The organism is Cystobacter fuscus DSM 2262 (assembly GCF_000335475.2).
Taxonomy (GTDB): domain Bacteria; phylum Myxococcota; class Myxococcia; order Myxococcales; family Myxococcaceae; genus Cystobacter; species Cystobacter fuscus.
Genome location: NZ_ANAH02000017.1, coordinates 115,344 through 171,727, shown reverse-complemented (window position 1 = coordinate 171,727; position 56,384 = coordinate 115,344). Strand labels below are relative to the sequence as shown.

Sequence of the window (56,384 nt, the reverse complement as noted above, 5' to 3'; positions counted from 1 at the left end):
CAGGCCATGCCGACCAAAGCCCCCGCCGAAGAGCGTCAGGCGCAAGGGCTTCTCCTGGGGAAGCAGCGAGAGCGCCATACGCAGCGCCACCCGGGCTTCCGCCACGTTGCCCGCCCGCCGCGCCAGGGTCCCCGCGCGCAGATGGCTCAAGGCGAAGGTGGGATCCGCGCGCGCGGCCGCCGCGTAGCGGTTGCGCGCCCCGGCATCGTCCCCGGAGTGCTCCAGGCACACCCCGAGCAGGAAGTGGGCCGAGGCCTCCGTATCCCGCATCGACAGGAGCTGCTGCCCCGCGTGCTCGGCCTCGGCGAAGCGGCCCGCGTTCAGGTGCAGCACGGCACGCAACAACTGCCCCTGGGGCAGCGCCGCCTGGGGCAGCGCATCCAGCCGGGCCCAGGCCTCCGCGTAGCGCTCCGCGTCGAGCAGCGGCAACAGCGCGTCCAGCCCCTCCTGCATGGGCGGCGGCTGCCGGACGGACGCCTTCACCGCCGCGGGCACGGGCGCGCTCACGGGCACGGCGGCGGCGGCCGGAGCGGGCGCCTTGCGGCGGTAGTAGAAGGCATCCGCGCTGCGCAAGAGCTCGAAGTCCTCGGAGATCCCACGCAGCGTCTCGCTGGGGCCCAGGAAGAGATAGCCGCCGGGGACGAGCGCCTGCGACATGCGGGCGATGATCTTCCGCGTCACCTCGGCGGGAAAGTAGAGCATGACGTTGCGGCAGAGGATGACGTGGAAGGAGGCCGGGGCCCAGAAGGCGGGGGCATCCTCCAGCAGGTTGCGCTCCTCGAAGAGCACCTGATCCCTCAGCGCGGGCCGCAGGAAGAAGCCCTCGGAGGAGCGCTGGAACCAGCGCTCGCGCAGGGCCTGGGGCACGGAGCGCAGCGACCAGGGCGAGTAGCGCGCGTTGCGGGCATGGGCGATGGCGCGTGGGTTGACGTCGATGCCCAGCACGCGCAGCTGCGCGGGGTCCACCTTGCCCTGCTCGCGGCACAAGAGCGCGATGGAGTAGGGCTCTTCTCCCGTGGAGCACCCGGCGCACAGCACGCGGATGGGCGCCCCCGGCTGAGCGAACGAGGGCAGCACCTTGGACACCAGCACCTCGAGCTGGGCGGGGTGGCGCAAGAAGTACGTCTCCCCCACCGTGAGCCGCTCCGCGAGCGCCCTCCACTCGGCCTCGGAGGCCGTGGAGTTCAACAGCGACAGGTAACCCTCCATCCCGCGGCTGGCCGAGCGCTCGAACAGCAAGGGCGCCAGCTCGCCCCACTGCTCCGGTTCGTAATGCAGGCCCAACCGCTGCTCGACCAGGGCGATGAAGCGGGCGAGGGGTGAGCGAGACAGGGCCTCGGTCAAGACAGTTCCTTCCCCGCGGACCGCGTCAGGCGGTCCCACACTTCCCGGGGCAACAGGTGGGACGAGCCCAACACGGCCAGCAGGTGGCCGTCGAGCGCCCCCAACCGCTGCACATGGCCCTGGGCCGTCTCGCGCAGCAGGGAGGGCACGGCCTCCAGGGAGTCCGCCTCCAACGAGGACAGGCCCCGCACCTCGTCCACCTCGATCACCAGACGGCCCTCGGGGACGCGCAACGAGACGAAGCGCCCGCCCATGCAGGGCTCGGCAGCCCCGCCACTCAGCAGCGCCCCCAGGCTCACCACCGGGGCCGACGTGCCGCGCACCAGACTGACGCCACGCACGAAGGCGGGCGCCGACGCCACCGGGGTGACCGGCAGCGGCCTCATGGTCTCCTCGACCTCATCGAGGGGCAGCGCGCACATCCACGACCGCGCCCTCACCAAGAGGAAGCGGCGTGACCCCGTCCCGGGCATGACTGGCTCCTTCGGGTTCGTCGTTCAGGCCACAGCATGCACCCTTCGAGGGTGTCAAGGCGAGAGCGAGCGGCGACCGCGCCCACCGCCTGCCTGGTGCGAGGGGCCGCGCGACGGGAAGTGCACGGGGAGGGTTGAACCCCACACGCCCGGCGGATAGGGAAGCCGGACCCATGCCGCCCCCCCGCCCCCCCCGGTCCAAGAGGCTCCTCGTCGCGTGTCTTCTCCCCGTGCTGCTCGCCGGGGGGGCCGTGGGCGGGAAGGCCTGGCTCGAGGGAGACGAGGTTCGCGCCCGGGTGATGGCCCGGGCCAGGCCCGCCCTGGAGTCACGGCTGGGCCCGGTGCGCCTGGGCGACGAGTTCCACGTGGGCTGGACGGGCACGGTGACGCTGGGGCCCCTGGAGGTGCCGGGCACCCGTCCCGAGGGCCCTCCGGTGGTGCGCATCGAGCACATCACCGTGCGCCCCCGGTGGCGGGCGCTGCTCACGGGCCGGCTCGAGGTGGGCCGGGTGGTGCTCTCGGAGGTGATGATCGAGGCGGGCCCGTCCGGGCGGGAGCTGCGGGACCTGCTCCAGCGGATGCGCGCGCCACGTCCCACCCCGGCCCCCGCCACCGCCTCCTCGGGGAGCGGGGGCGCGTGGCCGGAGGTGGTGGTGGAGGACCTGCACCTGGCCTTCGAGCGGCACGGCCGGGTGGAATGGGGCCCGCTCTCCGCCCGGGTGCGGCGCGAGGACGTGGACGGCGTCCCCGGGCTGGCGGCGACGGCCGGACTGCCCGGCGGAGGACACGCGGAGTTGTCCCTTCGAAAGACGGAGTCCGGCGTCACCGGGACGCTCCAGGTCCGCGAGGTTCCGGCGGGGCCCGTGTTGTCGCTCGCGGAGCCGCCCTGGGCCATGGAGGGTGGAATCCTGGAGGCGGAGGCGCGGGTGGAGGGCTCGGAGGCCACGTTCTCGCTGGCGGTGAAGGGACTCGCACTGAGAGATGCCCGGCTCGCGCCCGAGCCGGTGGGGCCGCTCGCCTTCTCGGCGGAGGGCCGCGCGCGCTGGGAGCTGGAGCGCCGGCACGCGAAGCTCGAGTCCCTCCGGGTGACGGTGGGCGAGCGCCGCGAGGCGGGCGTCGAGGTGACGGGCGAGGCGGACTGGAAGCAGGCCCCACGCTTCTCGCTGCGCGCCGAGCTGCCGCCGATCACCTTCGAGCAGGCCCTGGCGGCGCTGCCTCCGTCCCTGGTACCGGACCAGGAGCTGGCGAAGCTGGAGGGCCACTTCCAGGGGACGTTCACGGTGTCCGGCGTCGTGGAGCGCCGGGAGGACTGGGAGGTCAAGGCGAAGCTCGACGTGTCCAAGCGCAAGGCGTCGGATCCAGCGGGGCCGCTGGCGTGGTTGCGCGCGCCCTTCGACTACCGGCCGCTGACGGCGGAAGGCCGCGGGCGGGAGCTGCACATCGGCCCGGGCAACCCCCGCTACGTGCCCTACGCCGAGCTGCCCCGGGTGATGGTGCGCGCGGTGCTGCGCAGCGAGGACGCGGCCTTCTGGGTGCACCGGGGCTTCGACTTCGACTCATTGAGCACGCTGCTGCTCAAGCCCCCGGACGACAAGGTGCGCGGAGGCTCCACCCTCACCCAGCAACTCGCCAAGAACCTCTTCCTGTCGCGGGAGAAGACATACGCACGCAAGGTGAAGGAGGCATACCTCACGCTGGGACTGGAGAGCAGCCTCTCCAAGGAGCGGCTGCTGGAGGTGTACTTCAACATCATCGAGTGGGGCCCGGGCATCTACGGCATCGGCGAGGCGGCGCGGCACTACTTCGGCAAGGACGCGCGCGAGCTGAGCATCCGAGAATCCGCCTTCCTCGCCACCATCATCCCCAACCCGGTGCGCTACCACGTGTACTGCACCCGCGGAGAGCTGTCCGAGGTGTGGAAGAAGAACGTGGAGAAGCTCCTGGGGATTCTGCACGAGGGAGGCGACATCACCTTCACCGAATACCAGGATGCCCTCGACGCGCCCCTCCCCTTCGCCTGCGGAAACAGCGAGGCCCAGGCGACGGAGGAACAGACGTCCGCCGATTGAGCCCGGACCAAGGACTCGTCTCGGCTCACGTGGTGGGCAGGGGGGCGGGTCCGAGATTGGACGGGTCCCGCACGAACTGCTCGGTGGGCGTGAGCCGCACGTTCGTCAACCCATGCCGCTCGACGAAGTCCTTGAAGCGCTCGGAGACGACGAGGTCTCCCACGAGACCGCGAGGACGGAAGATGTCCTCTCCCCGCCAGGTTCCCGGTTCCAGGGTGAAACCATGGATGGTGTCGACGCCCGACATGCGGCATTCCGGGCACGAGGGTGGCTCGGAGATGCGCATGCGACTGAACGCCAGATCCACCGCAGCTGGGCCGAAGCAGGTCGAGACCACGAAGTAGCGCGGCACGGTGACAGGCTTGCGCGGCCTCTTTCTCATGTAGCGAACCCGGAGCACCTCGACGGGGTGGAAACCCTCCAGGCCAGTAAGTCCCTCGGCACGAAAGGCCTCCGCGAATCGCTCGGAGATGAGGAGGGCATACGCTGAAGTCTCGATGAAATCTCCGAGATCCTCCCCATGCAGTTCCAGATTGACCCGATACGGTGGGAGCCACTTCAACAAGCCGACAAAGCCACCACACCGAGGGCAACGAGGCGCGTCCGCGCGGTTGACGGGCTCGGCCTTGTCGACGTCGGCATCGTAACGAGACCCGACACCGCCCTCTTCCAGGACGAAGAAGCGAGGGGAGATAGTCACCGGACGCCCTCAGCCCTCCGCGCGCAGCGTGAGGAGTGTCACCTCGGCGGGAACCCCGAGCCGGAAGGGCAACCAGTGGCCCGTGCCGCCCGACACGTAGAGCTGACCGTCCCCCTTGCGATAGCGGCCAAGCATGTAGTCGAAGGCGAACCAGAACACCGGCAAGCCCCAGATGGCCACCTGTCCGCCGTGGGTATGTCCCGCGAGCGTGAGCCGCGCCCCCTTTTCCAGCGCCAGGGGGAAGAAGGAGGGATGGTGCGTGAGGCAGATCACCACCTCGTCCGCCGACGCCCCCGCGAAGGCCACCTCCGCCGAGCGCCGCATGCGGTCCGCCTGCACCTGCATGCTGCGCCCGCGCATGGGGTAGTCCACTCCCACCACGCGCACCTTCTGCCCGGCATGCTCGAGCACCTGGGCCTCGTCCACCAGCAGCCGCACCCGACCGCCCCGGCGCGCGCTGCGCGCATAGCCCTCGAGCACCTCCTCGAGCCCCCGCCAGTGCTCGTGGTTGCCGAGAATGGCGAGCATCCCGTGTGGCGCCTCGCATGTCTCCAGCGCCGCCATCGTCTCGTCGAGCTGTGAGAGATCGTCGATCAAATCCCCCGTCATCACCTGGAGGTCCACGCGCGCCGCGTTCATCGCCGCCACCGCCGCGCGCACGTAGGTGGTGTCGATGAACGTGCCCACGTGCACGTCGGTGATCTGCCCGATGCGAAAGCCATCGAGCGCCCGGGGCAGGCCGCGCAGCCGCACCTCCACCTCGCGGATCACGAAGCCCGAGGCGCCTTCCACGAGCCCCACCGTGCTCGTCCCCACCGCCACGAAGGGCAGCGCGCGCCCCACCCCCGAGAGCAGCCCCCGCCGCTCCAGATCGACTCCCCCCGGCAGGGGAGGCGCGGAGGACTCGGCGACTCGCTTCAGTCGGGCGCGCTCCCTCCGCGAGAGCACCAGCGCCAGGGGCCAGCCGAGCAGCAACACGATGAGCGCGGAGATGGTCCACGCCGAGCCGAAGAGCCTCAGCGGCGCGTCCACCCACGGCACACCCCCGTGCGTTCCGTGCCCGAGCAGCCACGGCAGCACCAGCGCCACCCCCGAAAACACGGCCAGGCCGAGCAGCACGCTCCGGCGCCACCCCGTGCGCACCTCGGGCCACAGCCGGCGCAAAACGAGCCAGGCTCCCAGATTGATGAGAACGAAGATGATGAGTCTGCTCATGTGCGCCCGTGCATAACAAAGCGGGCGCCCCCTTGCCGTCCGAAGCTCCCTTCCCCACCCCGCCCGGCGCTATGGTCGGCGCATGCCCCACAGCCTGCTCGTCGTCCACGTCCAGATCCGCGTCAAACCCGAATCCATCGACGCCTTCCGCGCGGCCACCCTGGCCAACGCGAGCCAGAGCGTGAAGGAGCCCGGCGTCGCCCGCTTCGACGTCATCCAGGACTCCGAGGAGCCCACGCGCTTCGTGCTCGTCGAGGTCTACCGCACCCCCGAGGCCCCCGCCGCCCACAAGGAGACGGCGCACTACCTCACCTGGCGTGACACCGTGGCCTCCATGATGGCCGAGCCGCGCACCTCCCGGAAGTTCACCAACCTCTTCCCCTCGGACGAGGGCTGGTGACATGGCGGTGACGGGCTTCGAGTTCGCCACCGCCACCCGCATCCTCTATGGGGCCGGCCGTCTGGCCGACGCCCCCGAGGCGATACGGGCCCTCGGCGGCCACCGGGTGCTCCTGGTCACCGGCCGCGATGCCACGCGCGCCGCCCCCTTGCGCGAGGGCCTGGAGCGGCTCGGGCTGTCGTGCGTGTCCTTCACCGTGGAGGGTGAGCCCACGGTGGAGCGCGTCCGGGAAGGCACCGCCCTCGCCCTCCACGAGCGGTGTGACGCGGTGGCCGCCCTCGGCGGCGGCAGCGCCCTGGACGCGGGCAAGGCCATCGCCGCGCTGGCCCCTCACGGAGGGGATCCGCTCGACTACCTGGAGGTGGTGGGCCGGGGACAGGCGCTGACGAAGCCCTCGCTGCCCCTCGTCGCCATTCCCACCACCGCCGGCACCGGCTCCGAGGTGACCCGCAACGCCGTGCTCGGCGTCAAGGACGCCCAGGTGAAGGCGAGCCTGCGCGGCCCCACCCTCCTGCCCCGCCTGGCCCTCGTGGACCCGGACCTCTTGAAGGGCGCGCCCCCCACCGTGCTCGCCTCCAGCGGCCTGGACGCGCTCTCCCAGCTCATCGAGCCCCTGGTGTCCGCCCGCGCCAACCCGCTCACCGACGCGCTCGCCCGCGAGGGCATCCGCCGCTCGGCGCGCTCGCTGCGGCGCGCGGTGCTCGAAACTCCGGACGCGTCCGCGCGCGAGGACCTGGCACTCGCGAGCCTCCTGGGCGGCCTGTGTCTGGCCAACTCGGGGCTGGGCGCGGTGCACGGCTTCGCGGCCCCGGTGGGCGGCATGTACGAGGCCCCCCATGGCGCGGTCTGCGCGGCGCTGCTGCCCGCCACCATGGAAGTGAACCTGCGCGCGCTGCGCGCCCGCGCTCCCGAGCACCCCTCGCTCGCGCGTTTCCAGGAGGTGGCGGCGCTGCTCACCGGACGCGCGGAAGCGCGCGCCGAGGAAGGCATCACCTGGGTGCGCGAGCTGTGTGAGGCGTTGCGCGTGCCGGGACTCGGGGCCTACGGCCTGACGGAAGCGGAGGTGCCCCGGCTGGTGGCACGGGCCCGCGCGGCCAGCAGCATGAAGGCCAACCCCCTGACCCTCTCCGACGAGGAGCTCACGGAGATCGCCCTCCGCTCGCGCTGAGCTCGCGTCAAGTCCCCCTCCGAGGAGAATCTTCCGCCCACGGTGCGATTCTCCTCGTCCCGAGGCCCTCGGACCACTTGTTGCATCGTCAACAGACCGGGGGCGACCGCGCTATAACCAGCGGCCCTATGGCGCGTCGTTCCTCCGTGTGTTTCCCCATGGTGTTGGCGGTTCTCGTCGCGAGTGCTTGCGCGTGGACCCCCCCCGAGGAACCCGAGGCCGCCGAGCCCCCGCCCCCCTCCGCGCCAGCCGCCGCCGAGCCCACCGCGTGCGTGACGGCGCCCATCGTGACGAACGGCTCGCGCCTGCGAAAGCGCATCGCCCTCACGTTCGACGCCTGCACCACGCGCAAGAACGAGTACGACGAGCGCGTCATCCACACCCTGCTGGAGACCAACACGCCCGCCACGCTCTTCATCGGAGGCGGCTGGGCGCTGGCCAATCCGCGGCGCCTCCAGGAGCTCGCGCAGTACCCGGGCTTCGAGCTGGGCAACCACACCTTCTCCCACGCCAACATGCCCAAGGTGAGGGATGACCGGCAGGTGATCGAGGAGCTGCAGCGTGCCCAGCGCGTCGTGTACGATCTGACGGGCCAGATTCCCCGCTACTTCCGTCCGCCCTTCGGCGAGGTGGACGGGCGCGTGGCGTGGCTCGCCTCCCAGGCGGCGCTCACCACCATCAACTTCGATCTCCCCTCGGGAGATCCGGACGCGACCGTCACGCCCAAGCGCATGGTGGACTGGGTGCTCAAACAGGCGAGCCCCGGGGCCATCGTGGTGATGCACATGAACCACAAGCGCTTTCCCACCGCCGAGGCGCTCCCGACCATCATCAAGGGGCTGCGCAAGCGCGGCTTCGAGCTCGTCACCGTGGGCACCCTGCTGGATGACACCATCTGGCCCACGTGCAAGCCCGCCACCGAGCCCGAGCCCGCCCTGGTGGCCGGCGTCATCCCCTGACGCGCGGCTTCCAGAAGATGAGCTCGGAGACGCCCGGCACGGCGAAGTCCGGCAGCTGGCCCACCTGACGGTAGCCATGCCGCTCGTAGAAGCGCTGGGCCCCGGTGTTGAAGTCCGAGGTGAGCAGGAAGTAGCCCCCGGTGGGCGAGCCACACCCGGCCTCGTAGGCCGCGAGCAGCCGCGCGCCCAGGCCCGAGCCCTGCCGCGCCTCGCTCACCGCGAGCGTGCGCAGATAGGCACCCGTGCCGAAGGTGCCCCGGGTGAGGAACCAGCAAACCCCCATGGGACCGCTGTCCCCGGTGGCCAGCAGCAGCCCCTCACCGCGCTCGAGCGCGCCGTGGAAGCGCTCCGTCAGGGCGCTCGCGTCCAGCTTGTAGGCCTGGAAGAGCGGCAGCGGCGCCAGGGCGGTGGCCAGCGCGGAAAGGTCCTCCCGCGTCGCGGGGCGGATGACGGTGGACATCGAAGGACTCCTCTGGGGTGGGCCCGGCAGCCTATCCGGCGCCGAGCGCGCTCGCGAGCCGGGGCAGCACCTCGCCGGCACGCGCCTCCACGCGCACCTCCATCCATTCATGCCCCCGGCACTCGCCGATGTTGATGAGCCCCACGGGCATGCGGCGATCCACGGCGCGCTGCAGGAAGCGATAGCCCGAGTAGATGGCCAGCGACGAGCCCACCACCAGGAATGCATCCCCCTCCTCGAGCAGCGCGAACGCCTCCTGCACGGTGGGCGTGGGCACGTTGTCGCCGAAGAACACCACGTCCGGCTTGAGCGTCCCCTCGCAATCGAGACACGCGGCGACCTGGAAGGCGCGCACCGCGTCGTCGTGCAGCTCGGCGTCGCCGTCGGGCCGCGACTCGGCGCTCGCGGCGGTGAAACCGGGGTTGAGTTCCAAGAGCCGCCGCTGCAACTGCTCGCGCGGCTCGAGGGCGCCACACACGAGGCAGCGCACCCGGGCGAGCGCGCCGTGCAGCTCGATGACGCGCCGGCTGCCCGCGGCGTGGTGCAGCCGGTCCACGTTCTGGGTGATGAGCCCGAGCACGTGGCCCGCGTCCTCCAGGGCGGCGAGCGCCTGGTGCGCCGCGTTGGGCCGGGCGGAGGAGAAGCGGGGCCAGCCGATGAGGCTGCGCGCCCAGTAGCGGGCGCGGACCTCGGGCCGAGCGAGGAACTCGCGATGCTGGATGGGGTTGCGGGCGCGCGCGCGTGTGCCGGGGCCGCGGTAGTCGGGGATGCCCGACTCGGTGCTGCACCCGGCGCCCGTGAGCACCACCACACGGCGGCCGCGCAGCAGCGCCGTCAGGGCGTCCACGTCCCCGGGCCCGATGGGCACGGACGGTGTTTCCAGGGAGGTCGTCATGCGGCACTCCTCATAACCGCCCCGCGCCCCACGCGCCCAGCTCCCCCGGGGAGTGGCCCTCCACGGGGAAGCCCTCGTGCGCCCGGCCGCTCCAGGTGTGGCATAGTCGACGACCCATGCCCGGCCTACCCGCCATCCGCGGCTTTGTCTGCAAGACCATCCTGGACGCGGCCCGGAGTCTGCCCGAGGACCAGCAGCGCCGGATCTTCATGGACATCCCCCCCGCGACGCTCGCCCTGCTCGAGTCCACGCCGCGACTGGGCTGGGTCCCCATGCCCGAGAGCATGTGGCTGACGGATGCCCTCCATGCCACCCTGGGCAATCCCGGCTTCCGCCATTTCTTCTCCCTCCTGGCCGAGCACCTGGTGTCCGCCCCCCTGCTCCAATCGCTCTTCGATGGCGCGGTGCGTCTGCTCGGCCTGACGCCCCAGGCGATGCTCAAATGGTCCACCTATGCCTGGGAACAGGCGTTCCGCGACTGCGGACGGCTCACCTACCGCCCCATCCGCGACACGCCCAGCCACGGCCGGGTGGAAATGATTCTCGACGACTTCCCTCCCCTGCTGCACCGCGGCGGCACCTTCGCCGAGGCGCTCGCGGCCACCTTCGAGATGTTCCTGCGCCGTGTCTCCAAGAAGGGCCGCGTCGAGCTGCGCCCGATGCAACCCCACACGAACCGCCTCGTGTGTGACGTGTCCTGGGACTGACACTCCTCCAATTCCTGGCGCACGGCGTCACGCCCCTCCGCGTCTGCACGCAATGCGTTACATCCGCGTTGCATCATCAAAGTTATTAGAACCTGGGATTTTGTGTTATGCGGGCACAATCGACGAGACCGTCGATCCCCGCCTTACCCCCAAACCAAGTTACAGCAGGAGCCTCTCATGTTTTCTCGTTTCGACGGGCAGAGGTTTTCCCTTGCCTGCGCGCTCACCGCCTCCCTCGTGGTGGGTGGCGACGCGCTCGCGAGCACCATCAATCAGAACACCTCGTGGACCATCAACCGCGGAGCCACCACGACGTATCGCGTCGTGGCCTATGGCGACTCCATCTTCGCGGGCTACAAGGGCTCGCTCAGCAGCGTGGCCAAGCGTTCGGGTCCCCAGGTGCAGGGGGAGTATCTGGCGCGCGAGTTCAACGCGAACATGGAAGTCATCCGCCGCACCAAGTCGGGCGCCAAGGCCGACGACATCTACAACAACAAGATCGTCTCCGAGCGCTCGTACATGCAGACGAGCAACACCCGCGTGGTGATGTTCGAGATGTGCGGGAACGACTACCTCCAGGCGCGCTCGGCCTTCGAGGATCAGAGCGGGACGTGTAGCTACAGCGGCCTGGACACGGCCCTGGCCAACTGCACCACGTACACGGAGAAGGCCATGCAGGCCATCAACCAGTACGCCACCACGGCCAAGGCGAAGATCGTGATGAACATCTACTACCCGGGGTTCAACACGGACAACAAGCTCACCACCTGCTCGGACCCGGCGACGGGCAAGCCCATCAACCAGCGGCAGAAGTTCCTGCCCTACCTGGCCAAGAGCAACTGGCGCACGTGCAGCCTGGCGGAGAAGTATGGCTTCAAGTGCGCGGACGCCTTCGCCGAGTACATGGGCGCCGACTACGACTCCAACGGCGACGGGCAGATCGACCGCGAGGCGCTGCGCTACAAGTCGGGCGAGACCGAGGCCGCCTACGTCACCCGCGTCACCAGCACGCTCGTGGCCACCCTGCGTGACTCCAACACGCACTTCGTCAACGCGAGCACCAGCTACGACTACCTGCAGTCGGACGACACGCACCCCACGTTCTACGGCACCTCGCTCTCCGTGGGCACCTTCGGCGGCACGGCCACGGGCTCGGGCGCCCCGGACTTCGCCGACTCGGCGGTGATCGACGGGCAGAACACCCAGTGGAACAAGTCCGGCCACGAGCGCATGGGCTGGATCTTCTCCACCCTGGATCCCACCACGCCCTGAGTCCCCCGTCCGGGGCCGCCGCGCACGAGTCCGCCCAACATCCCGGAGGGGAAGGCGGATAGGGTGCGGCGCATGAATCGGACGATCGACCCGCGGTCCCGGTGGACACTCGTCACCGGGGCTTCTTCGGGGCTGGGATTGGAAATGGCCCGCGCCATCGCCAGGGATCACGGAGGCAACGTGCTCCTGGTGGCGCGGCGCAAGGATCGGCTGGAAGCCCTGTGCGAGGAGCTGCGCACGAAACATGGCGTCCAGGCCGCCTTCATCGTGGCGGACCTGTCGCGCCCCGACGACGTGGAGCGCGTCTTCGCCGAGGCCACCCGGGAGCGCGTGCTCCACGGCGCCATCCTCAACGCGGGCGTCACCTACTGGGGTGAGGCCATGAAGCTGGACTGGGACGCGTTCCAGGCCCTGCTCAACACCAACGTCACCAGCATGGTGCGCCTGTCGAGCCTGCTGCTGCCCCACCTGGTCGAGCAGGCGCGCGGCGGCGCGGCCGGGCTGATGCTCATCTCCAGCGTGGCGGCGTTCATCCCCGTGCCGTACCAGGCGGCCTACAGCGGCACCAAGGCCTTCATCCTCAGCTATGGGCAGGCGCTGGCGCAGGAGCTGCGGCACACGGGCGTGTCCGTCACCGTCTTCGCCCCGGGCGGCATCTCCACCGAGCTGCTGGAGAACTCCGGGCTGTCGCGGCGCTTCAAGGCGGGAGACCTGGGAGTGATGACGGCCGCGCAGTGCGCCACGCACGCCGTGCGCGCCTTCGTCCAACGCAAGGAGCTGTCCGTCCCCGGACTCATCAACCAGACGCTGGCGCTGGCCGCGAGGCTCCTGCCGCGCGGCCTGCTCGCCCAACGCACCGCCGCCATGTACCGGCCCGAGCGCTGAGCCGCCCGGGCACGCGGCGCGGCCGGGCTACTTGTCGCACTCCACGTCGTTGTAGGTGTTGAGCGGCACGCCCGCGATGACGAGCAGCTCCTCGTTGCCACACGGGGCCGTGCTCAGCTTCGCGTCCTTGGTGGCGATGTGCCAGGTGTCCACGCCCCCGGTATCGCCGTCGATGTCACCCGCCGCGAACGCGTCGATGTTGCAGCCCGGGCAGGGTCCCGACATGCCCGGCGACTTGGGATCGCCCCCGCTTCCCTCGTTCCAGGAGAAGGAGATGGGCACGAAGGCGGGCTGGGCGCTCGCCACCTTGAACTTCGCCTCGTCCACGGAGATGCAGTTGGCGTCCTTGGGAATGGAGATCCCCGAGGCCCCGCGCTGCTCGCACTGCTGGTTCTGCGCGAAGTAGTAGGCGTAGCGGTTGCCTCGCTCCGGCGAGAAGCCGATCGTCGTCGAGAACTCCGAGTAGGTGCCCTTCTCCTGCTGGTAGGCGCGCTGGCCGACGAACCACGTCCTCAGATTGGACTTGGCTTCCGCCTGCTTGGCGCGGGCCTGGAACTTGATGAAGTTCGGAATGGCGACCGCGGCGAGGATTCCGATGATGGCCACGACGATCATCAGCTCGATGAGCGTGAAGCCACGAGTCGAACGGGAAGCGGACTGGCGCATGAATGAATCTCGAGGACAGCGGGGACGACGAGCCCAGGCGGCATGCAGGCGCGTGTACCTGTAAAGCTATCACCAGGGTGTGGCTTCCTGGAAAAGGGGCCCCAGCACACACACTTGGTTCGAGGTCCTACCACCCCCTGTCCGCGCTCAGCGCAGGGGTTGGAGGCGCTCGGCGAGCCTTCCGGTGGCCAGCAACTCGCGCAGCTCGTCACCCATGCGCTCGCTTTCGCTCAGCACCTGGCGCCAGGCGCGCATCCGCTCCGCGTCGGACAGGCGGTAGAAGTCATCCAGGTCGGGGATCTTCCCGAAGGGCAGGCGCGCGACGAACTCCGGCGACGGGGAGAGCAGCAGGGCCCGGCGGAAGTTGGCGGGCCCGGCCCGGCGCCACAAGAGCGCGCTGTCGAAGTAGCCGGGCACGAGGTAGGGGTAGAAGTGGGGGTAGAGCACCAGCCCCTCGCCCACGCCGAAGTCCAGGTCCGGGTGGTAGTCGAGAATCCCACCGTCGCGATGGACCCCGGGCCCGGCGCCGTCGATGCGCACCCCGCTCATGGCCAGGGGAATGGAGCCCGAGGCCAGCAGCGCGGGCCGCAGGTTCTCGCGCGTCAGGGGCAGGTGCACGGAGGGCAGATCCTTGAGGCCCCGGAAGGGGCTGGTGTCTCCGGCGCTGTGGAAGATGACCCGCTCGATTTGAAGCCCCAGGGTGCGGCGGCTCACCAGGTTGCCCAGGGCGCTCAGGGTGAGCCCCAGCGTCTGCAGGTGACGCTGCTCGCTGGCGGACAGGCCCCGGCACCGGTTGGTCAGCACGTGCAACCGCGCCCAGGGGTGGCCGAGAATCTGGGTCTCGCCGTCGGTGCCCACGATGGCGTCCACGACGCCCCGGCTGGTGGTGCTCACCAGTGCGGCGGAGGGATTGGGCGGGTAGCGCTGGGTGATGTACGCCTCGGCGAAGCGCCCCAGGGCCGCGACGGGCTCGTTCTGGGCGAGGCAGCACAGGCGCCAGCTGCCGATGGACGAGCCAATCAGGTGGAGCGGACGGGTGCGCGCGCGGAAGAAGTCGCCAAAGAGCATGCGATCCAACCCGGCCAGCACCAGCCAGCGCGGTCCGCCCGAGGCACCCGCCACCACGTCGATGTCCTCCACGCGCAGTCCCCGTTCACGAATCAGTCGCACGGCATCCGGACCGGCGCGCAGGGTGAGGCTCGAACTCATGGACCCACCAAGAAAAACTGGAGAGGGGTTGGAGATGGAAACATGGTCGTCAGAGGAGGAGGGGGGCAAGGCATCCCACGAATTGCCGCATGGCGTCGAGCGGGAGCGGTGTGCGAAGCTGCGCGCCCGTTTTCGCCCGAGCGAAAGGAACCCCTTTGAGTCAGCCGCGCCCCCTGGAGTTTTTCCGTAGCACGGAGAAGGAGCCCCACCTGGAGCGGGCTCGCACCATCCTGCGTGCCCACCCCGAACTCAAGGATCTGTGCGGCCCGACCCCCATCACCGCCGCCTTCGTGCTGTTGCTGGTGGCGGGTCAGGTGGGCCTCGCCTGGGCCCTGCGCGACTCGCCCTGGTGGGCGCTGCTCGCCGCCGCGTGGTTCGTTGGCGCCTTCCTGGACCACGGCCTGTGGGTGCTCATCCACGAGTGCACCCACAACCTCGTCTTCAAGGCCCCTCGCGCCAACGCCCTCCTGCAGATCTTCGCCAACCTGCCCATCCTCTTCCCGGCGGCCATCTCCTTCCGCAAGTACCACCTCATCCATCACCGCTTCCAAGGGGACCTGGAGCTGGACGCGGACCTGGCCTCGCCCTTCGAGGCGAAGGTCATCGGCAACACGTTCTTCGGCAAGGCGTTCTGGATGCTCAACTTCTGGGCCTTCCAGGCGCTGCGCGTGCAGCGGCTCAAACGCGTGCCCTTCTTCGACGGGTGGTACATCGCCAACCTCGCCGTGCAGCTGGCCTTCATCGGCGGCAGCTACGCGCTGATGGGGCCGCGCGCGCTCGCCTTCATGTTCCTCTCCTCCATCTTCGCCATCGGCCTGCACCCGCTGGGCGCGCGGTGGATCCAGGAGCACTACCTCGTCAAGCCGCCGCAGGAGACGTACTCGTACTACGGCCCGCTCAACTGGGTGGCGTTCAACGTGGGCTACCACAACGAGCACCACGACGTGATGCGCGTGCCCTGGACGCGCCTGCCCCAGGTGAAGAAGATCGCCCCCGAGTACTACGACACGCTGCACTCCCACCGCTCGTGGACGGCGCTGTGGCTCAAGTTCCTCTTCGACCCGACCCTGTCGCTCTACAGCCGCATGACGCGCTCGGGCGACTCGGGTAAGGGCTCGCTGAAGCTCCCGGACGAGCCCGCCAAGGCCGCGTGAGCCGTCCTGCGCCCGCCCCCCCCGGAGCCCCGCTCAGGGCTCCGTGGCCAGGGGCGACTCGGCGTAGCGCGCGAGCAGATCCTGCGGCGAGCCGAAGACGGCCATCGCCCCGGCGCCCCGCAGGTCCTCCTCCGAGAAGCCCCCGCACACCAGCCCCAGGCAGCGCAGGCCCAGGCGCACGGCGCCCTCGATGTCATGGGGCAGCGCGGACACCGTGAGCGCCTCGTCGGTGCCATCCAGCCCCAACAGGCGGATGGCCTCCGCGGGAATCTCCTCGTTCAACCGGTGGCCTTCCACCTCCGCGTCCGTGGTGCGCGCGTCGATGAGGTCCGCCACCCCGAGCAGCTCGATGTAGTGCTCCAGCTCGTCGGGCTCCGCGCTGGAGGCCAGGGCGATGCGCCAGCCCTCGTCCCGCAGGCGCTGGAGCAGCTCGGTGACGCCCAGGAAGGGCCGCACGCGCGAGACGTACTCCTCGTGGAAGAGCGCCCGGTGATAGCTCGTCAGCTCATCCGCGTGGCGCAGGTAGTCCTCCTCCGAGAGCAGGGCGGACAGGAACCGGTCTCCCTCGCGACCCAGCTGCGCGAGCACCCGCGGCAGCCGCACCTGGACACCATAGCGCGCCAGCGACTCCTGCCAGGCCCGCGCGCGCAGCACATTGGAGTCCACCAGCGTCCCATCCACCTCGAAGATGATTGCCTTGGGCACGAGCCTCCTCCGCCCCACCAACCTGCACACGCCTCCCTGCCCTCGCCAGACACCCCGGCCGCTTCTCCCGCGCCTCTCCCTGGGAGCGCCCCGAGGCCCCCTCCACACCGGATGGAAGGCCCATGTCCGCTCCCTCTGGCACCAGGCGGGCGAGCGGCATGGACTTCCCCGGGAGGTTCACGTGCGCAGCGGCAACTCCACCACGAAGGTCGCGCCCTGGCCGAGCGCGCTGTGCACACGCACTCGGCCCCCCTCGGCCTCCACGATGGCGCGGGTGATGTAGAGCCCCAGGCCCAAGCCTCCATAATTGCGCTCGGACACCGCGCGGGCATAGCGCTCGAAGATGCGGCGGGACTCTTCCGGCGCGATGCCGATGCCCTTGTCCCGCACCGACAGGCGCGCGAACCCGTCGTCCACCGTCACGCGAATGACCACGGGCGCGCCCGCCCCGTACTTCAGCGCGTTGTCCAGCAGGTGGGTCACCACCTGCTCCAACCGGGAGCGATCCCACTGGCCGACGACCGGGGAGTCGGCCTCGACGATCAGGGGGGCCTGGAACTTGCTGGCGCGCGGCGTGAGCCGGGCGACCACCTGACGCACCACGGAGAGCAGATCCACCTGCTCGCGCCGCAGCTCGACGCAGCCCGAGGCGATGAGCGAGACGTCCAGCAGACCATTCATCAACGTGGTGAGCTTGCGCAACTGCTGCCGCCCCGCCTGAACGGTGGAGCGCACCAGGGGCGCCAGGGACGAGTCGGGATGGGCCTCGGCGGAGCGCTCGAGCGATTGCAACTTGAGGCTCAGGGGCGTCAGGGGCGTCTTGAGCTCGTGGCTGGCGACGGAGAGGAACTCGTCGCGCAGGCGGATGGCCTCCCGGGCCTCGCGGTAGAGCCGGGCGTTGTCCACCGAGAGCGCCGCGCGATGGGCGAGCTCCTGGGCGAAGCGCAGATCCTCCTCGTCGTAGCGGCGGCCCGGGGTGGACAGGGTGAGGGTGAGGGCCCCGAGGATGCGCCCATGGGCGAGCAGGGGCACGGTGAGCAACGAGCGGAGGCCCGCGCGGCGCAGGATCGAGAGGTGCTGCGCGTCCCATGCCATCTGGCGCAACAGCTCATCCGTCACGTCCGGCACCAGCGAGGCACGGCCCTTCAGGAGCGCCAGCGTGGGAGGATAGGAGGCATTGTCGCGGGGCAGCGGGGTGAGTCCGCGCACATCCTGGACGAGGAACTCCTGGGACGGGTCCGCCGACACCACCTGGGCACGGATGAACTGTCCGTTCGGGCCCAGCACGTCCAGGATGCACCAGTCGGCGAGCGCGGGCACCGTGAGCCGGGCGAGCGCGGCGAGCGTGGCGTCGTAGTCCAACGAGGAGGAGAGCAACTCACCCGCCCGGGCGAGAAAGGACGCGCGCTCCTGCGCCTGGCGATAGGCATGGATGTTCGTGCTGGTGCCCACCCACTCGCGCACCCCGCCCTCCGCGTCGAGCAGGGGGACGGCCCGCCCCAACATCCAGATGTACTGGCCGTCCGAGCGGCGCAGCCGGAAGGACACGGAGAAGGCGGCGCGCTCGGCCTGACCTCGCTCCAGGACCTGCTCGACATGGGGCCGATCCTCCGGATGGACGAAGTTCAGCCACGCACTGCCCCGCAGGGCCTCGGCGGGCTGCCCGGTGAAGTCCATCCAGCCTGGCAGACCCCCCACCGACTTCTCGATCCCCGCGCTCGTCCAGAAGATCTGGGAGGACACGTCCGCCAGGGCGAGCAGGCGCTCGTGCTCCTCCTCCAGGGGCACGACTTCCCGAGAGCGAGACTCACGGGCCTTGGAGACAGGGGTGGAGCAGGCCGGAACCTCCTCCGAGGGATTGGAGCGAGAGGACGTCATGGACCGGGAAGCATCAGGCGAGGGAGCGTCATGTCCGGGCTCGGCTGAGAGCGAAAGCATATCAAGCATGGCCTACCTCGCGCGAACCGCGCGGGCATCCGTCCTTCTTCTTTCTTCACAACGCTCAGACGCCCCCCTTCATCCTCGTCCCCGAGGACAATCTTCTCATGCGGCCGCACCCGGGGTCACGACCGAGCGGACACAGGGAGGGAGAGTCCCCCCGTCCCATCCACCAATCACTCGCACGTCCCGCCATGGACAGACCGCCCTCGAGCCGGGGCGGAGACCTCGTGGGGCCAGCGGGGCGACAGGCCATGCGCTTCGTCTTCAGACGCCACGCCCGGGAGGAAGGAGGGGGCCGGGGATTGACGCGGCCCCCGTCTCCTTCGCAGCATGGGCCTCCGCCCATGTCCGTCCCTCCCGTCTACCGCCGCTGGGTGACCTGTCCCGAGCCGCGTCCCCAGGCGAGCCTGCGTCTGTTCTGCTTCCACTTCGCGGGAGGAGACGCCTCCATCTACCGGCTGTGGACCACCCAATTGCCCGCCACCATCGAGGTGTGCCCCATCGAGCTGCCGGGCCGGGCCACGCGCCGCGCCGAGCCCCCCATCACCGACTTCCCCACGCTCATCGAGACACTGGCGCGCCGCGTGCTGCCCTTCCTCAAGGAGCGGCCCTTCGCCTTCTTCGGCCACAGCTTCGGAGGCGTCATCGCCTTCGAGCTGACGCGGACGCTGCGCCGGATGGGCGCCCCCATGCCCGTGCGCCTCTTCCTGTCCGCCTGCCCGGCGCTGCATCTGCGGCCCCGGGCCGCGCCCCCCATCAGCCACCTGCCGGACACGGAGTTCCTGGAGCAGATCGCCCTGCGCTTCGGCACGCCCCGGGAGGTGCTCACCAGCGAGGACGTGCGCGAGACGGTGCTGCCCGCGCTGCGCGCGGATCTCTTCCTCGCCGAGAGCTACCGGTACGTGCCGGAGCCACCCCTGGACGTGCCCCTGTCGTCCTTTGGCGCCACCGAGGACGCGACGGTCCGTCCCCAGGAAGTGCACGAGTGGGGAGAGCAGACCACCGCGGACTTCCGCCCGAGGATGTTCCCGGGCAACCACTTCTACCTCACCGCCGAGCGCCCCCGGCTCTACCGGGCCCTGCTGGAGGATCTGCAATTTCCGTGACGGCGCCGGTGTTTCCGGTCATCTACCGACCTCCGAGGAAAGGCGCCCGTGCTCATCCGGTATTCCGAGTGGAAGAAGCCCACCGACGCGGCCTACGCCTTCCGGCTGCGGCCCGTGGCGGACGACGCGCGCGAGCCGGGTGGCGTGCGCGTGGCGGTGCCCGGCCCGGGCCACCGCTCGGACATCCGCGAGGTCATCCGCGAGGTGCTCCAGGAAGGCGAGGCGGAGCGGTTCGAGCAGCGGGTGCACCGGTGGACGGGTCCGGAGGACGTGGTCGGCTCCGCGGGAGAGCAGCCCTACATCCGCCAGCAGCTCCTCTTCGAGGAAGCGGCGTGGCGTGACGCGCTCGGCGCGGCGGAGCTGGACGAGGTGCTCCGGGGCACCGTCCGGGTGATGCGGGACGCGACGGGACGCACGGACTACGTGCTGCGCGATCACCACATGCTCGACGTGGCGCTCTACCACTACCGCACCACGGGCGAGCTGCCGCGCTCGCTCTTCCACGCGGACCGGCACTCGGACTGGTGCAAGGACAGCTACCTGGAGTCGCGCACGCCCCAGCAGGCGGCCACCTGGTGGCGGCTGTTCGAGGGCCTCAAGCGTCCCACGGACGCCACGCCCGTGCTCACCGAGGAGGACATCTTCTTCACCACGGCCAAGGCCGAGCCCACCGCCCGGATGAGCGGCCGGGACGTGGGCTTCTCCACCCTGGTGCCCTGGTTCGTGGACACCGCGGCACTGCACTGGCGGCAGGTGCTCGAGCGGCCCGGGGTGACGGAGGCGGACTGGCTGTCGCTGGATCTCGACTGCTTCCAGCCCTCGCCCCAGCTGCGCGCGTGCGGAGGATTGCTGCGCGAGCCCCGCTTCCACGCCATGATGGAGAAGGCGCGCGTGCGGGTGTTCGTGCTCTCGCCCCAGTTCACCAATGGCGGGGACAAGATCGATCCCTGGACAATCCAGGGCAGCCGCTCCTCCTCGCTCCGGCTGCTCAACCTGTTGAGGCGGCGTCCTTCATGAAGCTCACCGAGCTGCGCATCCACCAGTACCGCGACGTCGCGCCGGGCGCCCACCTCGTCTTCGGCCCCTCGCTCAACCTGGTGCTCGGCGAGAACGGCACCGGCCGCACGACGCTGCTGGATCTCCTCACGCGCGTGCTCGCCTCGGACTTCTCCGGGCTCATCCGAGAGGAGTTCTCCCTGGAGTACGCCTTCACCTTTCCCGGGATGACGCTCCAGGTGCGCGTGCGCAACACGCTCCCGGACTTCTCGCGGCCCGCGGACGCCGGCCCCGAGCCCCAGGCGCTCGTGCCGCGAGGCGAGCCCGTGGACGCGCCCACGCCCCAGCCCTTCATGGAGGTGACGCTCGAGCTCGACGCGCCCGCCGCGCGGCTGGTGCTGCGCGCGGATGCGCAGGGCCTGGCCTGGGAGGTGAACGGACAGATCGCCTACTCCCAGACGATGCACTGGTCGCTGTTGGATCGCACCGTCTGGGTGGTGCTCTTCCTGGGAGCGCAGCGGCTGGAGCCCGAATTCAAGGAGCGGCTCAAGGAGCTGTTGCGCCGCACCTTCCTGCTCGCCCCGGGGCGCTTCGACGAGGGACTGGGCACCTACGAGCGGATTTCCCAGGCGCAGTACGGCATGGAGATGCGGGGCGAGGAGGTGTTCCCGCTCGGGCTGATGTCGCTGCCCACGTGGCTGCCCGGGGTGCTGCGCGAGCGCGCGGAGCAGGCGCTGGCCACGGGCTTCATCGACATCCGCCATGACGAGCTCGAGCGAGGCTTCCTCGGCCGCTTCGTCACCCTGGCGGGGCTGGGCGCGGGGCGCTTCCGCGTGGAGCTGCTGGACAAGCGCAGCTACGAGGGCGGGGGACGCCTGGAGTTCGGCCGCTTCGGCTTCGGCTTCACCCGGCGCGACGGCGCGGTGCTGTCGCGCGAGCACCTGGGCTACGGCCAGAAGCGGCTCCTGTCGCTCTTGTACTACCTGGACGTCAACGAGGACTTCCTCATCGCCGACGAGCTGGCCCATGCGCTGCACCCGCGCTGGGTGGAGGCCGTCGTGCGCGAGCTGGGCGGCCGGCAGTCCTTCGTGACCAGCCAGAACCCGCTGCTCTTCGAGTACGTCACCTTCGCGTCCGCGGACGAGGCGCGCGCCTCGCTCATCCACTGCGGCCTGGAAGTGCACGAGGAGCGCGAGCGCAAGGTCTGGTCCAACCCCTCCCTGGACACCGCCGAGCGGCTCTTCGGCGACTACCGGAGGGGCGGCTCGTCGCTGGCGACCCTCTTGCGCATCCACGGACTGTGGTGAGGCCGGGGTGAGCCCGCGTCACGTCCGCGCTTCGCGCTCCAGCTCCGCGCGGAAGAAGGCGCTGTGGCGCGCGAGCGTCTCCATGTAGGGCCGCACGTCCTCGCGCGCCTCGGGGGACAGCTGGGCGAAGGGCGTCACGTGCACGTCCGGCACGTAGCGGAAGGTGAGGTTGATGCGCCGGGTCTTGAAGTCCGGCATCTCCGGGGGCATCACGTGGCCCCCGCGCGTGTCCACCCGCTGCACCCGGTGGAAGGTCTGCTCCTTCCAGCGCGCCCCACCGAAGAGCTGCAGGGCCCCATCATCGAGCCACTGCTCGAGCACCACCTCGTCGCGCTCGCCCGGGCGGCTGGAGGTGACGAATTGGATGAGCGCGCGCTCGCCCAGCGACAGCGAGGCCACCGGCCCGGGCTCGAAGTCCTTGTGCTCCCCCACCCGGGCGGTGTCCACCCACTGCCCGTCCTCCAGACGGCTGCCGTAGAAGTTCACCAGGCATGTGTTGAGGTGCCAGCCCTCGGGCATGTCCGGGCCCCGGAACATGCGGCGCGCGAGCTCCTCCACCTTGGCCACCTGCCGCTGGAGCACCGCCGGAAAGGGCTCCGCCTTCACGCAGCGGTTCTTCACGCCCTTGGGGGGCCGGTAGTAGTCGAGACAGGCGAACTGCCAGTTGCCCAACCAGTACACCGGCCGCAACAGGCGCCGCTGGGACTGGCCCGGGGGCGGGGGGAAATGCTTGGAGTAGCGCTCCTCCCACAAGGGGTGCAGCTGACCCAACCAACCGAGGATGGCGGCGCGCTCGGCCGCGGGCAGGAAGCTCGCGTTGTAGTGATGGCCCGGCGTGCGCTGACGGGCCTTGTGCGCCAGCGAGCGGCCGTGACGGGGAGGAGAAGCCATGGAGGCTTCCCCTACCACACCACACGGCGCCTAGTGTTTGGCCTCCACGACGAAGTGCTCGCGCACCTGGCGCGCGTCCGAGGCATGCGAGACGCGGAACTCGTACCGGCCCGGCTTGTCGATGCGCACGCGCAGCGGCGTGGCGTCCGCTCCGGTGTCCGCGGTGAACTGGTGGATGCAGCGCCCCGCGTCACACCCCACCAGCCGCGCCGAGGACAGCGCCTCGGCGTGCAGGTGGAGGTTCAGCTCCTCTGGAGCCTCCAGGTGGACGGTGGCCTGCTCACCCGAGTGCACCCCATGCGTCCAGGGCAGCTCCAACCACCCGGGGCTCCCATGGGACAACTGAAAGGAGACATGGCGCAGCGGCATGGTCTCGCTGAGGACCTCCGAGTCCCCGATCCAGTCATCCGCCCGTACCGCCAGGAGGATGACCGAGGTGACCAGGGCCAGGCCCATCACCTTGCGGGTGACGCGGTGCTCCAACCAGGCCAGGCGCGCCGGACGCTCCGGGGGCTGGGGCCGCGCCGGCGTCTTCCCCGACGAGGCCGCCTGGAGCGCCAATTGGATGCGGCTCTCGAGGTGCGCGGACGGCCGCTCCTCGCGAAACGCATCCAGGGCCCGGACGGCCTCTCCCGGCAAGGGGGGCAAGGACTTGTCATCGGGAGCGCTCATGAACGACCTCCTGCGTTGACGGCGGCCGGGGCCTGGGCGAGTCGCGCCTTGAAGGCGGCGCCCAGCTGGGCTCGTCCCCGGAAATGACGGCTCTTCACGGTCCCCACCGGAATCCCAAGCGCCGCGGACACCTCTTCGTACCCCAGCTCTTCCACGTCACAGAGCAACACCACCAGACGGAACTTCTCGGGCAGGGCGTGCAGGCAGCGCACCATCAGCTCGGCCTCCTCGCTGCTGCACAGCCGGGCCTCGGGATCCTTCTGCTCCACTCCACCGGTGAAGAGCGCGCCCAGCACCGACGAGGCCCCCTCGAGCACCGAGTCCAACAACGATCGGCGCCGGGCGACCGCGCGCCGTGTTTCGATGAACTGGTTGCGAATGATTCCACACAGCCAGCCAAACAAGGACCCCCTTTCCTGGAAACTCCCGCGATGGACGTAGGCCCGCACCAGGGCGTCTTGCAGCAAGTCCTCCGCCTCCTGCTTGTCGTGGCACAGCGCCAGACAGAGCCGGTGAAGACGCGGCAGCAGCGGCTGGATCTCCGCCTCGAAACGCTCCCGTCCCGTCCCGCCCGCGCCCTCCACCCCGCCGCTCATCGCCGCCCCGCCCCGGACGGACCCCACCCCGCACACCCCTCCGTACGGTGGCCTGCTCCATTCCACGTCGCGACACTGTCCATAAGGATGGAACGACTCACACGCGGGTTCCCGGAAGACGTCAATTGGATTCCATTCTATTTCTCTTCCCTGGGCACAGGACCTGCTTGGCCTCGCAACGGTTCGTCCAGCAACGGAAAAAAACCACAGGAGGAGAATAAAATACCGGGAACCCAGAGGTGAATCGTTCCGTCCCTGCCTTTCGTGAAGCACGCGCCGCGTCAAGAACGCCGCGAGCCCGTGCGCCTCAGAGGATGGAATCCCATGCAGTCTCAGCCTTCCGGTACTCCGCCCCAGGCCGCGCCCGAGAGCGCGTCGACCTGGAAGAGTGACATCGTCTCCGGCTTTCTCGTGTTCCTCATCGCGCTGCCGCTGTGCCTGGGCATCGCGATGGCCAGTGGCTTCCCGCCGGTGGCGGGCATCCTGACGGCGGTGGTGGGCGGGTTGGTGTCCACCTGGCTGGGCAGCGCGCGGCTCACCATCAAGGGGCCCGCCGCGGGGCTCATCGTCATCGCGCTCGGCGCGGTGACGGAGTTGGGCGGAGGCGACGGAGCGCTGGGCTACCGCCGGGCGCTGGCCACCATCGTGGTGGCCGCGGCGGTGCAGATCGTCTTCGCGCTCCTGCGCGCCGGGACCCTGGGGGACTTCTTCCCCTCCTCCGTGGTGCACGGAATGCTCGCGGCCATCGGCATCATCATCTGCTCCAAGCAGATCCACGTCCTGCTGGGCGTGGCGCCCGAGGCCAAGGAGCCGCTGCACCTGCTGGCGGAGATTCCCCGGAGCGTGATGAAGCTCAACCCGGAGATCGCCTTCATCGGCGTGATGAGCCTCATCATCCTCTTCGGCCACGCGGCGGTGGCCAGGCGCGTGGCGGCGCTGCGGCGCGTCCCCGCCCCCCTGCTCGCGCTGCTGTTCGCGGTGCCCATGGGTCTCTATTTCGACCTGGACCACGAGCACACCTTCACCTTCTCGCACAGCCTCTTCACGGTGGGCCCCAAGTTCCTCGTGAACCTGCCGAGCAACCTCCTGTCGGCCATCACCCTGCCGGACTTCTCCGCCGTCTTCAGCGCGACATCCATCAAGTACATCGTCATGTTCGCGCTGGTGGGCAGCATCGAGTCGCTGCTGACGGCCAAGGCCATGGACATGATGGATCCGGAGAAGCGCCGCTCGGATCTCGACAAGGATCTGCTCGCCACGGGCGTGGGTAACTTCATCGCCGGCATGCTCGGTGGACTGCCGATGATCTCCGAGGTGGTGCGCAGCTCGGCCAACATCGGCTACGGGGCCAGGAGCCGACAGTCCAACTTCTTCCACGGCCTGTTCCTGCTGCTCTTCGTCGCGTTCGTGCCCATGCTCATCCACCGGATTCCGCTCGCCGCCCTGGCCGCCATGCTCATCTTCGCGGGCGTGCGGTTGGCCTCGCCCAAGGAGTTCGTGAACACGTTCCGCATCGGGCCCGAGCAGTTCGTCATCTTCACCTTCACCATCGGCGTGACGCTCGCCACGGATCTGCTGGTGGGCGTGGCGGCGGGCATCGCCCTCAAGGTGGTGGTGCACCTCATCAATGGCGCGCCGTTCGCCGGCCTCTTCAAGCCGCAGATCGAGGAGCACACCGAGGGGGGCCAGGTGGTGCTGCGCGTGCGCCAGGCGGCCGTCTTCACCAACTTCCTCAAGCTCAAGAAGCAGCTCGCGCGCCATGCCCACGCGACCCACGTGGAGGTGGACCTGACGGAGGCCCGCCTGGTGGACCACACGGTGATGGAGCGGCTGCACGAGCTGGAGGGCGAGTTCTCCCGCCAGGGCCGTCACCTGCACGTGCGCGGGCTCGAGCAACACCGCAGCCTCTCCGCGCATCCTCATGCCGCGCGCAAGAAGTCGACGAAGGCCCCCCTGCCCGTCCGTTCCTGAGCGCCTGACACTCTTCCCGTCTGGATTCCGACCATGAGCCACTCTCCCTCGACCGACCGCGGACAGCACCTGAGTGAGGTGCTGGAGCACGCGGGCCACCTGTTGCCGGCGCAGGGTCCCATCGGCGTGTTCGTGCACCACAACACGCTGCACGCCTTCCAGCACCTGCCCTTCCACGAAGCGCTGGCCGCCGCGAGCGCCACGTTCGAGACGGAGACCTACCTCCCCGAGTCGCGCTACCGCGAGCTGTACCGGCGCGGGCGCATCACCGACGTGGATCTCAAGGCGGTGCTCGCCGAGCGCGAGCAGGCAGAGCGGCGGGAAGAGATGGTGCCGGCCTCACTGTCGCGCCTGGACCTGGAGCTGCTCGCCCTGCTCCACCCGCCCGCGGTGGAGACGGCCGCCTCGCTGCGCTGGCGGATGAGCGAGCTGTCCGCGACGTCCTCGCTCCGGCCGGACGTGTCGGCGGCCGCGCGCGAGCGGCTCCTGCGGCGCTCCACCGAGGGCCTCCGCGGGTGGCTGGACCGGGTGGGCCGGGACTGGACGATGACCGATCTGGCCATGGCCCTGCTCGAACCCACGCTGAACACCGCCGTGCGCACCACCGCCGCCGAGCCGCGGCGGGCCCTGGCCCCGGAGACCGCCCTGCGCCGCCTGGGCATCCCCTCCGCCCGGGCCGAGGCCTATGTCGCCCAGGTGCGCGCCCGGCTGCTCGGCGCGACGACGACCCTGTCCGTGGAGGGGTGGTTGGGCGCCGAGGTGGCGCTCGTCCAGGAAGCCCTGGCCACGGCGTTCGGGGGTGATGGCTCCCTGGCCTCCCTCAAGGAGCACCTGGAGAGCCACCCCGAGCGCTTCGCGGTGAGGGCGCTCTGGGCCGCCTGCCGCACGCCCCTGCTCACCGTGCCGGACTCGCGCGAGAAGGCCGAGCCCGGAGGGGTGCGCAGCCACCGCGAGCTGCTGCGGCTGGCCACCGGCGAGGACATCAACGAGCTGGTCAACCCCCACCTCATCCGCATCTGCTCGGCCTACCTCGACGAGGGCCAGTCGCACTGGAGCCTGCCGGAGCGCGAGTCGGGGCTGTACGCCGCCTGGCGCGCGTTGAAGCTCACCGGCCTGGGCGTGCTGCCCGAGTGGCTGGAGGACCTCGAGGTGGACTTGAGGCGGGCCGCCGCCCAGGGCCTGTCCGCGCGGGACGTGGTGCTCGCCGCGCTCGACGAACTGGGCGTGCCCGAGGCGCAGTGGGAGCCCTACATCACCCGCGTGCTGCTCGCGCTGCCGGGCTGGGCCGGGATGTTCCACCGGCTGGAGCACACCCCGGCGGACCGTCCCGCGGGCTCGCCTCCGGCCCACCTCATCGACTTCCTCGCCGTGCGCCTCACCCTGGAGCGTCACGCGCTGCGCACCGTGGCCCGGCGCCGGCTGGACTATCAGGGACCCCTCTCCGGGCTCATGGCCCGCTCGCGCGACGCCGCCACGCACCGGCCCGCGGCCCTGGAGCGCCCGCTCGAGGAGGGCAGCTGGCGGCTCTTCCAGCTCATGCAGGTGGCGGGGCTGTCGGCCCTGGAGGTGGCGGACTTCCCGCTCGTCCGGCGCCAGGCCCTGCTCGCGTGGCTGGAGTCCTTCGACGCGCAGGCGCGCCGCCGCGTGTGGCACGAGGCCTACGAGCACCACTACCGCATGGACATCCTCCAGGCGCTCGCGCAGAACCGGCTCCGCCCCGAGCCGGAGCGCACGGTGGAGGATCCGCGCTTCCAGCTCGTCTTCTGCATGGATGACCGCGAGGAGTCCTTCCGCCGGCACTTCGAGGAGCAGAGCCCGCGGCACGACACGTTCGGCATCGCCGGCTTCTTCGGCGTGGCCATGGACTACCGCGGCCTGGACGACGCGGGGCTCGCCGCCCTGTGCCCCATCGTGGTCACCCCGGCGCACGTCGTGGAGGAGCGGGCCCACCCGGATCACCACCACCTGGCCGAGTCCCGCTCGCGGCTGCGTGCCCTCTGGGCCCGCGTCGATCACTGGCTGCACGGCGGCTCGCACGCGCTCGAGTTCAGCTGGCTGCTCACGCCCCTCTTGGGACTCGTCTCCGCGCTGCTGCTGCCCCTGCATGTCTTCGCCCCGCGCCGGGTGAGCCTGATGCGCCGGGCGCTCGCCCAGCGGCTGCTGCCCGCCCCCCGCACGCAGCTCACCAGCCTGAGGGACGAGGCGGCCGAGCAGCTCGCCCACCTCAAGCCCCTGGGCTTCACCGTCGCCGAGAAGGCGGCGCGCGTGGCCAACTCGCTGGAGAACCTGGGGCTGGTGGACGACTTCGCGCCGCTCGTGGTGGTGCTGGGCCATGGCGCCATCAGCGTCAACAACCCGCACCAGTCCGCCTACGACTGCGGCGCCTGCGGTGGCCGTCACGGCGGCCCCAACGCGCGCCTGTTCTCGGAGATGGCCAACCGGCCCGAGGTGCGCGCGCTCTTGCGCGAGCGCGGCATCCACATCCCCGACACGACGTGGTTCATCGGCGGCCTACACAACACCACCACCGATGAGATCGTGCTCTACGACACCGAGGCGGTGCCCGAGTCCTTGCGCGGCGAGCTGGCCGCCCTGAAGGAGTCGCTGGACAGCGCGCGCACCCTGTCGGCGCACGAGCGCTGCCGGCGCTTCGAGTCCGCGCCCCTGAGCCTCTCTCCCGAGGCGGCGCTGCGGCACGTGGAGGAGCGCGCGGCGGACCTGAGCCAGGCGCGTCCCGAGCTGGGCCACGTCACCAACGCCACGTGCGTGGTGGGCCGCCGGGCCCTCACCCGGGGCCTGTTCCTGGACCGGCGCGCCTTCCTCATCTCGTATGACCCCACGAGGGATGCCTCGGGCGCCATCGCCGAGCGCATCCTCGCCGCGGCGGGCCCCGTGGGCGCGGGCATCAACCTGGAGTACTACTTCTCCTGCATCGACAATGACCGCTACGGATCCGGCACCAAGCTGCCCCACAACCTCACCAGCCTGCTCGGGGTGATGGACGGCGTGGAGAGCGACCTGCGCACGGGCCTGCCCCGGCAGATGATCGAGATCCACGAGCCGGTGCGGCTGCTCCTGGTCGTGGAGGCCAGCGTGGAGGTGCTCGCGGGCATCTACGAGCGCCAGCCCATCCTGCGCGAGCTCATTGGCAATGAATGGGTCCAGCTCGTGAGCGTGGACCCGGTCACCGGCGCGCAGATGCGCTTCACGCCCCGGGGCTTCCAACCCGTCACCCCGCCGCCGGCGCCCCTGCCGGTGGTGGCCTCCTCGCCGGAGTGGTATCGCGGTCAGCGCGATTTCCTGCCGCCGGCGCTGATCGACGCTTCCCAGAAGAAAGAGTCTGACCATGTCCGTCGGTAACCTCGAACTGGGGTGGGTCGCCGCCACCGCCCCGCTCTGGCCCCTGCTGGCCTTCGTGACGCTGGGCGGCGTGATGCTGTTGCACCGCGCGCCGGGCGAGCGCGCTGTGGTGCGCGGGGTGCTCGGCGCCTTGTGGCTGTCGCTGGGCGCCTCGGTGGTAGCGGCGACGGGCCTCGTGTGGCGCCACCAGGACGCGTGGGTGGTGGAGCTGGGCCGGTGGTTCTCCAGCGGCGCGTACACCTTCCCGGTGACGCTGTTCATCGACCGGCTGTCCGCGACGATGATGGTGCTCTCGAGCGCCATCACCCTGCTCATCGGCCGCTTCTCGGTGAACTACCTGCACCGCGAGCCGGGCTTCGCGCGCTTCTTCCTGCTGCTGGCCCTGTTCGCCTCGGGCATGCAGGTGCTGGTGGCCAGCGGCACCATCGATCTGCTCTTCGTGGGCTGGGAGCTGGTGGGCCTCACGTCGGCGCTGCTCATCGGCTTCTTCCACGAGCGCACGACGCCGGTGCGCTCGGGCTTGAGGGCCTTCACGCTCTACCGACTGTGCGACATGGGCCTGTTGATGGGCGCGGTGCTGCTGCACCACTTCGCGGGCACGGCCGAGTGGGCCGAGGCGCTCGGCGCCCGGGCCTGGCCGGCACCGGCGGTGGCCATGGCGATGGGGCCGGCGACGGCGCTGGGGTTGTGCCTGATGCTGGCGGCCATGGGCAAGTCGGCCCAGCTGCCCTTCAGCAGCTGGCTGCCGCGCGCCATGGAGGGCCCGACGCCCTCGAGCGCCCTCTTCTATGGCGCCCTGTCGGTGCACGCGGGCGTCTACCTGCTCCTGCGCGTGGCGCCGCTGCTGCAGCGCTCTCCCGTGGCGAGCGGGGCCCTCGTGGTGGTGGGCCTGCTGACGGCCGTGCACGCCACGCTGGTGTGGCGAGTGCAGACGGACGTGAAGAGCTCGCTGGCCTATGGCGTCCTCACGCAGGTGGGGTTGATGTTCGCCGAGGTGGGGCTGGGCCTGTACCGGCTGGCGCTGGTGCATCTGGTGGCGCACGCCTGCCTGCGCTGTCTGCAGTTGCTGCGCGCCCCGTCCGTGCTGCGCGATGAGCTGGCGCGCCGCGCGGCCCTGCGCGAGGCGCGGCGTCCCACGGTGGCGGTGGCCCACCACGTCCTCCCCGAGGGATGGCGGCGGCGCTTCTACCGGCTGGCGCTGGAGCGCTTCTCGCTGGAGGTGATGCACGAGCGCTGGGCGATGGGTCCGCTGCTGCGCGCGGGCCAGTGGATGGACCGGATGGAACGGAGCTGGACGGGCGCGCTGAGCGGCTGGAAGTCCGCCCCCGCCGAGAAGGCACCCGCGGAGCCGAAGCAGGCGCCGAGCAGTCAGAGTCAGTCGACAGGAGTCGTGTGATGCGCTCGTCCCTTCCCCTTCTCTCCCTCCTGGTGGTGTTGCCCGCACTGGGCGCCGCGGTGCTGCACCGGCTCCGTCAGCCCGAGCGTCAGCGGCAGGCGGCGCTCGGCGTGGCGGCGCTCACCCTGCTGCTGACGCTGGGCGCGGTGGTCCTCTTCGAGGGCGGCGTCCCCGGCGTGCAGTTGCATGAGTCGTGGTTCCGCGTGCCGGGGCTCGGCGTGGAGCTGCGGCTGGGCGTGGACGGCATGAGCGTGCTGGCGCTGGTGGTCACCGCGCTGCTCACCCTGGGGCTGGTGGCGGCCGGTCCGCGCCAGTCGCTCGATCGGAGCACGCTCGGCGCGCTGCTGCTCACCGAGAGCATGACCCTGGGCTTCTTCTGCGCCGAGGACCTGGCGCTGATGACCGTCTTCTTCATCGCCACCCTGGTGCCGACCGGCGCGCTGCTGGCGCGCGAGGCGCGGGCACGGCCCGAGGCCCGGACGCTGCGCACCTTCGGCGTCTACATGCTCGTGAGCACGCTGCCGCTGGTGGTGGCCACGGCCCTGGTGGGCCTGGGGGGCTGGCGCTCCGGCGCCCAGGCGCCCTTCGCCCTGACGGAGCTGATCGCCCGGGGGCTGCCGGCGACGTGGCACCTGCCCGTGTTCACGTTGTTGATGCTGACGGTGTGCGTGCGCATGGCGGTGGTGCCCTTCCACTCCTGGCTGCCCGTGCTCATGGCGCGCGGCCCGTTCGGGGTGGGCCTGCTGCTGGTGAACGCGCACGCGGGGCTGTACCTGCTGGTGCGCGTGGTGATGCCGCTGCTGCCCGGGGAGTGGAACCGGGGTGGGGTGATGCTCGGAACGCTGGGCCTGTGCGCCGCCCTGTATGGCTCGCTGCTGGCGCTGGCGCAGACGGACCTGCGCCGCGTGGTGGGCTTCCTCCTGGCGAGCCAGTCGGGCCTGATGCTGGCGGGGGTGGCCATCGGCAACACGCAGAGCATCTCCGGCGCGCTCGTCCAGAGCGTGGCCGCGGGCATCGCGCTCACGGGGTTGGATCTCGTCGTGCGCGCCATCGAGTCCCGCACGGGCACCACGGACATGACGCGGCTGGGAGGACTCGTGCGCCGCGCCCCGCGTCTGGCGGCCTTCTTCTTCCTCATGGGCTTTGGCAGCCTCGGCTTCCCGGGCACGCTGAGCTTCGTGGGCGAGGATCTGCTGCTGCACGGCATCCTGGACACCCACCCGCTGGTGGCGCTACCCCTGCTGCTGACCACCGCCATCAACGGCGTCACCTTCCTGCGCGCCTTCCAGCGCACATTCCTCGGCCCGCACGCCCATGGCCAGGCGGCCCTGCTGGAGACGGTGGAGGACTTGCTGCCCCGGGAGCGGGGGATGGTGTTCGCCCTGTTCGCCCTGGTGGTGCTCGGCGGACTGGTGCCGGGACCGCTGCTGCACCTGCGCGCCGCCCAGGTGGAGTCCCTGGCGGGCCCCGAGTCCTCCTCCCGTCACCCCGGGGAGTCCGCGGCTCGGGGTGAGGTGCCCTCCAAGGCGCTTTGCCTCGCACGTCCTTGAGGGTGCAAGGATTGACGCGAGGGTGAAGCGGGGCGCCCACGGCCCGTGGGTGCCCCTGGCCTGGCACATCGCGCTCGTGAAAACTTGACGAAGCCGGTCCCCCGCCTTCACTAGGGCGCGCCACCCGAGGGGATCCGCATGAATCGTCGCTCGTTGTGTTTTGTCGCCCTGCTCGCCTCCTTCCTGACGTCGTCCACCGCCTTCGCTGGAGTCTGGTTCGAGCTGTTGCGCGCACCGTGCTTCACCGGGGACAAGGACAACATGGCCTTCGGAGGCCGATACCGCGGCGCCGTGGACTGCTTCAACGAGGACTTCAATGGCGGCGGCGCACGGACCACGCTGACCATCAAGGCCTTCCAGCAGTGGGAGTACGGGTCGGTGTTCCTGTACTACGACATCACCGGCCCCTTCACCCCCGCGAGCGTCTTCAAGCAGAGCGCCAACCAGAAGGGCGGCTTCTTCGGTGGCATCACGGTGGCGGTGTCGCCCAAGTCGATCGCCGAGAAGGTGCTGGAGCGCAAGTTCGACTGGGGGCCGCTGCGCGACGTCTCGCTCAAGTACGAGATGGAGCACGTGAGCAAGTTCGGCATGCTCCACTACTACGGCCTGCAGTGGGACCTGGCCGTGCCGGGCATGGACTTCGTGACGGCCACCACGGTCATCCGCGATGACTGGGCCTTCCGGGGTGTGGACCTGCAGGTGGGCCTCGCCTGGCAGAAGTCCTTCTCGCTGGGCACGCAGGACTTCCTCTTCCTCGGCTTCTTCCAGACGGGTCTGTTCGGCGAGGGAGAGGGCGTGGGCACGATGACGGGCTCGCGCGGCAACCGCTTCTTCCTGGCCCAGCCCGAGCTGCTGTGGGACTTCGGCAAGCTCGTGCGGTTCACCCCGGGCAAGATCTACCTGGGAGCCGAATACCAGCTCGGCTACAACCGCTACCTCATCCAGGGGAAGATCGAGAACGTGCTCCAGGGCATGATCCGCTGGAACATCTGATTCAGCCCCCACGGGGGGCGTGTGGAACAATGGGTCGCCTCGTGACGACCCTCCACCGCCCCCTGTCCGTCTCGCTCCTGCTGTTGCTGTGGTCCGCGGCGCCGGCACTCGCCCGGGAACCCCGGACGTCCCGTGCGCCCGAGCCCCTGGTGTCCCTGCTCGAGCCCGCCGGAGAGGGCTGTGAGTGGGTCCGACTCCAACCCCTCTCGGCCGTCCGTCAGGTCATCGCCCGGCTCGCGGTGGACTGCCAGGGAGGAGCCACCGCCCTGAGCCGGGATGGGAAACACGGCGCGGCGAGGTTCTGGCGCGGCGGCGTCAGCGCGCCCGTGACGGGCAGGCCCACCTTCCCCGAGCGCTTCCCCTCCCCCGCCTTCCGAGACCGCCTGTTCCTCGTGGACGTGGAGGCGGCCACCGCCACGGAGCTGCCCTTGCCGGGCTCGGGAGAGCTCATCGAGTTCGGCTTCGATGCCGAGGGCCAGTTGCTGGGGCTCACCCTGCAGAAGCCCACCCCCGAGCAGGAGCGGCGGGGCGAGGCGGAGATCGACGGCACCCGCGTCGTGCTCGAGACGAACGAGGGAAAGCGGCCCCTGATCACCCACGCCTTCCAATGGCGGGACGGCGCCTGGAAGCGGCGGGAAGTGAAGGCCACCACCGACACCACGGGGCCGCGGGTGCTCGCGCTGCGCCAGAAACTGGGTGAGCGCTCGAACCACACCCTGGATCCTCGCTTCACACCCGAGGAACTCGAGGACGACGTCGTGCTCGATCAGCTGTATGCCTTTTCCCCGGAGGAGCCCGAGGGAGAGTGGACCCTGTTGCGCCGAGGGGGCTCGCGCCTCGCGGTCTGGAGCATCCCCTTCGGGGAGGAGGAAGCACTGGCGACGGGGCTCGTGCGCAAGGTGGACAAGCAGAAGGTGTCCGCGCTCCCCGGCTTTCCCCTGCGGCCCAATGACCTGGCCAGCGTCCAGACACGGGGGGCCTTTCTCCTGCTCTCGCTCGCCGACTCCGGTGCTCACCCGTACCTGTACCGGGGAGGCAAGCTCGTCTGGAATTCGGAGAGCGCCCGGGCGGTGACCTTCTGGCCGTCCCCCTCGGGCAGGTAGGCGCGTCCCATCGCTCGCCGACTCGCGACGCTGGGGAGGGACGCTTCTGCGAGCGTCCGCTCGTGAATACTTTTTCCTTGGGAACCGCGATGGCTGGTCCTGGTCGGGAAAGAGGTTTCCCCCGCGGCCACGCGCCTCACGAATGAAAGGCGAGAACATGCGAACGAACATCCTGGCGGTCGCGGTGGTGACGACCTCGTTGGGCATGGTGGGAATCGCCAATGCACAGCAACAAGACACCACCCAGTTCCAGCAGCCGATGGCCGGCAGCTATGCCCTTCAGCAGCCACTGACCGGTACCTATGGCCTCCAGCAGCCGATGGCCGGCAGCTATGCCCTTCAGCAGCCGCTGACCGGTACCTATGGCCTCCAGCAGCCCCTGACGGGCAGCTACACACTCCAGCAGCCCCTGACAGGTTCCTCGAGCTTCCAGACGACGCTGCCAAGCAACTCCAGCTCGCTGTCGAGTGGGTCGCTGTCGGGCAGCTCGTTGTCGAGCGGTTCCTCGTTGGGTAGCTCCTTGTCGAGCGGTTCCTCGCTGGGCAGCCCACTGTCGGGCAGCCCACTGTCGGGCAGCTCCTTGTCGGGCAGCTCCTTGTCGGGCAGCACCACGACCCTGCCTGGAAGCACCCCGGTGCAGCAACCCGGGCTCTCGACCCTGCCCTCCACGCAGCCCGGAAGCTCGACGTCCGGCGTGCGCTGACGCTCCGCGGTGAGACGATGGGCCGGGGACATTCTCCCCGGCTCGTATTCCGTCAGGACGCGAGGCGCGGTACACCAGGAGCCGCCATGGCCGAACTCCCGATGAACATTCCCACTGTCGACCTCGCTGATCTCTCGTCGGAGGACCCATCCCGTATCGAGCGCGGCGCGCTGGCGCTCCGGGAGGCCTTCGGTGTCTTCGGACTCGTCTACGTGAAGAACCATGGCGTCGATGCCCAGGCGCTCGAGCGGCTCTATGACGCGTTCGGCGCGTTCATCGCCCGGCCCACCGAGGCCAAGCGTCCCTACGGCCGCGCCGACATCTGGTACCAGCGAGGCTGGACGCCGCCGAACACCGAGGTCGCCGTGGCCGGCAATGGTCAGCCCGACTTCAAGGAGTGCTACTTCGCCGCGCCCTACCCGCCCGACGAGAACTCCGTGCTCGAGTTCCCCAACCTCTACCCCGACAACATCTGGCCCGAGGACGCGCCGCCGTACTTCCAGGAAGGACTGCTCTCGCTCGGCCGCTCGCTGCATGAGGCGGGGCTGTCGCTGCTGAAGGGAGCCGCCGTGGCGCTCGGCCTGCCCCAGACGACGTTCACCGGGTTCTGCGAGCGGGGCCCCCACGTCACCCGGGCGCTGCAATACCTGCCGCTCAAGCCCTCGCAGGTGAACACCGGCATCCTCTGGGGCGAGGAGCACACGGACTTCAACCTGCTCACGCTGCTGCCCGGTGGCCGGTTCCTGGATCCCCAGGCCCGCCCCGCGCCCCGGCCGGATGATCAGAGCGGGCTGTACCTGCGCACCCGCGCCACCCCCGAGCAGCCCAAGGGCCGGCTGGTGCGGGGCGTCGCGCCGGCCGGGTGCATCGTCGCCCAGGTGGGCCAGCAGCTGGAGATCCTCACCGGCGGCACGTTCCTGGCGACGCCGCACGTCATCACCGCGCCCGGCGTTCCCGGCTGGCAGCGGCAGTCCGCCGCGCACTTCATGCACGTGCACACGAGCACGGTGCTCTTCCCCCTGGAGAAGTTCCGCACCCCCGAGGCCGTGCGGAACTACGCGCCGCCGGTGCTCGCGGGCACGTACGACATCAAGACCCTGGTGGACATCGGCCTGGCATCCCCGGACGCGCTCGACCAGCTCGGCTACCGGCACTATGACCGGCTCCACCGCATGCGCGCGGACGGCTCCAGCACCTGACGCATCGCCTCCATGCTAGGACACGGGCCCATGCGCCCGAGCCTCTCGACCCTGCTCCTCGCGTCGTCCCTGCTCCTGGCCTGCAAGAGCGCCAAGGAGGAACCCACCCCGGTGGCCCCCGCCGCCCCGTCCGCCCCAGCGGCCGCGACCACCCCGGAGACCGTGAAGCCCGCGCCGCAGACGACGCGGGTGGGCCTCGTGCTCAGCCTCGGAGGACGGGGGGACCAGTCCTTCAACGACTCGGCCCTGCGGGGGCTGGAGGAGTGGGCCGCGGGCGTGAAGTACGAGGGGGGCAGCTACAAGGATCTCACCCCCGAGCAGCGGCAGGCCTCGCTCCAGGGCTCGCTGGGTGAGGATCTGGCCCGGCGCGACTCGCCGGTGGAGCCGCTCGGCATCAGTCCGATCGTCATCCAGAGCCGCGTGGCGGAGGACTACGAGCCCAACCTGCAACTGCTCGCGGACCAGGGCGTGCCGCTGTCGCTCGCGGTGGGCTTCCAGTTGGAGAACGCGGTGGAGACGGCCGCGAAGCGCGACCCGGAGATGCACTTCCTGCTCGTGGACAGTCCGCTCTTGTCGGCCCAGGGCGAGCCGTACACCCTGCCCAACGTGCGCACCGTCGTCTTCCGCGAGGAGGAGGGCTGCTACCTGGTGGGGGCGCTGGCGGGACTCGCGACGAAGACGAACAAGGTGGGCTTCGTGGGCGGCATGGAGATACCGCTGGTCAAGCGCTTCGAGGCGGGCTTCCGCGCCGGCGTGGCGGCCACCAACCCCAAGGCCACGGTGGTGGTCAACTACACCGGCGGCTTCACCAACTTCGCCCTGGGCAAGCAGGTGGGGCAGGATCTGCTGACCAAGGGCTCGGACGTCATCTTCGCGGCGGCGGGGGTGGATGGACTGGGCGCCATCCAGGCGGTGAAGGAAGCGCGCGACGGGGGGAAGGTCGTCTACGTGATGGGCGTGGACTCGGATCCCTCCCATCTGGCGCCCAAGGCCGTGCTGTCCGCGGTCATCAAGCGCGTGGACCTGGTGGTGTACGAGGCCGTGCGCGATCAGGTGCGCGGCCAGTTCCGGGGCGGCACCCAGACCCTGGGCCTCAAGGAGGGCGGCATCGCCTATGCCCCGGTGCGGCTGGACTTCCCCGGCAAGGACGAGGCCCTGCGCACGCTGGAGTCGCTCAAGGCGAAGATCATCGCCGGGGAGATCCAGGTGCCCACCCACCCGTCGCAGCTCACGGGCTCCAAGCCGAAGCCCTGAGCACGCGGGGGACGAGGGGCGGGCGTCACGACACGCCGGGCGCCTTGTCCCCACCGGGTGCCCGCGCCGCGAGCGGCTCGGTGGGCTGGGGTCCGCGCCAGAAGCGCAGGAAGGCCATGAGGTAGCCCGGCCGCTCGCGTGACGGATCGTCGTAGCGGGGCAGATACAGCCAGGGCACGCGCGGGTGCTGGTGGTGCGCCAGGTGCCAGTTGAAGTGCAGCAGCAGCACCTCGTAGACGCGCGCGGCGCGCAGGTTGTGGGCCCCATCCAGCACGTGCCGGGGGCTCGCCGCGTGGGTGATGTACTGCTGCGCCGACCAGTTCAGCCCGAAGAGCGCGTAGAGCAGCAGGTAGCGCCCGGGAGACAGGCCGAGCCCCATCACCAGCCCCACGTGCAGCAGCACCACGCCCACGCACTCCAGCCGGATGCGGCGGAAGAAGCCCGCGGGGATGCCGTTGAGCATGGCCACCGCGGAAGGGTCGCGCAGCACCTGGCCGCGCAGCAGCCCGGGCCACAGCAGCATCGACACCACGGCCACGGGAACGGCCAGCCAGAAGCCTCCCGTGTAGAGGAAGTAGAAGTACACCCGCTTCCACGCGAGGTTGTCCGAGGGGTAGTACAGGTCGAACATCTCCGCGTCGCCGCGGTTGCGCCGGTGATGGCCCAGGTGGCACGCGCGCAGGAACGTGAAGGGCCCCGGAAAGAAGGCGGCCAGCAGCACGCCGAAGGACTCGTTCACCCGCGCATTCGCATGGAACACCCGGTGCTCGGCCTCGTGCAGCAGCGAGTACAGCGGCAGGAAGAGGAACGCGAACACGACGCCCCACCCCACCACCGCCCCGGGACTGGACGCCCGGGACGCGAGCCACTGCAAGCCCACGCCCCCGGAGACGATGCCCAGCGCCAGCACCACGTTGAGCGTGCCGGGAGGAGGCGGCGGGGGCGCCACGGGCTCGCTCATGACCGGGCCTCCACCGTCGCGGGCACGGACGTGGACGGCGCCGCGCGGCGGAACAGCAGCGCGTGGACGCCCCCCGCCACCGCGAGCCCGCCGAGCACATCCACGAGGAAGTGCTGCTTCACCGTGAGCGTGGACAGACAGATGAGGCCCGCCCACACCAGCCACAGCACGCCGCCGCGCCGGTGGCGCAGCCGCAGCGCCCCGAGCCACGTGGTGGCCACGTGGATGCTCGGAAAGGTGTTGCCCGCGTTGTCCGAGGCCCGCATCGTCGCGAACTGCTCCCGCCAGAAGCCCGGGGGAATGCTGTCCACGGGGGGCCTCGGGTAGTGCGCGGTGAAGAGGAAGAAGCCCAGGTAGCACACGGCGTTGGCCACCAGCACCGCCGCGAGCATCCGCAGGTACTCGCGCGCCTCCAGGCACCACGCCGCCCCGAGCAGCAGCGCGAAGAAGCTGCAATAGACGGCGTACGTCCACGGCAGGAAGGGGATCGCCGTGTCCAGGGGCGTGAGGAAGTCGAAGCGCGGTGGCAGGTGATTGTTGAGCCAGAAGTACGGCTGGAAGGTGGCGGCGATCGTCACCCCCGTCGTCACCAGACGCCCCACGAACGGCTCGTTGAACCGGTACAGCCACGCCATCACCCGCACGACACGGACCTCCTCCGCCCCACCGGGAAGCGGACCCCCAGGCTACCCGAGACGCAGCCCGCCTACCGTCCGGGGGCAGCCATTGACAGGGGGGGCCCTCCCATTGGCAGGACGTTTGCTTAAGACTTCAGGACAGGTCGAAGGAGACGCACATGGACGGGCGGGTACAGGGGACGGTGGAAGAGTGGGTCTCGCGGGCGACCACGTTGTTCGCCGGGGACACCATCGTGGCGGCGCTCCGGGTGATGCAGGAGCTCGGAGTGCGCCGACTGCCAGTGGTGGACGAGGAGCACGGCGAACTCCTGGGAGAGATCACCGAGGAGGAGCTGCGCCGGTTGTGGAGGATTTCCCCCCTGGCCAGCATGGAGGAAATTCTTTCAGGCCAGCTCGAGACGGTACAGGAGAATGATCCGGCCGGGCGGCCCCACCTCAAGCATGCCGCGCCGCTCGTGGACTTCCACGCAGCCCACGGGCGCTGGCTTCACTGAAGAGGAGGCCGCGGCGGACCGCCGGGAAGAACGACCCGGCGGGGGCCACGCGCCGGGAAGAACTACCCGGCGTAGACCGCGGAGTCCTGATCGCGCTCGGCCATGAGCGACATCAGCTCGGCCTTGAGCTTGTCCTTGGCGCGGATCTCCAGCTGGCGCGCGCGCTCGCGCGAGAAGCCGAAGTGCTCGCCCAGCTCGCTCAGCGTCATCTCCGAGTCGCCCATCACCCGGTGCTCGATGATGAAGCGCTCGCGGGGATCCAGCCGGGTGAGGGCCTGACGGATGCGGGCGCGCGTCATGTCGGCCTCCTGGCGGTCGGCCACCTCGTCCACCTGGGAGGCGCTCTCGGACTCCACGAAGTCCATGTGCGTGGCGTCGCCTTCCTCGCCCACCGGCGCGTCCAGCGACAAGTCCCGGCCGCCCATGCGCTGCTCCATCTCGCGCACCTCGCTGGCCTTCACGTTGAGCTTGCGGGCGATCTCCTCCGCGTCGACGATGTTGCCCTCGCCGGGGCCCATCTTCTCCAGCTCGCGGCGCGTGCGCGCCAGGGCGAAGAACAGCCGGCGCTGGGCCTGCGTGGTGCCCAGCTTCACCAGGCTCCAGTTCTTCAGCACGTAGTTCTGGATGTAGGCGCGGATCCACCACACCGCGTAGGAGATGAGGCGGATGCCCTTGTCCGCGTCGAACTTCTGCACCGCCTTCATCAGGCCGATGTTCGCCTCCTGGATGAGGTCGGACATCTTCAGCCCGTAGGAGCGGTACTCGTAGGAGACCTTCACCGCGAAGCGCAGGTTGCTCGTCACCAGACGGTGGCCCGCGGCCATGTCGCCCTGCTTGAAGCGCCGCGCGAGCGCCTGCTCCTCCTGCACGGACAGCAGCGGGTACTGGCTGATCTCCGAGAGGTAGGTGGAGAGGGAGTCGGCGGAGGAGAAGGCGGAGGCCTGGGTCATGGTGTCTCTCGGGGGAGGCGCGTGGGAAGGGACCGCGAAGACTGCGTGCCCTTGCTTTCAGCAAGAGCGATGCCAGCCCGCGACCTGCACGGTCGTCAATGAATACAAGGGCTTGCATCCAGGCCCCCCCATGCTTAGGGCTGAAACCCAGAAGTTTTTACGGGGCGCTGGGAGGGTCCGGCACGCGAATTTCAGTGAGCGCTGGACCTACAGGCCCCCGGGTACGGCGCGTCCTTCCTGAAGCGGACCCTCCATGAGATGGAGGCCGCATGGACACGGAACCAAGGGACCAGGCGGGCCGGGAAGAGCTGGTACGCCGGCTCGAGCGGGAGGACGGCTTCGAGAACGAGACGTTCACGGACCTCGAGTTGCCGGGGCTGGAGCTGAACCAGAAGGAGTTCTACCGCTGCACCTTCGAGCGCTCCCAGTTCCAGGAGAGCCAGTGGCGCCAATGTAAGTTCGAGGAGTGCACCTGGACGGGGTGCGATCTCACCCGGGCGCGGTTTCCGCAGGCGGCGCTGCGGGGGGTGCGCTTCGAGGGCTCGAAGCTGATGGGCATCGACTGGTCGAGCGTGTCGGCCAACCCGGAGCTGACGTTCGAGGGGTGCGTGTTGCGCTACGCCTCGTTCGTGGGGCTGAGCCTGAGGAAGACGGACGTGCTGCGCTGCACCGCGCAGGAGGCCAACTTCTTCGATCTGGACCTCACGGACGCGGACTTCGAGGGGACGGACCTGACGGGCAGCAACTTCCGCGGCTGCATCCTCACCCGGACGGACTTCTCGCTGGCGGTGGGGCTGGTGTTGGATCCCTCGCGCAACCGGCTCAAGGACACCCAGGTGCCCCTGTCCACGGCGGTGAGCCTGGCCGAGTCGATGGGCATGCGCGTGCCGGCGCTGGGCGATGTGGCCGGGGCGCCCGCGTCGCGGAGCCGCAAGAAGAAGCGCTGAGCCTCAGCCGAAGAAGGACGCGCCCTGGCCCGACGCGGGGCCCGCCAGCGGCTTGTAGGGGAAGTAGAGGTTGCGCACGAAGCGGGTGAAGACGTGCTCCTCGTTCCAGCGCTGGCGCGCCATGCCGTACACCCCCGGCGCGCGCAGATCATGCGCGGTGACGGTGGGGATGAACTCGCGCTCGCTGTAGAGGGCGAACACCTCGTCCATGCGGGCGCGGACGCGGTAGGTGCGCCGCAGCGTCCGGTAGATGAGCTCGTTCTCCTCCTGGGTGAAGGCCATGCCCTGGATGGCATGGGCCAGTTCGTGGAACACCAGATGGAGCTCGGGGCCCAGCTTGTCCTGGCGCAGCGCGATGCGGGCGCGAGGCCACTCCGGATGATCCCAGAACAGGCCCGCCGCCTGCGGAGACACGGAGCGGGGATAGCCATACTTCGCCAGGGGCTGCCCCGGGGGGATGAGGTCCACCTCCACCGGCCGCGCCGCTTCCATGCGGCCGATGAGCTGGAGATTGCCCGAGAGCTGCCGGACCATGTCTCCTTCCACGCGCTGGAGCAGCTCGGCGGGAGCACCGTGTGCCCGGAGACTCACCTTCGCCTGGAACCAGGCGCGAGCCCGGCTCACACCGTCCTTGGGTGGCCGTCCCTGGACGGACTCGAACACGTCACCCCCGGCCAGCACGGTGAAGGCGGACAGGGGCAACCGGCGCCCGTGCTCCGCCGCCAGCGGCGTGCTCTCCGGGGTCGAACCATCCAGGGTTTCCGAATCCGGCATCGACATCGCTCCTGCCTCCACGTCCGGGAGTGCCGATACTATCTGCTCTCGAGACCCATGCGTCCTGGAGCTTTCGCGGGCTACCTTCGTCCCCATGTCTCCGTTCGCACTCGGGGCCGCCGCCGCCCTGCCTCCCATGTTGTTGCTCTGGTACGTCCACTCGCGGGACGAGGATCCCGAGCCGCGCGGACTCCTGTGGCGCACGTTCTTCTGGGGTGTGGCCCTTTGCGTGCCCGTGGTTCCGGTGGCCTTCGGCGTCCATGAGCTGGCGGTTCACTGGGGCTGGCGCATGCAGACCTGGGACATGGCGCTGCTGCTGGCCTTCCTCGGTGTCGCCCTGCCCGAGCAGTGTTTCAGGCTGCTCGTGCTGCGCCTGTACGTCTGGAACAAGCCCGCCTTCGACGAGCCCCTGGATGGCGTGGTGTATGGCGCCACGGTCTCGCTCGGCTTCGCGACACTGGAGAACCTCTTCTACGTGATCGTGCTCTCGGATGAAGCGGGCCCGGGACTGGCGATGCTTCGCGCCGTCACCTCCGTCCCCCAACAGGCCTTCACCGGCATCATCCTGGGCGCCTTCGTGGGCCGCGCCCGCTTCGATGAGGATCGCGCGCGCGGCACCTGGCGGCTGGCCTCCGGACTCGCCGCCACCACCCTGCTGCAGGGCGCCTACTACACCCTCCTCTTCCTGGGCTCCTTCCCTCTCTTCCCGCTGACGCTCCTGGTGCTCCTGCTCGAGGTGCGCTGGGGCCGGCGCCTCTACAAGGAGCTCCAGGCCGAGCAGCGCTCCACGAATCCCTCCGTGACGGACGCACCCGCCCTTCCCCAGCCCTCCACCCTCAGCGCGCGGCTGCGCTGGTTCGTGGGAGCGGCGGGCCTGTGGTGCTGCGTGATCGCATGGGTGGTGCTCCTCATCATGCTCTTGGGTTCACCCAGGCCCTGGGACGCGGACACGAGTGACAAGAACGGATTCGCCGCGTCCTTGACGATCGTGTTCACGATCATCAGCCTGGTCGTCCGTCGTTCGGGACAGAGAGATCTGGCCTAGACCGGCCCGTCAATCTCCTTTCTCCGCGGGCACTGAGAATGGCTGGCGGTTTCACTGTCGGCCGAGACGCTCGGAGACGGTACGGAGCACAGCCCCCAGACGGTTGAAATCCACCGTGGTGGCGATGTCTTCCTTCAGCACCCGCTGGAGCTCCGCCCAATCATCGATGAGAGAACCCACACAGAGCGACGGCTCCTTCTGGAAATCGGTCCAGTCCGGGGGCTCGACAACCCAATAATAATCCATGTCGTCGATCTCCAGTGCGTCTACGCCTGCCTGCTGGTAGTGCTCGACGAGCATTGCGAGCAGGAGGAGCAGTTGCCGCAAATGGATGTCGATGCGCCCGGCCCTGCTCCCACCCGTTTCCGAGGTGGAAGGCTCGAGGATGCGGTCGGAGACGACACGGATCACTGCGCCCAGGCGCTCGAAATCAACCGCGGTGGGCGCGCCGCCCTCGAGCACCCGCTGAAGTCCTGCCCAGTCCTCCAGGAGAGAGCCCACGGACAGCTTGGGATCCTGGTGGAACTCGGTCCACTCCGGGGATCTGACAACCCAATAACGGTCCATGTCGTCGATCGTCAGGACGTCGATGCCAAGAAACTGCTGATACCACTTGACGAGTCCCGTCAGGGCCAGAATCAGCTGTTGCAAACGAATTTGCATACGCTCAACCGCCCCCATTCAACGCCCGCAGCGCTTCTTCGACTTTTCTCAGCTCCCCACGCTGCTTCGTCAATTGCGCCTCCACTTCTTCAATTCGTCCCGAAATGATCTTCCGTTGATTTTCAGGAGGCTGGTTCTCGAGCTTTCCAAGATTATCGTTGGCGAAGGGGTCGGTACGGTACTCCAGCAGCTTCTTCTCATGCTCATCGATCAGCTTGATAAAGCTTCTTCTTGACTTTTCGAGTTGGGTTCTCGTCAAGCTCGAGTAGGGATTCTTGGTTTTGCTCCCCGAGGGCTGGTCATCCCTGCTGGCCATGTGGAGGATGGAGACGGTGCCCACGCCCACCTCCAGCGTGGTCGTCACCGTGCCCGCTGCCACCGTCACCGTCCTTACCGCCAGCAGACCCTCGGTCGAGAGGGACAGCACGGGCAGGGTAACCTCCAGCCCGCCCACTGCCCGCGTCAGCGTGCTCGTCGTGCCCCCAGCCGTGCCAAACGTGACGAGGAGGTGGGTCAGCAGCTTGGAGGTGGCCTTCACCTGCTCGCCCCGAGTCATGTACCGGAAACGCTCGAGGTACTCGGGCGAGGAGGCGATGAGGGCCGCGACTCCCGCCGGGAGGTGTTGCAGCGCCGCGAGGCTGTCCAGCGGGCGCGTGAGCAGCTGGCCCATGGCATGGTACAGCCCGACGAACGCCTCCTCCGCGCCATCCAGCGAGCGGCCGAGGTAGTCGGCGTCGTCGTACACCTCGGCCAGCCCGGGCCCTTGCATGACGGGGCGCAGTTGCGCATCCGCCTGCCGGAACACCCACCCCTTGACGATGTAGAAGCGCCCGAGTTCGAAGGAGCCCGCGCGGAAGGCGTCCTCCTTCCACTCCACCGGGCCCACCTTCTGCTGTGTGCGTCCGTTGAGCGTCCAGGCCAGATAGCCGTCCGGCCGTAGCACGGCCACCCCCTTGAATCGCTCCACCCGGCGAAGCAACTCCTCGCGGGACACTTCCCCTCCCGCCAGCACTTCCCGTAGCAGGTGGCAGGCGGCCATGCGTGGCGGGAACGAGCCCAGCGTCACGGGCTTGTTCAACAGCACCGCCAGCACCCGGGCCGCCTCCTCGGGAGTGAGGGGAGCGCCTCGCGGGGGCTCGTCGTTGACGTTGTCCAGGCCCGCCAGCAGCAGCAGATACTCGAAGGCGTCCGCCTGCCTGGCCCCGCTGGCCACCGCGCGCACGGCCATTTCAGCCGGGCTCACCATGGCCACCTGCGTGCTCTGTACGCGCTCTCCCCGTCGGCGCAGCAGCCTCGCGGGTGCATTCGCCTCCGTGGCCGCGTGCTGGGCGTCACCACGAATCTCGCCCGCCAGCCCGGACGCGGCACGCGGGTTGCTGTCCAGGAGCACACCGCGTCCCGCGGGTGGCGTCACCGTGACGCAGCCGGTGAACAGCACGACAGCCCCGAGCACCAGCGCCACCCACTTCCGCTTCAGCTCAGCGGGCACGGTCCACCCCCAGACCCAGGGACACGAAGGCACCTGGGCGCAGCACGTCAACAACACCGGGGTGGGTGCGACGAGAGCACCCACCCCGGTGTATGTCTTTCAACTCAAGGCGTGGTGCAGAGCGTGCCGTTGAGGAGGAAGGCGGCCGGCGCCGGAGCGTTGGGCGTCGGCGAGTTCGCGTTGAACCCGAAGGTGACCGAGCCGCTCGGGGGGATGGTACCGCTCCAGGCCTCATTCTCCGCGGACACCGAGGAATGATGCTGGAAGATCTTCGCGCTCCAGCCGTTCACGACCGTCTGACCAGCGCCGTACTCCCACTGCAGCGTCCAGCCGGAGATGGCGCTGGTTCCGGTGTTGGTGATCTGGATGTTGCCGGTGAAGCCACCGGACCACTTGTTGGGCTCGGTGTAGACCACGTGGCAGTTCCCCGTGGGCGCGGTGTCGGTCGTGGTGAACGAGACCACGCCGGAGGCCGGGGAGAGGTTGCCCGCGGCATCACGCGCGACCACGTAGAAGGAGTACGCGGTCGAGGGCGTCAGGCCCGTGAGGCGGGTGGAGGTGCCCGTGGGCGAGGCCATCCGATGGGGGGTGGAGCCCATCAGGTGGTACACCTCGTAGCCCACCACGCCCTGGTTGTCGTGCGCGGCGGCCCAACTCAGATCGGCGGTCGTCCCGGTCACGCCGCTCACGGTGGGCGTCCCGGGGGCGGTGGGCGCCTCGGCATCCGGCGCACCGCTGTCGAAGAGCACGTCGGAGCAGTTGTAGAAGGCCTCCGGGCTGTCCGAGCGCTGCCAGATGGAATAGATGATGTGCCGTCCGCTCTTGGCCACCGGCAACTGCGCGCTCCACGTGTACTCGGCGCCATCCGGGCCGCTGCCGTTGATCGGCGGGTTGGTGACCGTGTTGAAGGGCAGCGGCTCCAGGTCGGACCACTTCAGCGGCTGGCTCGGATCCCACCCGTCCCGGGTCACGTACTGGTACCAGGTGCCGGGGTGCGGCGCCCACGCGTTGTACCGGATGGTGATCGTCGTCCCCGACTTCAGGGTCGTCGTGGGCCAGGAAGCGTGCGCCAGGTTGTAGGCGTCGAAGAGCGCGGTGGGTCCGCACAGCTTCCCATCCGGGATGATCTCCCGGTGCCGGCCTCCCGCGTTGCTGATGAGGTTGCCGAACCAGTTCCAGAGCGGATTCTTTCCGCCCAGGGCCACGGCCTCGACGCAGGCCGGGTTGGTGGGATCCAGATCACCGCCCCCACCGCCCGCCTTGCCATCCAGGTAGCAGGCATAGGTCCGAGTCGCGGGGAACGTCATTCCGCCGTGGGCCAGCGCCGCGTCGAGGGGCAGAACCAGCCCCAGGGAGGTCAGACCGACGACGGCGGCACGAGACACGCTCTTGTTTGTCTTTCGCATGGAGTTTTCTCCTTCGCTCGAAGTGCCTGGTTTACGGCTCGGTGCCCCAGACGAGGACGCCGCTACGGAACACGGTCATCTTGCTCGTCGTGGAGAACGAGGTCTTGGTGGAATCGAACGAGTAGTCGTTCGACTCGTCGAAGTTGGTCCAGTTGCTCTTGTTGAACCGGATCTGGATCTCTCCCGTGTCGCGGCCCGCGGCCACCGAGCCCGCCCCCGTGGCGAAGCCGAACTCGATGTAATGCGTGGCACCCGTCTTCGGCGTGGACAACTGGACCACGCTGGAGGTGATGCTCGAGCAGTTCACGGCGGCGTAGTCACACGCGACCTGCACCGACTCGTTGGAGTCCGGGGTGAAGTAGTAGCGGACCTTCAGCTCCGAGAGCGGAACGCTGGCCGTTCCCCCGTTGGCGATCCGGAAGTGGGGCCGGGCCTGGTTGTTTGCGGGCGAGTTGGCATCCCCGTCGCGGTACTGCACGGAGAGGCTGGACGCGGGGGCCTGCTGCGTGGTCGCGGAGACTTCCGTGGACGCGGAGGACTCGTTGCCGGACGTGTCGACGGCCGTGATCTTGTAATAGTAGGCGGTCGAGGCGGTCAGGTCGGTGCTGGAGTAGGAGGCGGTCGTGAGGCCGCTGGCGACCCGGTTGGCGGCCGAGGGCGTGAAGCCACTCGTCGTGGAGCGATAGACGTTGTAGCCCTTGAGGTCGGCCTCGGTGCTGGCGGTCCAGGACAGGTTGATCTGGCTGGAGCTGGCCGAGGTGGCCTTCAGGCCGGCCGGAGCCGCGGGCGGAAGGGTATCCGGGGCGGGCGTGGACGCGGAGGACTGAGAGGACGCGGAGGACTCGTTGCCGGACGTGTCGACGGCGGTGATCTTGTAATAGTAGACGGTCGAGGCCTTCAGCCCGGAGTCGGAGTAGGAGGCGGTCGTGAGGCCGCTGGCGACCCGGTTGGCGGCCGAGGGCGTGAAGCCGCTCGTCGTGGAGCGGTAGACGTTGTAGCCCGCCAGGTCCGACTCGGTGTTCGCGTTCCAGCTCAGGTTGATCTGCGTGGGATTGGCCGCGGCGGCCAGCAGACCGACCGGGAGCGCGGGGGGAATGGTGTCGACCACGATGGGGCCGGGCTCGGAGCCGAAGATGCGCACGCCGTTGTCGTAGATGGGGATGAGGGACGTCCTCGCCGCGGTAGCGGTCAGGTTCTTGTAGGACGGGTCATTGGTCGGATCCCAGGCGGCGCCCACCGCGGCGGCGATGCGGAACTGGGCTTCCTTGCGGAACGCGGACTGGCCACCGGGATAGACGGGCGTGCCGGTGAAGTCGACCGTGACGTAGTAGATGTTGCCGGACCACTGCTTGAGCGGCAGGACCTTGGCGCCCTGGCTGTAGTTCATCGACACGGTCAGGCTCGCGGCGGAACCTCCGGCGGCGATGACCTCGGAGATGTCGATGAAGTAGCGCAGGGACAGCTTGTCCCCCATGCGGGCGGGCCAGCTCGAGACGTTGTTCACGTACGAGCGGATCTCCGTGAAGTTCTGGCCGGACACGTTGATGCCGGCCTCCACGTAGAACTCGTCCGTGGTGGGCGTCTCCCTCTTGGGGAAGGTGGGGTCGGGCGTACCGCCGTGCAGGAGGTACATCTTGGCCAGCGTGCCGGTGAAGGCCGCGTTGTAGTCCGTGGCGACCTCGTTCGCGGTGTAGTTGGCCCGGTCGTCCACGTAGGCATCCGCCGCGTCCGGACCGCCCACCAGGGCGCCGTACAGGATGTGCCGGCTCTCGACCGGGTTGGCGAGGGAGTCGGCCCAGGCGCCGTGCGCCGTGCGGTGGTGCGGGTTGCGGGGCGGGTTCACGCCGAAGCCCACCACGTAGCTGGCGTTGCGGGGGTTCTCACCGAGCATGTAGCGGACCTGCCGGTCGGCGAAGTCGCGGTAGCGCGTGGCCCTGGCCGGATCGCTGGCGGCGATGTCGTCGGAGTAGACGAAGGCGAGGAACGAGGCGTTCGCGGCGTAGCGCAGGCTGCCCCACGTATCCAGCCAGGCGAGCCCACCCGGCGAGTAGCGGACGCGCTCGCCGTTGAAGCCCGTGGTCCAGTAATCCAGGTTGCGCTCCGTGGAGGACTTGTAGACGTCCTTGCCCGTGAGGCGGGCGAGCAGGAGCTGGGCACCGAAGTGCTTGTCATCCCAGTTGTGCGTCCACCGGTAGCTCCAGTAGGGCGTCTGGCTCTCGTTGCCCCAGTAGGCGGTGTAGCTCTCGGCCTTCGTCAGGTAGCTGCTCTCCGCGGTGGCCAGGTACAGCCAGGCACCTGCCCAGCTCAGCTCATCCCAGTAGCCACTCCAGGAGTTGTAGAAGGACTTCGCGTCCGTGATGCAGTCGGAGTACTTGCCCCGGTAGGTGTCCGCGAAGGTGAAGAGCTGTTTGGCGTGCGTCAACAAGGTGGCCGCGTAGGCCGGATCCGTCTGCTTGAACACGATGGACGAGGCGGCCATGGCCGCGGCCGTCTCACCGGCCAGGTCCGAGCCAGGGCAGGAGGCGTCGACCTTGAAGGCGGGCCGCGCCATCTGCATCACCTCGGCCGGTCCCCACCAGGCGTGATCCGCGTTGCCCGCGCCCACCTGGCCATACAGCTCGTTGGGAGCGGTATGCGCCTTGATGAAGTAGTCATTGACCCAGCGCAGGTTGTCCAGGAGCGCGGCGCGCTGTCCGCTCTTCTGGTACGCCTCCTCGTACTCGTAGAGGGACCAGGCCAGCAGGGTCGCGCTGGCGGCCATGGGAAGGCCGAACTTCACGTGATCGCCGGCATCGTACCAGCCGCCGGTCAGATCCTTGCCCACGTCGGCGCCGTCGTTCAGGCCGGAGTCGCCGCGCCAGCTCACCCGGTTGTTGCTGGGGAGGGGACCGGAGCGCTGGGCCTCGTAGAACCAGATGGATTTCTGCAGGGCCTCCGCGTAGTTGAACGTCTGTGCTTGCGCGGCCAGCGGGCTCGCGACCGACGACAAGCCCATCAGCACCGCGGCGGGGGTTGTCAGGAAAGACTTACGCATCGTGGGACAGCTCCTTCGTTGCGTCCATGGAATGGGGGGCCGGGGAGGCCTGGATTGCACACGGCGGCGAGGAACGATTCCGCTCCCCGCCGCCGCGATATTCAAAGAAGGCCGCTCAACGCTTCCCCACGACCTCGACATCCACCGAGGCGTCGAGCGGCCCTGCCCTCACTTGACGACGATGTTGCAGTTCTGCCCTTCCAGACGAACACCGCTGGGCACCGGCTTGGCGCCGCTGTAGTTGGCCACGTAGCCGGCCTCGATGCTGCTGCCGCCCGGAATCGTCGAGTTGCCCTGGGGCGTCACCTCGACCGAGCGGCCCGTCTTCGTGAAGGTCGCGCTCCAGGAGTTGGCCAGCGTGAAGTCGTTGGTGGCCGTCCAGCTCAGCTTCCAGTTGGAGATGGACTGCGTGCCCGCGTTCTGCACGATGACCCGGGCGACGTGACCGTTGCCCCAGTCGTTGCTGGTATCCACGGTCACCGTGCAGCTCGGCGGAGCCGGGATGTCATTGTCGAGCTCGGCCGCGTTGACGGACGCCGAGGACAGGCCCGTCGCGGTCAGCTTGAAGCTGGCCGTCCCGTTCGTCTGGTCCGCGTCCTCCACCGCGGAGATGGTGACCGTCTGCCCCACGTTCCAGTTGGCGGGGGTGAAGGTCAGCGTGGCGCCGGACGACACGAACAGATCCGCGTCACCGGAAGCCTTGGCCACGGAGACCGTGACGTTGCTGGTGGGGGCCGAGGACAGGCTCACCGTGAAGCTCGCGGAGGAACCCTCGGCCACGCTCACGTCCGTCGACGAGGTCACGATGCTCGCGGCGGGAGGAGCGCCGCCCTCGAACAGCCGGGCGTAGTCCGCCATGGCCATGGCGATGTCCGCCTGGGCCCAGAAGCGGTGGTAGGTGAACTCGGGCACCGGGCCGCCGTTGAGGAAGCTCTGCACCTTCGCCCAGTCCGGATCCTGCTTGTACTTCGGACGCAGGCTGAGGAACGTGGAGTTCGAGTCGATCGTCGCGCCCTGGGCCGTCGTGCCCGACCAGCCCGACGGGACGAAGACGCCGTCGCCGGTCGCCGCGTTGTAGGTGTCATCGAAGCGCTTGTAGTCCTCACGCTTCTCGGGGACGGCCACGCCCTTGGGCGTCTGATAGTTCGCCCACATCCGGTCCATCAGTTCCTTGGCCAGGGTCTTGGCCCCCGCGTTGCCGGCCCGGGCGGCGTAGAACATCAGCGTGCGAGCGTACGCCGCGGTCACGCCCACGTCGGTGGTGTGGTCCACGACCGTCACGTGCAGGTTGCTGTTGGTGCCCGGAGAGGCCGGGTTCCACGTGTCCGGCGCACCCGTCCACGCGAGCGTGCTGGGGACCTGGTACTTGCCATCCGTGGTGAGCTTGGTGTTCTGCGAGGCCCAGGCCACCCACTTGTCGAGCACCTTCTTGGCCTGCGCGTCACCCGTGACGTAGTAGTACTCCGCCACGCGCTGCACGGACCAGGCCTGGAAGCCGAACCACTGGTTGCTCGCGGGGTCGTGGTAGACGGGCTGCCAGTCGTAGTACATGCCGTAGAAGGACGACGCGCTCGTCGGCTGCTCGTAGCGGCCATTCCAGCTGTTGGTGGCACCGCCCGCGAAGCCGCCCTCGGCCGACTGCAACCAGGTGTAGAACTCGATCTGCCGCTTGAGGCTCGTCGCCCAGTCGGCGGCGCCGGTCGCGGACAGGGGCCGCAGGAACGACGTGTTGCTCAGCACGTAGGCCGCCATCGGGTTCTGGTAGCCGAAGTGGTTGTGGCTCGAGCCGATGCGCCAGGCCCAGCCAGCGCTCGTGTCGACGGCACCACCCCACGAGTAGTACCAGGACAGCAGGTAGTGCATGCTGTTCTTGCCACTGCCCGCGGGGCAGTTGGTCTCGCCAATGCAATTGCCGACGCGCTTGAAGTACTTGTCGAACATCGCATAGCGCAGGTAGTCGCCCATCTTGGCCGCCTTCTTGACGACCTCGGCCACCTGGGCCTCCTTGCCCTGCTCCTTGGCCCACGTGTGGGCCCAGTACGCCGCCTGCACCGCGCGGGCATCCGCGTCCGGCGCGTTGGTGTAGCGCCACTGGCGCGAGTAGGTGGCGTCACCCGTGAACAGGCTCAGGAAGCCCTGGCCCGGCTTGCCCCAGGCGAAGGTGTCGCAGGAGGGGTGCGGCACCGTCTCCCACACGGACTCCTGCGAGCCGCGCTGGAAGGTGTTGATGTAGGCCGGCGAGGTCGTGCCATCTCCGCAGCGGCCGTAGCCGTACCAGTTGTCCACGTCCAGCAGCCAGTGCATGCCATAGATGTCGCTGGTGCCATACGTCGACTGCAGTTCACCCGCGATGGGATCGTTGCCCACCGCCACCTCCGTGCGCAGTTGGGAGGGATACTGCTTCGGCAGGTCCCACTCCGCGGCGTACGTGGCCGGCTTGCTCGCGTTGTAGTACTGGTTGGTGGGCTGATCCGCGTGCGAGGGGATGATGTACTTCTCCATGTTGGCCCAGGCGGCGTTGAAGGGCGCCCAGTCCCCCGTCACATGGCCATACTCCGCCTCCAGCCACAGCCAGTAGCTGTAGGCCTCCGAGGTGGTCTCGTGACCGTGGTCCGGCGCCTCGACCATCAGCGTCTCCACGGAGTGATAGGGCACGCCCTTGGGGCTGAAGTACCCGTTCGCCGGATCCTTGATCTTGTTGTACTGATCCAGGAAGCGCTGCGTATAGGTGGAGGACTCACCGGCGAGCGCCTTGGACAGCGTGCGCACGGGCGCGGACCGGGGGCTGGCCGCAACCGCTTGCGCGGGAACGGTCGCCGCGATGGCCAGACAGAGAGCACGCGTCATCGCCGCTTTGACAGGCTTCAAGAACATCACTTCCTCCTTGGGGTAAGATGAATGCACGACAGGGCCGAGGACGACCATCCTGTCGGGACCGCATCAGCGTTTTCCAACGGCACGAAACGAAGAGATGACTTTCGAGGGATGGAAGCGGGGAGATTCCCCATCCCCACGCATCTCACGAGGGACAACACATCCACTACTCAGACAGTGAAAGCACCACTCAGACAGTGAAGGGAATCGCGGAGGCGGGCACGGCCCGTCTGGCTCGGCAGGCCACCGCGAATCTCCCTGATACATCGGCTAATTCTTGAATGCAAACGAAAACAGCTTTTCCACGTTGAGAACTATGTATGGAATAAGCGAGGAACGACCAATGGTCCCGTGGCGCCCGAAGAAATGGGGCACGGAGCCGTCACGCTACCTGTTAGACTTAGACTTCGTTGCCCGACGAGGACCGCCAGACCTACCAACCCTTACCGCTCAGCAACCACGGCACCCGTATCCCACCCCCCAGACCCATCCCAGCCCTGAGCGCTCGCATGACGCTCCTCCCTGCTGGTGCGCGACCAGGGATCGTAACGTTTCGATTCTTGATTCCTCCCATACTCTGACTCCGCCGTCAATGCGGTTCTAGCGGGTTTCCCGCAGAAAGAAACGGTCGAAATCGTGAGGTGAGAACGTTACGATCTCCGGCGATGTAGGCGACGCGGTGCGACAAGGAAAAACCACGTCGCGGCGCGGCAAAAGCAGACGAGCAGGCGGCAACGCGGTGCGGCAAAGACAGTACAAAAAGAGTTCAAGACATGACATTGCGATTTCCTGAAAACTTTCTGTGGGGAGTGTCCACCTCCAGCTATCAGATTGAAGGCGGTGCCCCGGACGATGGGCGGGGCCGGAGCATCTGGGACACCTACTGCGCGACGCCCGGCAAGGTCGCCAACGGGGACACGGGCGAGGTCGCGTGCGACCACTACCACCGCTACCCCGAGGACCTGGACTTGCTGCGAGACCTGGGCGCCAAGGTCTACCGCCTCTCCATCATGTGGCCGCGGGTGCTCCCCGAGGGCGGGGGTCGGATCAACGAAAAGGGGCTGGACTTCTACGATCGCATCGTGGACGGCGTGCTCGAGCGCGGCATGCGTGCCTGGCCCTGTCTCTATCACTGGGACTTGCCGCAGGCGCTGCAGGACCGCGGCGGCTGGACCAACCGAGACATCGCGGGCTGGTTCACCGATTACACGGCCCTCATCGCGCGGCGGCTGGGGGATCGCGTGGAGAACTGGGTGACCTTCAACGAGCCGAGCGTCTCGGCCTGGGTGGGGCACGAGGAGGGGCGTCATGCGCCGGGGCTGACGGATCCCCGCGCCGCCGTTCGCGCCGCGCACCACCTCAACCTGGCGCATGGGCGGGCCGTCGCGGTGCTGCGCGATCTGACGCCGCGCGCGGGCGTGGGGACGGTCATCCCCATCCACAAGGCGCGGCCGCTGCCCCAGTTCCAAGAGCGCGATGCCCACCTGGTGCCGCTCTTCGAGGACAAGTGGAACGGCGTCTTCCTCGATCCCATCTACCACGGCCGCTATCCCGCCTCGCTCGCGGACCGGTTCGCCGAGCACGTGCGCGACGGCGACCTCGCGGAGATCCACCGGCCGATCGACTTCGTGGGCGTCAACCAGTACTTCCCGAGCTACATCCAGGAGTGCTCGGACGGCGCCTGGCCTTTCAAGCATGCCGACCCGCCGCTCTACTTCCGCCGCACGGAGATGAACTGGGCCATCGACGGCCACGCCTTCTACGAAGCGCTCATGCTCGTCAAGGCGCGCTACGGCAACCCGCCCGTCTACGTGACCGAGAATGGTGGGGCCTTCATCGACGTGGTCGGGGCCGACGGCCGGGTTGACGATCAGGACCGTATCGCCTATTACCGGGAATACTTGATCGGATTGCAGCGCGCGATATCGGAGGGAGCGGACGTCCGTGGGTTCATGCCCTGGTCGCTGCTCGACAACTTCGAGTGGGCGCGCGGCTACGCCAAGCGCTTCGGGCTGGTGCATGTGGACTACCGGACCCAGAAGCGCACCCCCAAGGCATCCTTCCACTTCATGCGGGAAGTGATCGCCGAGAATGCCTTGCCAGGCATCTGAACCCGGATCGAATGACGTGAGCGCCAAACGAAGCAAGCGCCAGGAGGGGGATGAGACCATGCGACCGGTTGGGTCGGAGCGTGCCAACCTCAAGACGCTGGCCACGCACCTTGGGCTGTCGATCAGCACCGTGTCCCGCGCGCTGAAGGACGGTCCGGAGGTGAGGCCGGAGACGATCCAGCGGGTGAAGGAGGCCGCCGCCCGGTTCGGCTACGTGCCGAACATCGGCGGCATCCACCTGCGCACCGGCCGGACGTACAAGGTCTGCTCCATCCTCTACGCGCCCGAGGTCGGTGACTACGGCGAGCCGGGCTTCCTGGCGCAGGTGGAGAGCCTGTCCAACGGCATGGAGACCGCGGGCTACAACCTGCTCGTCCTGGCGCAGACGGGCCATCAGGCGCCGTTGGATCCGGTCCGGAAGATCTACGATCAACGGCTCGCCGACGCGGTCGTCTTCTCCCGCACCATGCCCATGGACGAGCGGGCCCGGTTCTGCCTGGAGAAGGACATCCCGTTCGTGAGCTTCGGGCGGACCGAGCTGCAGACGCCGCACGCCTATGTCGACCACGACGACGAGCGCGCCGTGTTCGACGCGGTCGTGCACCTGGCGAAAAACGGGCACCGGAAGATCGTCCTGCTCAACCCGTCCGGCGGGTTCAACTATGTCGGCCTGCGGTTGCGCGGCTATCAGCGGGCGCTGGGCGAGGTGGGGCTGCCCTGGAACGAGTCCCTCGTCTACCAGGGAGACCTCTCGGTGCGGCACACCCGCGAGGCCATCCAACGGATCCTCCAGCGCGAGCCCTCCATCACGGCGATCGTCTGCGGCAACCAGATGTCCATCGTGGGCACGCTGGAGGGGCTGATCGAGAGCGGGCGGGACACGAAGCGGGACGGGGTGAGCGTCGTCGGCTTCGGAGGCATGCCCTTCCTCACGCTCTCCGAGCAGCACGTCACCTATTACTACCAGCCGCAGTCGCGCGTCGGCGCCGTGCTGGCCAAACACCTGACCGCGCTGCTCAACGGCGAGCCCGCGGAGAACCTGCGGACGGTGCTGCCCTATGTGCGCATCGACGACCTGCGGCTGTTCCGCACGCAGGACGAAATCGATCTGACCCAGGAGCCTCCGCGCTCGTGAGGCCCCGGGCCCGGGCTGCTCAGCAGCCCATGATCTCGAAGACCGCGGCCTCGCGCACGCTCCCCTTCTCCGCCCCGGAGAGAAACAGCCGGAAGTGGAGCACGTTGTAGTGGCGGGACGTGCTCAGCACGAGGTCCAACCCGCCGTCGTGGTTCAAGTCACCGGCCCAGAGCACCTCCCAGCTCCCATCGTCCGTCTCCTGGACCTCGTACAGGACGACGGGCGCGGGCCCCCCATGGAGAGTCAGGCGGAAGCCGGTCTCCCCCAGCGTCGTGCGCTCGAGGCGCCACGTCCCGCCACGCAGCTCGATTCGCGCTGACTCGGGGCCGATGCCGGGGGACGCGGTTTCGGTGGCCTTCAGCGTCACCTGGGCGCGCTCCACGGGGCCCTGGCGGACGCCCTGGACGTCGCGCAACAGGACCAACGGCTCGCAGGGAGCGCTCACCTCCTTGCCCGTGGGCACCCCACCCTCCCGGTCCAGCACCGGATCCTCCACCTGCTGGACGCGCAACTGGACGAGGCGCAGCTCGGTGCCTCCCTCACA

Annotated in this window: 48 protein-coding genes (2 of these 48 cut by a window edge); 25 read left to right on the top strand and 23 right to left on the bottom strand. The window is 69.2% G+C overall.

Features of this window, described 5'->3' with window-relative positions:
• Both D187_RS28050 and D187_RS28045 read right to left on the bottom strand, forming a co-directional pair.
• Window positions 1-1,344, bottom strand: the 5' portion of a protein-coding gene (locus tag D187_RS28050) for a CheR family methyltransferase (protein WP_002625427.1). It extends 48 nt beyond the left edge of the window; 1,344 of the gene's 1,392 nt are visible here — the first part of the coding sequence; it begins with the start codon at window positions 1,342-1,344; the stop codon falls past the left edge of the window.
• Window positions 1,341-1,817: a chemotaxis protein CheW gene (locus tag D187_RS28045; protein WP_043431730.1), complete on the bottom strand. Its 477-nt coding sequence runs from the start codon at window positions 1,815-1,817 to the stop codon at window positions 1,341-1,343. The genes D187_RS28050 and D187_RS28045 overlap by 4 nt, the downstream gene beginning before the upstream one ends.
• A gap of 173 nt (window positions 1,818-1,990) precedes the next feature.
• Between D187_RS28045 and D187_RS28040 the strand changes: the two genes are divergently transcribed.
• Window positions 1,991-3,886 carry a transglycosylase domain-containing protein gene (locus D187_RS28040; protein ID WP_155893620.1) on the top strand — a complete coding sequence of 632 codons (1,896 nt, stop codon included), beginning with the start codon at window positions 1,991-1,993 and terminating at the stop codon, window positions 3,884-3,886.
• 25 nt (window positions 3,887-3,911) lie between these two features.
• Here the strand turns inward: D187_RS28040 and D187_RS55530 are convergent, their stop codons facing one another.
• The gene (locus D187_RS55530; RefSeq protein WP_155893619.1) at window positions 3,912-4,586 is read right to left on the bottom strand and encodes an imm11 family protein; all 675 of its coding nucleotides are present in this window, start codon (window positions 4,584-4,586) and stop codon (window positions 3,912-3,914) included.
• Window positions 4,587-4,595: 9 nt separating this feature from the next.
• Window positions 4,596-5,801 (bottom strand): metallophosphoesterase, encoded by a 1,206-nt coding sequence (locus tag D187_RS28030; RefSeq protein ID WP_002625422.1) that lies wholly within the window; start codon window positions 5,799-5,801, stop codon window positions 4,596-4,598.
• 82 nt (window positions 5,802-5,883) lie between these two features.
• Here D187_RS28030 and D187_RS28025 point away from each other — a divergent pair, with 82 nt between their 5' ends.
• The 3 genes from D187_RS28025 to D187_RS28015 all read left to right on the top strand — a co-directional run bounded on the left by D187_RS28025 (window position 5,884) and on the right by D187_RS28015 (window position 8,328).
• Window positions 5,884-6,201, top strand: coding sequence for a putative quinol monooxygenase (locus D187_RS28025; protein WP_002625421.1), 318 nt, complete (start codon window positions 5,884-5,886; stop codon window positions 6,199-6,201).
• Between the two features lies 1 nt (window position 6,202).
• Window positions 6,203-7,369 (top strand): iron-containing alcohol dehydrogenase, encoded by a 1,167-nt coding sequence (locus D187_RS28020; protein WP_002625420.1) that lies wholly within the window; start codon window positions 6,203-6,205, stop codon window positions 7,367-7,369.
• A gap of 158 nt (window positions 7,370-7,527) precedes the next feature.
• Window positions 7,528-8,328, top strand: coding sequence for a polysaccharide deacetylase family protein (locus D187_RS28015; protein ID WP_002625419.1), 801 nt, complete (start codon window positions 7,528-7,530; stop codon window positions 8,326-8,328).
• Here D187_RS28015 and D187_RS50475 read toward each other — a convergent pair.
• Together D187_RS50475 and D187_RS28005 are read right to left on the bottom strand one after the other, a co-directional pair.
• Window positions 8,318-8,788: a GNAT family N-acetyltransferase gene (locus tag D187_RS50475; RefSeq protein ID WP_002625418.1), complete on the bottom strand. Its 471-nt coding sequence runs from the start codon at window positions 8,786-8,788 to the stop codon at window positions 8,318-8,320. The two genes, D187_RS28015 and D187_RS50475, sit on opposite strands and share 11 nt — an antisense overlap.
• Window positions 8,789-8,819: 31 nt before the next feature.
• Window positions 8,820-9,683, bottom strand: a complete 864-nt coding sequence (locus tag D187_RS28005; protein ID WP_002625417.1) for an NAD-dependent protein deacetylase — start codon at window positions 9,681-9,683, stop codon at window positions 8,820-8,822.
• 116 nt (window positions 9,684-9,799) lie between these two features.
• Here D187_RS28005 and D187_RS28000 point away from each other — a divergent pair, with 116 nt between their 5' ends.
• The 3 genes from D187_RS28000 to D187_RS27990 all read left to right on the top strand — a co-directional run bounded on the left by D187_RS28000 (window position 9,800) and on the right by D187_RS27990 (window position 12,547).
• Window positions 9,800-10,390 (top strand): hypothetical protein, encoded by a 591-nt coding sequence (locus D187_RS28000; protein WP_002625416.1) that lies wholly within the window; start codon window positions 9,800-9,802, stop codon window positions 10,388-10,390.
• A gap of 177 nt (window positions 10,391-10,567) precedes the next feature.
• Complete coding sequence (locus D187_RS27995; RefSeq protein ID WP_002625415.1) at window positions 10,568-11,662, top strand: SGNH/GDSL hydrolase family protein; 1,095 nt, start codon at window positions 10,568-10,570, stop codon at window positions 11,660-11,662.
• A 72-nt stretch (window positions 11,663-11,734) separates the two neighbouring features.
• Window positions 11,735-12,547 carry an SDR family NAD(P)-dependent oxidoreductase gene (locus D187_RS27990; RefSeq protein ID WP_043431728.1) on the top strand — a complete coding sequence of 271 codons (813 nt, stop codon included), beginning with the start codon at window positions 11,735-11,737 and terminating at the stop codon, window positions 12,545-12,547.
• A 27-nt stretch (window positions 12,548-12,574) separates the two neighbouring features.
• Here D187_RS27990 and D187_RS27985 read toward each other — a convergent pair whose 3' ends face one another.
• On the bottom strand, window positions 12,575-13,213 hold the full coding sequence (locus D187_RS27985) for a prepilin-type N-terminal cleavage/methylation domain-containing protein (protein ID WP_002625413.1): 639 nt from the start codon (window positions 13,211-13,213) through the stop codon (window positions 12,575-12,577).
• A gap of 147 nt (window positions 13,214-13,360) precedes the next feature.
• Entirely contained in the window at window positions 13,361-14,422 is a 1,062-nt protein-coding gene (locus tag D187_RS27980; RefSeq protein ID WP_020918332.1) for a patatin-like phospholipase family protein, read from the bottom strand.
• Between the two features lie 155 nt (window positions 14,423-14,577).
• On the opposite strand from D187_RS27980, the gene D187_RS27975 reads away from it, so the two are divergent.
• A complete protein-coding gene (locus D187_RS27975; RefSeq protein ID WP_002625411.1) occupies window positions 14,578-15,576 on the top strand; it encodes a fatty acid desaturase in 999 nt (332 codons plus the stop codon).
• 33 nt (window positions 15,577-15,609) lie between these two features.
• On the opposite strand, the gene D187_RS27970 is transcribed toward D187_RS27975, so the two are convergent.
• A complete protein-coding gene (locus D187_RS27970) occupies window positions 15,610-16,281 on the bottom strand; it encodes an HAD family hydrolase (protein ID WP_002625410.1) in 672 nt (223 codons plus the stop codon).
• A gap of 177 nt (window positions 16,282-16,458) precedes the next feature.
• Window positions 16,459-18,159: a sensor histidine kinase gene (locus tag D187_RS27965; RefSeq protein WP_020918331.1), complete on the bottom strand. Its 1,701-nt coding sequence runs from the start codon at window positions 18,157-18,159 to the stop codon at window positions 16,459-16,461.
• Window positions 18,160-18,566: 407 nt separating this feature from the next.
• Here D187_RS27965 and D187_RS27960 point away from each other — a divergent pair, with 407 nt between their 5' ends.
• Genes D187_RS27960 through D187_RS27950 form a run of 3 tightly spaced genes read left to right on the top strand, consistent with a single transcriptional unit; the run spans window position 18,567 to window position 21,631 of the window.
• On the top strand, window positions 18,567-19,328 hold the full coding sequence (locus D187_RS27960) for a thioesterase II family protein (RefSeq protein WP_043431727.1): 762 nt from the start codon (window positions 18,567-18,569) through the stop codon (window positions 19,326-19,328).
• A gap of 48 nt (window positions 19,329-19,376) precedes the next feature.
• Complete coding sequence (locus D187_RS27955; RefSeq protein WP_002625406.1) at window positions 19,377-20,345, top strand: hypothetical protein; 969 nt, start codon at window positions 19,377-19,379, stop codon at window positions 20,343-20,345.
• Window positions 20,342-21,631: an ATP-binding protein gene (locus D187_RS27950; RefSeq protein WP_002625405.1), complete on the top strand. Its 1,290-nt coding sequence runs from the start codon at window positions 20,342-20,344 to the stop codon at window positions 21,629-21,631. Before D187_RS27955 ends, D187_RS27950 begins: the two co-directional genes overlap by 4 nt.
• An 18-nt stretch (window positions 21,632-21,649) precedes the next feature.
• Here the strand turns inward: D187_RS27950 and D187_RS27945 are convergent, their stop codons facing one another.
• The 3 genes from D187_RS27945 to D187_RS27935 are packed head-to-tail and all read right to left on the bottom strand — an operon-like array spanning window position 21,650 to window position 23,817.
• Window positions 21,650-22,522: an alpha-ketoglutarate-dependent dioxygenase AlkB gene (locus D187_RS27945; protein ID WP_002625404.1), complete on the bottom strand. Its 873-nt coding sequence runs from the start codon at window positions 22,520-22,522 to the stop codon at window positions 21,650-21,652.
• Window positions 22,523-22,552: 30 nt separating this feature from the next.
• A complete protein-coding gene (locus tag D187_RS27940; RefSeq protein ID WP_002625403.1) occupies window positions 22,553-23,194 on the bottom strand; it encodes a hypothetical protein in 642 nt (213 codons plus the stop codon).
• Window positions 23,191-23,817, bottom strand: a complete 627-nt coding sequence (locus tag D187_RS27935; RefSeq protein ID WP_245591849.1) for an RNA polymerase sigma factor — start codon at window positions 23,815-23,817, stop codon at window positions 23,191-23,193. Before D187_RS27935 ends, D187_RS27940 begins: the two co-directional genes overlap by 4 nt.
• Before the next feature lie 297 nt (window positions 23,818-24,114).
• On the opposite strand from D187_RS27935, the gene D187_RS27930 reads away from it, so the two are divergent.
• From D187_RS27930 to D187_RS27890, 9 genes are all read left to right on the top strand, one after another.
• Window positions 24,115-25,761, top strand: coding sequence for a SulP family inorganic anion transporter (locus D187_RS27930; RefSeq protein ID WP_002625401.1), 1,647 nt, complete (start codon window positions 24,115-24,117; stop codon window positions 25,759-25,761).
• Window positions 25,762-25,794: 33 nt separating this feature from the next.
• Entirely contained in the window at window positions 25,795-29,121 is a 3,327-nt protein-coding gene (locus D187_RS27925; RefSeq protein ID WP_002625400.1) for a YbcC family protein, read from the top strand.
• Window positions 29,108-30,517, top strand: a complete 1,410-nt coding sequence (locus D187_RS27920; RefSeq protein ID WP_002625399.1) for an NADH-quinone oxidoreductase subunit 5 family protein — start codon at window positions 29,108-29,110, stop codon at window positions 30,515-30,517. The genes D187_RS27925 and D187_RS27920 overlap by 14 nt, the downstream gene beginning before the upstream one ends.
• Window positions 30,517-32,067 (top strand): complex I subunit 4 family protein, encoded by a 1,551-nt coding sequence (locus D187_RS27915; protein ID WP_002625398.1) that lies wholly within the window; start codon window positions 30,517-30,519, stop codon window positions 32,065-32,067. The genes D187_RS27920 and D187_RS27915 overlap by 1 nt, the downstream gene beginning before the upstream one ends.
• Before the next feature lie 138 nt (window positions 32,068-32,205).
• On the top strand, window positions 32,206-33,060 hold the full coding sequence (locus D187_RS27910) for a hypothetical protein (protein ID WP_043431726.1): 855 nt from the start codon (window positions 32,206-32,208) through the stop codon (window positions 33,058-33,060).
• Window positions 33,061-33,101: 41 nt separating this feature from the next.
• Window positions 33,102-34,163 (top strand): hypothetical protein, encoded by a 1,062-nt coding sequence (locus D187_RS27905; RefSeq protein WP_002625396.1) that lies wholly within the window; start codon window positions 33,102-33,104, stop codon window positions 34,161-34,163.
• A gap of 157 nt (window positions 34,164-34,320) precedes the next feature.
• Complete coding sequence (locus D187_RS50470; RefSeq protein WP_020918329.1) at window positions 34,321-34,866, top strand: hypothetical protein; 546 nt, start codon at window positions 34,321-34,323, stop codon at window positions 34,864-34,866.
• A gap of 86 nt (window positions 34,867-34,952) precedes the next feature.
• Window positions 34,953-36,065 (top strand): isopenicillin N synthase family dioxygenase, encoded by a 1,113-nt coding sequence (locus D187_RS27895; RefSeq protein WP_002625394.1) that lies wholly within the window; start codon window positions 34,953-34,955, stop codon window positions 36,063-36,065.
• A gap of 30 nt (window positions 36,066-36,095) precedes the next feature.
• Window positions 36,096-37,319: a BMP family lipoprotein gene (locus D187_RS27890; RefSeq protein ID WP_002625393.1), complete on the top strand. Its 1,224-nt coding sequence runs from the start codon at window positions 36,096-36,098 to the stop codon at window positions 37,317-37,319.
• A gap of 25 nt (window positions 37,320-37,344) precedes the next feature.
• Here the strand turns inward: D187_RS27890 and D187_RS27885 are convergent, their stop codons facing one another.
• Window positions 37,345-38,280 (bottom strand): fatty acid desaturase family protein, encoded by a 936-nt coding sequence (locus D187_RS27885; RefSeq protein ID WP_002625392.1) that lies wholly within the window; start codon window positions 38,278-38,280, stop codon window positions 37,345-37,347.
• Window positions 38,277-38,915, bottom strand: a complete 639-nt coding sequence (locus D187_RS27880) for a phosphatase PAP2 family protein (RefSeq protein ID WP_051256573.1) — start codon at window positions 38,913-38,915, stop codon at window positions 38,277-38,279. The genes D187_RS27885 and D187_RS27880 overlap by 4 nt, the downstream gene beginning before the upstream one ends.
• Before the next feature lie 161 nt (window positions 38,916-39,076).
• Here D187_RS27880 and D187_RS27875 point away from each other — a divergent pair, with 161 nt between their 5' ends.
• Complete coding sequence (locus D187_RS27875; RefSeq protein WP_002625390.1) at window positions 39,077-39,412, top strand: CBS domain-containing protein; 336 nt, start codon at window positions 39,077-39,079, stop codon at window positions 39,410-39,412.
• A gap of 62 nt (window positions 39,413-39,474) precedes the next feature.
• Here D187_RS27875 and D187_RS27870 read toward each other — a convergent pair whose 3' ends face one another.
• Entirely contained in the window at window positions 39,475-40,362 is an 888-nt protein-coding gene (locus tag D187_RS27870; protein WP_020918328.1) for an RNA polymerase factor sigma-32, read from the bottom strand.
• A gap of 269 nt (window positions 40,363-40,631) precedes the next feature.
• Here D187_RS27870 and D187_RS27865 point away from each other — a divergent pair, with 269 nt between their 5' ends.
• Window positions 40,632-41,309, top strand: a complete 678-nt coding sequence (locus tag D187_RS27865; protein WP_002631172.1) for a pentapeptide repeat-containing protein — start codon at window positions 40,632-40,634, stop codon at window positions 41,307-41,309.
• A 3-nt stretch (window positions 41,310-41,312) separates the two neighbouring features.
• On the opposite strand, the gene D187_RS27860 is transcribed toward D187_RS27865, so the two are convergent.
• Complete coding sequence (locus tag D187_RS27860) at window positions 41,313-42,083, bottom strand: hypothetical protein (RefSeq protein WP_002631170.1); 771 nt, start codon at window positions 42,081-42,083, stop codon at window positions 41,313-41,315.
• Window positions 42,084-42,177: 94 nt separating this feature from the next.
• Here D187_RS27860 and D187_RS27855 point away from each other — a divergent pair, with 94 nt between their 5' ends.
• Window positions 42,178-43,128 (top strand): PrsW family intramembrane metalloprotease, encoded by a 951-nt coding sequence (locus D187_RS27855; protein ID WP_002631167.1) that lies wholly within the window; start codon window positions 42,178-42,180, stop codon window positions 43,126-43,128.
• Between the two features lie 51 nt (window positions 43,129-43,179).
• On the opposite strand, the gene D187_RS27850 is transcribed toward D187_RS27855, so the two are convergent.
• The 5 genes from D187_RS27850 to D187_RS27830 all read right to left on the bottom strand — a co-directional run bounded on the left by D187_RS27850 (window position 43,180) and on the right by D187_RS27830 (window position 52,594).
• Window positions 43,180-43,791 carry a hypothetical protein gene (locus D187_RS27850; protein ID WP_155893615.1) on the bottom strand — a complete coding sequence of 204 codons (612 nt, stop codon included), beginning with the start codon at window positions 43,789-43,791 and terminating at the stop codon, window positions 43,180-43,182.
• Window positions 43,792-43,795: 4 nt separating this feature from the next.
• Window positions 43,796-45,280 carry a hypothetical protein gene (locus D187_RS58210; protein WP_245591848.1) on the bottom strand — a complete coding sequence of 495 codons (1,485 nt, stop codon included), beginning with the start codon at window positions 45,278-45,280 and terminating at the stop codon, window positions 43,796-43,798.
• 104 nt (window positions 45,281-45,384) lie between these two features.
• Window positions 45,385-46,686, bottom strand: coding sequence for a lytic polysaccharide monooxygenase (locus tag D187_RS27840; protein ID WP_002632296.1), 1,302 nt, complete (start codon window positions 46,684-46,686; stop codon window positions 45,385-45,387).
• 31 nt (window positions 46,687-46,717) lie between these two features.
• The gene (locus D187_RS27835; RefSeq protein ID WP_002632297.1) at window positions 46,718-49,720 is read right to left on the bottom strand and encodes a glycoside hydrolase family 9 protein; all 3,003 of its coding nucleotides are present in this window, start codon (window positions 49,718-49,720) and stop codon (window positions 46,718-46,720) included.
• 168 nt (window positions 49,721-49,888) lie between these two features.
• Window positions 49,889-52,594, bottom strand: a complete 2,706-nt coding sequence (locus D187_RS27830) for a glycoside hydrolase family 48 protein (RefSeq protein ID WP_002632298.1) — start codon at window positions 52,592-52,594, stop codon at window positions 49,889-49,891.
• Between the two features lie 773 nt (window positions 52,595-53,367).
• Between D187_RS27830 and D187_RS27825 the strand changes: the two genes are divergently transcribed.
• Together D187_RS27825 and D187_RS27820 are read left to right on the top strand one after the other, a co-directional pair.
• On the top strand, window positions 53,368-54,705 hold the full coding sequence (locus D187_RS27825) for a GH1 family beta-glucosidase (RefSeq protein ID WP_002632300.1): 1,338 nt from the start codon (window positions 53,368-53,370) through the stop codon (window positions 54,703-54,705).
• Between the two features lie 58 nt (window positions 54,706-54,763).
• A complete protein-coding gene (locus D187_RS27820; protein ID WP_002632301.1) occupies window positions 54,764-55,840 on the top strand; it encodes a LacI family DNA-binding transcriptional regulator in 1,077 nt (358 codons plus the stop codon).
• A gap of 19 nt (window positions 55,841-55,859) precedes the next feature.
• Here D187_RS27820 and D187_RS27815 read toward each other — a convergent pair whose 3' ends face one another.
• Window positions 55,860-56,384 carry the 3' portion of a hypothetical protein gene (locus D187_RS27815; RefSeq protein ID WP_002632302.1) on the bottom strand. Its footprint extends 120 nt past the window's final position, so only the last 525 of its 645 coding nucleotides appear in the window; its start codon lies off the right edge, out of view; its stop codon occupies window positions 55,860-55,862.

Excerpts from the sequence above, each read along its gene's own strand:
- D187_RS28045 (WP_043431730.1), bottom strand. The coding sequence starts at position 1,817 with ATGCCCGGGACGGGGTCACGCCGCTTCCTCTTGGTGAGGGCGCGGTCG.
- D187_RS28040 (WP_155893620.1), top strand. The coding sequence starts at position 1,991 with ATGCCGCCCCCCCGCCCCCCCCGGTCCAAGAGGCTCCTCGTCGCGTGT.
- D187_RS28030 (WP_002625422.1), bottom strand. The coding sequence starts at position 5,801 with ATGAGCAGACTCATCATCTTCGTTCTCATCAATCTGGGAGCCTGGCTC.
- D187_RS28025 (WP_002625421.1), top strand. The coding sequence starts at position 5,884 with ATGCCCCACAGCCTGCTCGTCGTCCACGTCCAGATCCGCGTCAAACCC.
- D187_RS28020 (WP_002625420.1), top strand. The coding sequence starts at position 6,203 with ATGGCGGTGACGGGCTTCGAGTTCGCCACCGCCACCCGCATCCTCTAT.
- D187_RS28015 (WP_002625419.1), top strand. The coding sequence starts at position 7,528 with ATGGTGTTGGCGGTTCTCGTCGCGAGTGCTTGCGCGTGGACCCCCCCC.
- D187_RS50475 (WP_002625418.1), bottom strand. The coding sequence starts at position 8,788 with ATGTCCACCGTCATCCGCCCCGCGACGCGGGAGGACCTTTCCGCGCTG.
- D187_RS28005 (WP_002625417.1), bottom strand. The coding sequence starts at position 9,683 with ATGACGACCTCCCTGGAAACACCGTCCGTGCCCATCGGGCCCGGGGAC.
- D187_RS28000 (WP_002625416.1), top strand. The coding sequence starts at position 9,800 with ATGCCCGGCCTACCCGCCATCCGCGGCTTTGTCTGCAAGACCATCCTG.
- D187_RS27995 (WP_002625415.1), top strand. The coding sequence starts at position 10,568 with ATGTTTTCTCGTTTCGACGGGCAGAGGTTTTCCCTTGCCTGCGCGCTC.
- D187_RS27990 (WP_043431728.1), top strand. The coding sequence starts at position 11,735 with ATGAATCGGACGATCGACCCGCGGTCCCGGTGGACACTCGTCACCGGG.
- D187_RS27985 (WP_002625413.1), bottom strand. The coding sequence starts at position 13,213 with ATGCGCCAGTCCGCTTCCCGTTCGACTCGTGGCTTCACGCTCATCGAG.
- D187_RS27980 (WP_020918332.1), bottom strand. The coding sequence starts at position 14,422 with ATGAGTTCGAGCCTCACCCTGCGCGCCGGTCCGGATGCCGTGCGACTG.
- D187_RS27965 (WP_020918331.1), bottom strand. The coding sequence starts at position 18,159 with ATGACGTCCTCTCGCTCCAATCCCTCGGAGGAGGTTCCGGCCTGCTCC.
- D187_RS27960 (WP_043431727.1), top strand. The coding sequence starts at position 18,567 with ATGTCCGTCCCTCCCGTCTACCGCCGCTGGGTGACCTGTCCCGAGCCG.
- D187_RS27950 (WP_002625405.1), top strand. The coding sequence starts at position 20,342 with ATGAAGCTCACCGAGCTGCGCATCCACCAGTACCGCGACGTCGCGCCG.
- D187_RS27945 (WP_002625404.1), bottom strand. The coding sequence starts at position 22,522 with ATGGCTTCTCCTCCCCGTCACGGCCGCTCGCTGGCGCACAAGGCCCGT.
- D187_RS27940 (WP_002625403.1), bottom strand. The coding sequence starts at position 23,194 with ATGAGCGCTCCCGATGACAAGTCCTTGCCCCCCTTGCCGGGAGAGGCC.
- D187_RS27930 (WP_002625401.1), top strand. The coding sequence starts at position 24,115 with ATGCAGTCTCAGCCTTCCGGTACTCCGCCCCAGGCCGCGCCCGAGAGC.
- D187_RS27925 (WP_002625400.1), top strand. The coding sequence starts at position 25,795 with ATGAGCCACTCTCCCTCGACCGACCGCGGACAGCACCTGAGTGAGGTG.
- D187_RS27920 (WP_002625399.1), top strand. The coding sequence starts at position 29,108 with ATGTCCGTCGGTAACCTCGAACTGGGGTGGGTCGCCGCCACCGCCCCG.
- D187_RS27915 (WP_002625398.1), top strand. The coding sequence starts at position 30,517 with ATGCGCTCGTCCCTTCCCCTTCTCTCCCTCCTGGTGGTGTTGCCCGCA.
- D187_RS27910 (WP_043431726.1), top strand. The coding sequence starts at position 32,206 with ATGAATCGTCGCTCGTTGTGTTTTGTCGCCCTGCTCGCCTCCTTCCTG.
- D187_RS50470 (WP_020918329.1), top strand. The coding sequence starts at position 34,321 with ATGCGAACGAACATCCTGGCGGTCGCGGTGGTGACGACCTCGTTGGGC.
- D187_RS27895 (WP_002625394.1), top strand. The coding sequence starts at position 34,953 with ATGGCCGAACTCCCGATGAACATTCCCACTGTCGACCTCGCTGATCTC.
- D187_RS27890 (WP_002625393.1), top strand. The coding sequence starts at position 36,096 with ATGCGCCCGAGCCTCTCGACCCTGCTCCTCGCGTCGTCCCTGCTCCTG.
- D187_RS27885 (WP_002625392.1), bottom strand. The coding sequence starts at position 38,280 with ATGAGCGAGCCCGTGGCGCCCCCGCCGCCTCCTCCCGGCACGCTCAAC.
- D187_RS27880 (WP_051256573.1), bottom strand. The coding sequence starts at position 38,915 with ATGGCGTGGCTGTACCGGTTCAACGAGCCGTTCGTGGGGCGTCTGGTG.
- D187_RS27875 (WP_002625390.1), top strand. The coding sequence starts at position 39,077 with ATGGACGGGCGGGTACAGGGGACGGTGGAAGAGTGGGTCTCGCGGGCG.
- D187_RS27870 (WP_020918328.1), bottom strand. The coding sequence starts at position 40,362 with ATGACCCAGGCCTCCGCCTTCTCCTCCGCCGACTCCCTCTCCACCTAC.
- D187_RS27865 (WP_002631172.1), top strand. The coding sequence starts at position 40,632 with ATGGACACGGAACCAAGGGACCAGGCGGGCCGGGAAGAGCTGGTACGC.
- D187_RS27860 (WP_002631170.1), bottom strand. The coding sequence starts at position 42,083 with ATGCCGGATTCGGAAACCCTGGATGGTTCGACCCCGGAGAGCACGCCG.
- D187_RS27855 (WP_002631167.1), top strand. The coding sequence starts at position 42,178 with ATGTCTCCGTTCGCACTCGGGGCCGCCGCCGCCCTGCCTCCCATGTTG.
- D187_RS27850 (WP_155893615.1), bottom strand. The coding sequence starts at position 43,791 with ATGCAAATTCGTTTGCAACAGCTGATTCTGGCCCTGACGGGACTCGTC.
- D187_RS27840 (WP_002632296.1), bottom strand. The coding sequence starts at position 46,686 with ATGCGAAAGACAAACAAGAGCGTGTCTCGTGCCGCCGTCGTCGGTCTG.
- D187_RS27835 (WP_002632297.1), bottom strand. The coding sequence starts at position 49,720 with ATGCGTAAGTCTTTCCTGACAACCCCCGCCGCGGTGCTGATGGGCTTG.
- D187_RS27830 (WP_002632298.1), bottom strand. The coding sequence starts at position 52,594 with ATGTTCTTGAAGCCTGTCAAAGCGGCGATGACGCGTGCTCTCTGTCTG.
- D187_RS27825 (WP_002632300.1), top strand. The coding sequence starts at position 53,368 with ATGACATTGCGATTTCCTGAAAACTTTCTGTGGGGAGTGTCCACCTCC.
- D187_RS27820 (WP_002632301.1), top strand. The coding sequence starts at position 54,764 with ATGCGACCGGTTGGGTCGGAGCGTGCCAACCTCAAGACGCTGGCCACG.